Origin of the sequence: Phenylobacterium sp. (genome assembly GCF_041691455.1) — a bacterium.
In the GTDB taxonomy this organism is placed as follows: Bacteria; Pseudomonadota; Alphaproteobacteria; order Caulobacterales; family Caulobacteraceae; genus Phenylobacterium.
Genome location: NZ_JBEPUO010000029.1, coordinates 1 through 41,028 on the forward strand (window position 1 = coordinate 1; position 41,028 = coordinate 41,028).

Consider the following 41,028-nt stretch of genomic DNA (forward strand, 5'->3'; position numbering starts at 1 on the left):
AGCCCCCTTCGTATTACCGCGGCTGCTGGCACGAAGTTAGCCGGGGCTTCTTCTCCGGGTACCGTCATTATCTTCCCCGGTGAAAGAATTTTACAATCCTAAGACCTTCATCATTCACGCGGCATGGCTGCGTCAGGCTTTCGCCCATTGCGCAAGATTCCCTACTGCTGCCTCCCGTAGGAGTCTGGGCCGTGTCTCAGTCCCAGTGTGGCTGATCATCCTCTCAGACCAGCTATGGATCGTAGGCTTGGTGAGCCTTTACCTCACCAACTACCTAATCCAACGCGGGCTGCTCCAATGGCGATAAATCTTTCCCCCGAAGGGCACATACGGTATTAGCTGAAGTTTCCCTCAGTTGTTCCGTACCAAAGGGCACATTCCCACGCGTTACTCACCCGTCCGCCGCTCACCCGAAGGTGCGCTCGACTTGCATGTATTAGGCCTGCCGCCAGCGTTCGCTCTGAGCCAGGATCAAACTCTCAGGTTGAGTTGAGCACTGACTTATAGCTTACCCAATTCCGAGGAATTGGGCTGGCATATAGTCTGCGTATTTCTTGACGAGTTCCCATTCACATCGATGCCCAAGAGCCGAAGCCCAAGGGTATTGATATTCATGGTATTGTCTTCAAGAGACCGCAAGTTCGTCAGTGTCGAGGTTACCTGGTTAGGGTAACCGCCAGGACACCGCCGCCTGCGTTTCTCTTTCCAATTCAACGATGTCAAAGACCCGACCGGCTTTCGCCGACCCCACTGTTTAGCGCCGGTGGCCGGCGGAGGCGGCTATCTAGTTGCCGGCCTCTTAGGTGTCAATCGGTCGTTTCAGACTTTCGCGCCGCACCCCGGATCGCTCCGGAAAACGGCGCAAAAACCACACCGGGCCGCCAGAGGGGCAACCCTCGTACAGTCGGTAGCGATTCGATTGAGGCTCGGGAAAATATCCATTCTCAGGAGAAAAGCAAGGGGGTTATTGGCCCCTTCCAAACCGCCTGAGATTGGCCCCGCCCGAGCGGGAGGCGCTATCTAGGGGCGGGCCTCGCGCGTGTCAATCTCCGTCTGTCGGCGGAGCGAAATTCCCCCCTGCGGAGCCTTGCCTTGCGCGCCCTTCGGAGCCTCCTATGAAGGGAGCCCAAGGAGGCGGGATGCTGTCGCAGAAGGCCAGGTACGGACTGCGCGCGCTGGTAGAGCTGGCGCGCGCCGGGGGCGCCCAGGTCACCGCCGGCGAGCTTGCGCTGCGCGCCGACGCGCCGCGCAAGTTCCTGGAGGCCATCCTGCTGGAGTTCTCCCGCAACAGCCTGGTCACCAGCCGCCGCGGCAAGTTCGGCGGCTACACCCTGGCCCGCCCGGCGCCGGAGATCAGCTTTGCTGAGGTGATCCGCGTGGTCGACGGCCCGCTGGCGTTGGCGCCCTGCGTCAGCCCGCGGCTCGGCTACCGCAAGTGCGAGGACTGTCCCGACCTCGAGGCCTGCACGCTGCGCGAGGCCCTGCTGCGCGCCCGCGACGCCACGGCCGAGGTCCTGGAGCGCTACAGCCTGGCCGACGCCGCCGGCTCGGGTGTCGACGCGATGGATCAGCTCGCCGCGATATAGGCCTTCAGCCCGTCGGCCTCGGCCTCCACCTCGGAGATTTTCGACTTCACCAGGTCGCCGATGGAGACGATGCCGACCAGCCGGTCCTTCTGGCAGACCGGCAGGTGGCGGATGCGCCGGTCGCTCATCCGCGCCAGCAGCGAATCGACCGTCTCGCCCGGCTGGGCGAACAGCACGTCGCGGGTCATGACGCCGGAGACCGCCTCGCCGAGCGCCGCGGCCCCGCCCTCGGCCATGGCGCGCACCACGTCGCGCTCGGAGACGATTCCCACCACCCGCTCGGCCTCGAACACCACCAGCGCCCCAACCCGCCTGGAATGCAGCAGCGCCGCCACCGCCGCGATGGTCTCGGTGGGGGCGACGGTGAACACGGTGTCGCCCTTGGTTCTCAGGATCTGCGAGACAAGCATCGGATGTCCCTCGCGCTCTCACGTTGGAAGAACAGCGTCGCCCAGAACCGCCGGCTCTTCAACGCACGCGCGCGTGAGAAGGCTCCGGCCTAGTCGCGCGGCGAGAGCCAGGCGAAGGGGCTGATCAGGAAGACGCCGACCGCGAAGCCCACCAGATGCGCCTCCCAGGCCACGCCGGCGCTGCCGGACCCCGGCAGGAACGAGCCGCCGATGACCGCGATCAAGAGGTTGATGCCCAGCCAGGCGCCGCCCAGGCTGAGGACCGGCTTGGAGAAGATCGGCCCGGGCCGCCCTCCCCCGCCGATCAGCCGCGCCGAGGCGCCCATCAGGGCCGAAACCGCGCCCGACGCCCCCACGACCAGCTGTGGGCTTCCGGGATGCAGGGCCGCGAATCCCAGGTTCGCGAGCACGCCGGTCAATATGTAGAAGGTGAAGAACAGCAATCCGCCCTCGACCTTCGAGCCGAACAGCCTCGCGAGCGGCGTCGAGAAGGCGAGCGCGAAGGCGCCGTTCATCATCGCATGCGCCCAACCGCCATGCAGGAAGATGGCGGTGATCACCGTCTCCCAGCGGCCGGGGACCAGGTTGGCCGGGGCGAAGGCATAGGCCTTCTCGATCGCGTCCACGGGGAAGAGCGTCTGGATCGCATAGCCGCCGACGATCAGGATAGTGACCGCCACCGCCTGCCAGGGCGCGTTGAACAGCGGCTCGCGCGCCGGCCGTTCGCCGGGCTGCGGCTCGGAGCCGCCCGACCAGGGCTGCGGTTGCGGCTCGCCAGGAGTCTCTTCGAAGCGCGATTCGGTCATCGGTCTCATTTAGGCGCTTTGCCGCGGTTCGGCGACACCGCCCCGCCACAGTTGCGCCCGGTCGCCCGCTTCTTGCCTTGCCGCCGCCATCTGGCTTGGCGACAGTAGAGGTCCTGTCGGACCCCATCGGGACTCATCTATGATCCGTACCCTGCGCGCGAGCCTGGCGCTCGCCGCCGCGATTTCGCTGACGACTTCCGGTTTCGCCCTCGCCATCGGCCTGCCTCACCGGCCGAAGTTCGGCGGCGAGACGCATGCGGCGCTGGAGAAGCTGCCGCCCGGCGAATGGCCGCAGGCCCACTCCGACGTGCGCGCCGATCCCGACATCCGTTTCGGGTCGCTGCCCAACGGCATGCGCTACGCGATCAAGCGCCAGGCGATCCCGGCGGGCCAGGCGGCGCTGCGCCTGCGCTTCGACGCGGGCTCGCTGATGGAAACCGACGCCCAGCAGGGCCTCGCCCACTTCCTGGAGCACATGGCCTTCAACGGCTCCAAGGCCGTGCCGGAAGGCGAGATGGTCAAGATCCTCGAACGCCACGGCCTGGCCTTCGGGGCGGACACCAACGCCTCCACCAACTTCGACCAGACCATCTACAAGCTCGACCTGCCGAAGACCGACGAGGACACCGTCGACACTTCGCTGAAGCTCCTGCGCGAGGCGGCCTCGGAACTGACCATCGCGCCGGCCTCCGTCGACCGTGAGCGCGGCGTCGTGCTCTCCGAGGAGCGCGCCAGCGATAGCCCCGCCTATCGGGTCTACAAGTCCCGCCTGGAATACCTGCTGGCCGGCCAGCGGATGCCGACGCGCGAGCCGATCGGCCACGTGGACGTGCTGCAGAAGGCCCCGGCCGGCCTGATCGCCGACTTCTACCATCACTACTACCGCCCCGAGCGCGCGGTGCTGGTCGCGGTCGGCGACTTCGATCCCGCCGCCATGGAGGCCAAGATCAAGGCCCGCTTCGGCGACTGGAAGGCCGACGGCCCCGCCGGGCCCGAGCCCGACCTCGGCAAGATCAAGCCGCGCAAGACCGAGGCGAAGCTGGTCGTCGAGCCTGGCGCGGCGCTCACCATGCAGGTCACCTGGGTCCGGCCGCCGGACCTGCGGCCCGACCGCCTGGCCAAGCGGCGCGCCGACCTGATCGAACAGCTGGGCTTCGCGGTCATGAACCGCCGGCTCTCGGCGCTTGGCCGATCGCCACGCCCGCCGTTCATCGCCGCGGCCGCCTTCAAGACCGACCAGGGCCATTCCGCCGAGGTGACCATGCTGAGCGTCGCCGCCCAGGCCGACGGCTGGCGCGAAGCCCTGGCCTCGGTCGACCAGGAGGAGCGCCGAATCGTCCAGTACGGCGTGCGCCAGGACGAACTTGACCGCGAGATCGCCGAGGTCCGCGCCTCGGCCCAGGCCGCCGTCGCCGGCGCCGCCACCCGCCGCCCCGCCCAGATCGCCGACGAGATCGTGGGCTCGCTGGGCGACCAGGAGGTGGTGACCAACCCCGCCGACGACCTCGCCTTCTTCGAGGCCACGGCGAAAGGCCTGAAGGCCGACACCGTCTCGGGCGCGCTCAAGGCGGCGTTCGCCGGCGAGGGCCCGCTGCTGTTCATGTCCTCGCCGAAGCCCGTGCCCGGCGGCGAACAGACGATTCTCTCCGAATACGCGTCCACCCAGAAGGTCGCCGTGGCCGCGCCGGCCGCGCCACACGAGGTGGTCTGGCCCTATGCGAGCTTCGGGACCCCCGGCAAGGTCGCCGAGACCAAGGAGGTTACCGACCTCGACACGGTCTTCGTGCGCTTCGAGAACGGCGTGCGCCTGACCGTGAAGCCCACCAAGTTCCGCGACGACGAGGTGCTGGTCAGGGTCAATATCGGCGACGGCCTGCAGGACCTGCCCAAGGACCGCCAGAGCATGGCCTGGTTCGGCAACGCCTTCATCGAGGGCGGCCTCAAGCAGATCGACAACGAGGATACCGAACGCGTGCTGGCCTCCAAGGTCTATGGCGGCCGCTTCTCGGCCGGCGAGGACGCCTTCGTGCTCTCCGGCTCGACCCGCACCCAGGACCTGCCCACCGAGATGCAGGTGCTGACCGCCTACGTCGCCGATCCGGGCTGGCGGGCGGAAGCCTTCAAGCGCCAGCAGACCGCCGGCAAGACCGTCCACGACCAGATGGAAGGCACCGACGGCGGGGTGCTGGGCCGCGAGCTCTCGGGCCTGCTGCACGGCGGCGACCGGCGCTTCACCTTCCCGAGCCGCGACGACATCGCCAAGGCCCAGCTCGGCGACCTGCAGGCGCAGATCGCCCCGCACCTGGCGTCCGATCCCATCGAGGTGGTCATCGTCGGCGACATCACGGTCGACAAGGCGGTCGACGCGGTGGCCCGCACCTTGGGCTCGCTCCCGGCGCGCCGCGCGGCCGAGCCGGTCCCGGCCGCCCAGCGCCAAATCGGCTTCCCGGCCGCCAACGCCCAGCCGGCCGACTTCACCCACAAGGGCCGCGCGGACCAGTCGATCGGCTATGTGGCGTGGCCCACCAACGACCTCTGGGCCAATCCGCAGCAAGCGCTGGAGACCGACGTCCTCGGCGAAGTCATGGGCCTTCGGCTGATCGACGAGCTGCGCGAAGCCCAGGGCGTCACCTACTCGCCCTCGGTGAGCTACGCCCACAGCCTGACCTGGACCGGCTGGGGCTATCTCGCCGCCAGTGTCGAGGTGCCGCCCGCCAAGCTCGACGGCTTCTTCCACGACGTGGCCAAGATCGCCAACGATCTGCGCACCACGGACGTCAGCGCCGACGAGCTCGCCCGCGCCAAGAAGCCTCGCATCGACCGCCTGGAGCGCTCCCGCGTCACCAACCAGTACTGGCTGGCGGAACTCTCCGGCGCCCAGGCCGAGCCGCGCAAGCTGGAATTCATCCGGCACATCATCCCGGGCACCGAGAAGGTGACCGCCGCCGATGTGAAGCACGCCGCCGAACTGGTCCTGAAGGAGGACAGGGCCTTCAAGCTCGAGGTGACGCCGGCAAAGTAGCGGCGGATCAGGCCGCCTTCAGCCCGTCGCCGAAGACCGGCGCGTCCTCGGCCGGCAGGAAGGCCCGGCCGCGGATGGCGTCGGAGACCTTCTCGGCGATCATGATGGTCGGGGCGTTGGTGTTGCCGCCCACCAGCGTCGGCATGACCGAGGCGTCGACGACCCGCAGGCCCGCGAGCCCCTGCACCCGGCATTCGGCGTCGACCACCGCCATGGGATCGCCCGCGGCTCCCATCCGGCAGGTGCCAACCGGGTGATAGATCGTCTCGCCGGTCTTGCGGATCCAGGCGTCGATCTCGGCGTCGGTCTGCACCGCCTCGCCCGGCGAATATTCCTCCGAGCGGTAGGGATCGAGCGCGGCCTGCTGGGCCACCTTGCGCATCATCTTCACCCCTTCGCGGATCGCGCGGCGGTCCTCCTCGGCGGAGAGGTAGTTGGCGAAGATCGCCGGATCGGCGAGCGGGTCGGCGGACTTCAGCCCGACCCGGCCCCGGCTCTCGGGCCGGAGCTGGCAGACGTGGAAGGTGAAGCCGTCCTTGGCCACCGAGACCTTGCCGTGGTCCTGCATGATAGCGAGCACCGTGTGGATCTGCAGGTCCGGCCGATCGAGGTCGGGCCGCGAGCGCAGGAAGGCGCCCGATTCCAGGAAGTTCTGCCGCCCGGCGCCCTTGCCGAACAGCATGTAGTTGAGGCCCACGCCCAGGGTCTTGATCAGGCCCTTGCGCATCGAATAGGCGGTGATCGGCTGGGGACAGACCCAGGAGAGGGTCACGTCCAGGTGGTCCTGCAGGTTCGCGCCCACGCCTTTCAGCGCATGGACCACCGGCACGCCATGCGCCGAAAGCTCTTCCGGATCACCGACACCTGAGAGCTGCAGGATGTGTGGCGACTGAACGGCGCCGGCGCAGAGCAGCACCTCGGCGTCCGCCAGCACGATCCGCGTGGTCTTGGTCTTCTCGTCATAGATCTCGACGCCGGTCGCCCGGCCGTCCTCGATCACGATCCGCGTGGTCCTGGCGCCTGTCAGGCAGGTCAGGTTCGGCCGGTTCAGGACCGGATGCAGATAGCCCCGCGCGGCGCTCCACCGCTGGCCGTCGTGGATGGTGAGCTGGTAGGGCCCGAAGCCCTCCTGCTGGAAGCCGTTGAAATCCTCCGTCAGCATGTAGCCAGCCTGGCCGCCCGCCTGGATGGTCGCCGAATAGATCGGGTTGGGCGAGGAGGCCTTGGAGACCTTCAGCGGGCCCTCCCCGCCATGCCAAGCGTCGCCGCCGCCCTCCAGGCTCTCCGACTTCTTGAAATAGGGCAGCACGTCGGCATAGGCCCAGCCGCGCAGGCCCATCTGCGCCCACTGGTCATAGTCGCGCGCGTGGCCGCGGATATAGATCATGCCGTTGATCGAGGACGAGCCGCCCCAGCCCTTGCCCCTGGGCCACCAGAGCTTGCGACCCTCCAGGTTTGGCTCCGGCTCGGTCCAGAAGCCCCAGTTCTGCGGCCCGGCCTTGCCGATCAGCCCGCCGACGCCGGCCGGCATCTTGATCATCAGCGAGCTGTCCTTGCCGCCCGCCTCAAGCAGGAGGACCGTCTTGTCCGTGTCCTCGGTCAGCCGATTGGCCAGCACGCAACCCGCGGAACCCGCGCCGATGATGATGTAGTCGTAGTGTTCCATCCCCTGAACCTGACGCCGGCGTCAGGTTTAGGCAAGCGCCTAGGCGAAGACTTCCTGCACCGCGGACTGCAGCGGGTCGTCGCCATACTTATTGGGCCCGGCGGTTCCCTTCAGGAAGCCCATGACGACGAGGCCCCAGAGCGAAAAGGGCAGGCCCAGCAGCGCAAGCGCGGCGCCAGCCATTTGAGCATCCTCGCTTTGGCTGGACCTCAGCAATTCACCGGGCATCGACAGCACCATAGGCACAACCAGGAACAGCAGCAGCCACCAGGCGGTCATGCCTCGGTCGTGCAGTCTACGGGCGCCGTTGGCGAAGAGAACTACCAGGCCAGCCAGCAATATTACGACGAACAATAGGCTCGCGATGACGCCAATCACGGATAGCGGCGCCAGCCCTGCCTCCACGAATGCCGCCACGACAACGAGCATGCTCAGCAGAAACCCCGTGACCCAATAGCGCTGCCGATTGGTTCGCCCTCGAAACGAAAAATAGGAAAATAGACGCTTCATAAAACCCCCCAAAGCTTGACCGTGGAGGCACGATGATCCCCTTTTGTTCTCATCGTCAAGGGGCGCTTAGCGTCCCTTCCACTGCGGCGGGCGCTTCTGCGAGAACGCCAGCGGTCCCTCGATGAAGTCTTCGGCCTGATAGAGGGCCGCCACCGCCGGGTAGCGGTTCTGGCCCTTGATCGCCGCCTCCAGGCTGGGCTCGTCGAGGCCCTGGTAGACCGCCTGTTTCGAGGCCCGGATCGACATCGGCGAGAGTTCGCAGATCTGCCCCGCCCAGCGACGCGCCGCGGCCATCAGCTCGCCCGGCGCCACGACCTCGTTGACGAAGCCGAGTTCCAGCCCCTCGGCCGCCGAGACGCGGCGGCCGGTCAGGATCATACCCATCGCGCGTTTGGTTCCGATGGCGCGCGGCAGGCGGTGCAGGCCGCCGGCCAGCGCCGCCAGCCCCACCCGCGGCTCCGGCAGGGCGAAGATCGCCGCCTCGGAGGCCACGATGACGTCGCAGGCGAGCGCGATCTCGAAGCCGCCGCCCATGGCCACCCCGTTCACCGCCGCGATCAAGGGCTTGGTCAGGTCGAAGCGGCTGGTCAGGCCCGCGAACCCCGACGGCGGGCTGCCCATCTTGCCGCCGCCCGCCTGATGCTTCAGGTCGTTGCCGGCCGAGAAGGCCCGCTCGCCCGCCCCGGTGACGACGCCCACCCACTGCTCAGGGTCCGCCGCGAAGGCGTCGAAGGCCTCGGCAAGCTCGAAGTGCGCCGGCGAATGCAGCGCGTTCATCACCTCCGGCCGGTTCAGGGTGAAGACCGTCACCGGCCCCTCCCGCTCCACCTTCACGAACTCATAGGCCATGACGTCCTCCCGTTTGCGGCCACGCTCGGCGGGCGCCGCGGGGTTCGTCAAGTCGAACTAGGAAACCTGCTTCAAGTCCCGCCGGTAGCGTTTCCAGTTCTGGACGTAGTGCATCGCCCCGCCGGCCAGCATCGCCGCCTGTTCGGGCGAGATCTCGCGCACCACCTTGCCGGGCGCGCCCATCACCAGCGAATTGTCGGGGATTTCCTTGCCCTCGGTGATCAGGCAATTGGCGCCGATAAGGCAGTTCTTCCCGATCCTGGCCCCGTTCAGGATCACCGACCCGATCCCCACCAGCGAATTGTCGCCGACCGTGCAGCCGTGCAGCATGACCATGTGCCCGACCGTCACATTGGCCCCGATGGTCAGGGGCGAGCCGGTGTCGGTGTGCAGCACCGAGCCGTCCTGGACGTTGGAATTCTCGCCGACCGTGATCGGGTCATTGTCGCCACGCAGCGTCGCGCCCCACCAGATCGAGGCGTTCTTCTTGAGAATCACTCGGCCCATAACAGAGGCGTTGGGCGCAATCCAGTATTCGTCATCGTTCGGTAATTCAGGTGTCACATTGCCCAAGTTGTAGACACTCATCCGCACACCCCGTTTCTTGCGACAATCGGTCCATTTAACACTTACGAAACCAAGTTAGGATCATTCTAGTCGGGCGATTCGAGAGGGCGAAACCCTCTTGGTTGCGACGGGCCGAGCCTTCGGTCCCGTGTCCCGCGCTGGACGGAGTTGATGGCGCTGAGTGTGTTTTCTTCCCGGGTCCCAGGACCTGGATCGGCTTCCCGGGAACAGCCCCCGGGCCGCGCACGCCGCCTGCTTCGATTCATCCCGACCATCCAAAGGGCGCTCCATTGCGGAGACGCCCTTTTTTCTTGCCCCCACGGAGGCTTTTGATGACCAAGCGAGCCCTGAAGCGACAGCTGCGCGAAGGCGCATTCGACGCCGGCCAGTTTGCCGGTGACGATAAGATCCGTCGGCTTCCGCTCGATCGAGACAGGGGCTGGTCGCCGCTCGCCCATCACAATTCCAACGACGATCGCGACCAGGGCTACCTCAAGACCATCAAGGCCAAGTCGCCGGGCCAGGAAGAGTTGATCAAGGCCATCGACGACAAGAACCTGGTCATGGCGCTGGGGCCGGCCGGCACCGGCAAGACCTACCTCGCCATCGCCAAGGCGGTGGAGGCGCTGGAAAGCGGCAGCGTCGGGCGCATCGTGCTCTCGCGTCCGGCGGTCGAGGCCGGCGAGAGCATCGGCTACCTGCCGGGCGACGCCGAAGACAAGCTCGCCCCCTACCTGCGCCCGCTCTATGACGCGCTCTCCGACCGGCTCTCCATGAAGCGGGTCCGGGCGCTGATGGCCGAGGGCGCCATCGAGATCGCCCCGGTCGGCTTCATGCGCGGGCGCACGCTCAACAACGCCTTCATCGTGATCGACGAGGCGCAGAACTGCACCTACGTGCAGCTCAAGATGCTGCTCACGCGCCTCGGCTGGCATTCGACCATGGTGGTCACCGGCGACCCGGACCAGTCTGACCTGCTGCCGGAATTCTCGGGCCTCAGGACCGTCGCCCAGAAGCTGGAGGCCGTCAGCAACATCGCCGTCGTCCGCCTCGCCGACCGCGACATCGTCCGCCACCCCCTCGTCGCGGAGATGCTGGGGGTTCTCTAAGGTCAGCCGCGGCCGGGCCTTCGGGCTCGGTCGCCTACTGGCATCTGTAGGGCAAGGCCGGGTCGCGGCAGAAATCCGGCCACTTTCCGGTCTTGCGCCAGTAGTCGACGAGCCCGATCCGCGTGGCGAATTGCATGAACCGGGGATCGCGGCGCATCGGCGCCATTTGCGGGCCAAACAGGAATTCGGCGTTGCCGCCCGTGAGCGCCCGGTCGGGCCTGTACTGCTCGGCGAGCCGGAACGCGTCGTCCAGCAGACCGAGCGTCGAGAGGTGGGAGATGGCGCTCTCAAGGTTGGGCTTGCTGGCGCCGGCCGAGGCGAGAAGCGCGGCGCGCTGACGCGCCACGGCGGGCGGCGTCGGGGATTTGGCGGTCTGGAGAAAGTCCCGTTCCGCGGCGATAGCCGATGCGGGCATCACGCGTGCGGCCATAGGCTCGTCGACAACGGCGATCGCGTCGTCCCAGCGTCCTTCGTTGGTGCGCGCGATCAGCCGGTAGCGCCAGTCGTTCGCCGAGTCCTTGCGGTTGGCTTCCAGCGACGTCAGCAAGGCGTCGGCCTCCACTGTGCGGCCGGCTGAGATCAGCAGCACCGCCGTCGGCGGAACCCAGGTCTCGCCGAGCGCGGTCTGGGCGCTTGCCCGCTGACTATAGACCACCGCCTCCTGCAGCCGCCCCACCTCGCCCAAGGTCTGACCGAGGAAGCCGTTAGCGTGGGTCCAATCGGGATCGCCGGCCAGGCCTTTTCGCAGCAACGCCTCGCGCTGCGCCCAGTTGGCCGCCGGCTCCAGCAATTCCAACCCGACGTAGGCGTCCGCGTTCTTGGGGTCGAGTGCGATCGCCTTGTCGGCCTCGGCCTTCGCCTCGCGGCTATAGGCCTGCCCCTGCTCCGGCGGCATCACCGGGGCGCTGTAGGCCAGGAACTTGGCTAGCGCGGCGTGGGCCGGCGGGAACCGCGGCGCCCGGGCCGCCACCTGCCGAAGCGCGCTCAGCATCTTGAAGGTCATCTGCGGGTCGTTCTCGCCCGAGCGGGCGAAGAGGTCGCAGGCCAGCAGGTATTGCGAAAGCACCTCGGGGTCGATCAGACCGTCGGTAGGGCTGAGCGCACGTGAGGAGCAGTTTAAGACGGCCACCACCCGGCCGCTGATCCCGCCCTGTAGCGCCTCCGCCCGGTCGGAAGCGTCGCTGAAGTTGCTGGACCAGAGCGTCACGTGGTGCGCCGCGTCGTCCAAGTGCATCGCCACCTCAGTGGCCTTGCCGTCGTCCTGGACCGAGCCGTTGAACAGGAGCTTCACGCCCATGTCCCGGATTTTCTGGTCGCGGTTGGGGCCGGCCAGCGCTTCGGCGTCGCTGCGGGAGACCACCTGGATCTGGTTGTCGTTGAGCGCGCCCTGGATCTTGTCTATCAGAGCGTCGGCAAAGGTGTGCGCCTGCGCGCCCGGGCCCAAGACGCGGAACGGCAGGATAGCCACCCGGGTCGCCGCCGGCGCCGTCACTCCGGACAGCCGCTCGCGCGCGAGCCAGAGTCCGGCCGCGACCAGCGCCACGACCGCCGCGCCGGCGATCCACCGCCAGGCGACGGGCCGCAGTCTCCGCCTCGCCGAGGGGCGATCGGCCGCCAAGGCGCCCACGCGGATTAAGCCATCGACCGCACGGACGACCTTGGCCCATTCCGGATGATCGGCGTCGCCACGCCAGCTCTTCAGCTTGGCGCACTGAACCTGGTTGAAGGGCATCGGCGGCAGGGTGTCATCAAGCGTGGCCTGGACGAGCTTATGGTGCTGCCGCGCCAAATCCGCCTCCGCTCGAACCCACTCCGACGCCGAGGCCGCCTTCGACCAGAGCACTACAACCGCGCCGGCCGCCTGCAGGCGCTCGTTGATCACATCGGCATAAAGCCGGTCGGGCGGCAGTTCCGTATCGAGCCAGACTTCTCGGCCGTCGGCGCGCAGGCGAGCGGCGACGCGCTGCGCCGTCGCCGCGGCGCTCCGTTCGTAGGAGATGAAAACTGCGGTCATCCCATCGGAAGGGACCACAACCCGCGGCGCCTGGAAAGCGGCTGCGCGCCTGGAACACTCGGTTCCGGGCAATCGCCTACCCACCAGTCGCATCGTGGGGCCGCGTCAGCAACTTGCCGCAGGGGATTTGGCTAGTTATAGATAGTTAGACGATCTAACTATATGATGAGTCGATGCCCGCGACGCTTCCCGAAACCGAGGAAATCTCCGCCCTGGCCGAGGCCCTGCGCGGGCCGCTGCTGCGGGTCTCCCGCAAGCTGCGCCAGGAGGCCCAGAAGGTCGGCCTCTCCGCCCAGGACGCCCTGATCCTCGGCTACATCAAGAAGAACCCCGGCGTGGGCGTCAGCGCTCTCGCCGACTTCGACCAGATCTCGCGGCCGACCATGTCGAGCCACGTCAAACGCCTGGAGGCGGCCGGCTGGCTCAGCCGCACCGGGAACGCCGAGGACGCCCGCCGCTCGGGCCTCACGCTCACCGCGGCGGGCCTGCGCAAGATCGAGACCCTGCAACGCCACCGCAACGACTGGCTGGCCGCGCGGCTCGTTCGCCTGACGCCGGAGGAGCGCGAACGGCTGGCCGAGGCCGCCGCCCCGCTGCTCAAGCTGGTGAGCCTCGAGGCATGAGCAGGCGCGCCGAGGAGGTCCTGGAGACCGACGTCCTCGACGAGGGCGGGGCCGACGCCGCGGCGGTCCTGAACGAAGGCCGTGACGCCACGCTGCGCGGCTGGGTGGTCCCGGCGATCATCGGCTCGGCCCTGCTGATGCAGACGCTGAACGCCACCTCGATCAACAACGCCCTGCCGGCCATGGCGCGCGCGCTGCACGTCGAGCCCCTGCGGCTCAACCTCGCCATCACCATGTACCTCCTGGCCTCGGCGGTGTTCCTGCCGATCTCGGGCTGGATGGCCGACCGGTTCGGGGCCAAGCGCATCCTGATGATCGCCATGGTGCTCTACGCCAGCGCCTCGGCCGCCTGCGGCTTCGCCAACTCCCTGCCCGAATTGGTGGCCTTCCGCCTGGCCCAGGGCTGCGCCGGCGCGATGATGGGCCCCGTGGGCCGTCTCGTCCTGCTGCGCACCACGCCCAAGAGCGAGCTGGTCGGCGCCATGTCGGTGGTGACCATGCCGGCGCTGCTGGGCCCGGTGGTCGGCCCGGTGCTCGGCGGGGCCATCGTCACCTTCGTGAGCTGGCGCTGGATCTTCTTCCTCAACCTGCCGCTGGCCGTCGCCGGCGTCCTGCTGGTCCGCGCCTTCGTGCCCCAGGTGAAGGAACAGGCCGTCTCCCCCATCGATTGGCCGGGCATCTTCCTGACCGGCTTCGGGCTCGCCGGTCTGATCCTGGGGTTCGAGAACCTGGGCCGCGACGTCCTGCCGCCGCTGGCGGTGGCGGGCCTGTTCGGCGGCGGCCTGGCCTGCCTGGGGGTCTACTGGGCCCACGCGCGCAACAACCCCCACGCCATCCTCGACCTCGGCATCTTCCGGATCGCGACGTTCCGGGCTTCGGTGCTGGGCGGCGCCTTTTTCCGCCTGGTGCCGGGCGCAACGCCCTTCCTCCTGGCCATGCTGCTGCAGGTGGGCTTCGGCATGACCGCCTTCGCCGCCGGCCTGATGACCTTCGTCTCGGCGGTCGGCGCCCTGGTCATGAAGACCACCGCTCCACCGATCCTGCGCCGGTTCGGGTTCCGCACGGTGCTGATCGCCAACGGGGTGATCTGCTCGGCCACCTTCATGGTCTACGCCTTCTTCAAGATCGACACGCCGCACTGGCTGATCATGGTCGCGCTGGCGGTCGGCGGCTTCTTCCGCTCGCTGCAGTTCACCAGCCTGAACGGCATGGCCTACGCCGACCTCGAGCAGGCGCAGATGAGCCGCGGCACGACCACCGCCTCCATGGCCCAGCAGTTCATGCAGTCGGTGAGCATCGGGCTCGCCGCCACCCTGCTCCACTTCCTGATGCTTCGCCGCGGCGAGACCCACCTGACCGGCGCCACGGTCGCGCCGGCCTTCGCCATCTTCGGCGCGCTCACGCTGCTGTCGCTGTTCTGGTTCTTCCGCCTCCCCGCCAACGCCGGCGACGAGATGAACAACCGCGGACGTTAACCGCTGACGTCGGTCTGCGGCCGGTCGGCGCCGTCGGAAAGCTCTTCGTGGACCACGCCGGCGGCGTCCTCATAGACGATGCCGTGGGTGTCGCCGGAGACCCGCTGCTCGCCGGCCGCGCGCCGGGCCGCCGAAAGCGCCGCGTCGTGGCTGCGGAAGGTTTCGGAGAAGGAGCCGTCCACCGAATAGGCCCAGCCGCCGTCGTGCTCGACGATCCTGTAGGTGAGGTGGCTCATCTGACGTCTCCGGTAATGCAGCGTCCTACATGGGCGATCTGACAGGGCGCGACAATCGCCAACCCGCAATCGAACCCGACGAGCCGTCGCGGCGGGCGGCGGGTGCATGCAGACGCGGTTGCAAAGACGCCTAGGCGAAGCGTTCCGTCATGCCTAAGGTCGGCGCAAGTTTTCTCCGGCTTTGGGCGCCTTACTCATGAAATTCGTCCCCGTCCTGGTGGCCGCCCTGCTCGCGGTCAGCGCCCCGGCCTGGGCCGCGCCCCCGCACAAACCCGCCGCCAAGACCGCCGCGCCGGCCCACGTCGCCTTGCCGAGCGACGTCACGCCGGAACGCTACGACATCGCCATCACCCCGAGCGCCAAGGACCTGACCTTCGTCGGCCACGAGGCGATCACCATCGTCGTCAGGCGCCCGACGGCGCGGATCACGTTAAACGCCGCCGACATCACCTTCGGCAAGGTGCAGATCTCCTGCAGCCCCGAGGCGCCCAAGGTCACGCTCGACACGGCCCAGCAGACTGCGACCTTCACCTTCGCCAAGCCGATCGCGCCCGGCCGCTACACGCTGGCCATCGACTACGCCGGCACGATCTACAAACAGGCCTCCGGCTTCTTCGCCCTCGACTACGCCGGCGCCCATGGCCAGGAGCGCGCCCTTTTCACCCAGTTCGAGAACTCCGACGCCCGGCGCTTCGCGCCGATGTGGGACGAACCCGGGGTGAAGTCGGTCTTCGCACTCAGCGTCGACACGCCTGACGGCCAGATGGCGGTCTCCAACATGCCGGTGGCCGACGTGGTGACCGTCTCGTCGCGCAACGGCGAGCCGGTGCGCCGGATCACCCGCTTCACCGACACGCCGAAGATGAGCTCCTACCTGCTGTTTCTGGCGCTGGGCGACTTCGAGCGCCTGCACCGCCAGGTCGGCAAGACCGAGATCGGCGTCGTGGTCCGCCGCGGCGACACCGCGAAAGCCCAGTTCGCCCTCGATGCGGCGGCCGAGCTGCTGCCCTACTACAACGACTACTTCGGGGTGCCCTACCCGCTGCCGAAGCTCGATTTCATCGCCGGACCCGGGCGCAGCCAGTTCTTCGCCGCGATGGAGAACTGGGGGGCGATCTACTACTTCGACTACGCGCTGCTGGTGGACCCCAAGCTCACCACCGAGGCGGACAAGCAGAACATCTACGTCGATGTGGCCCACGAGATGGCCCACCAGTGGTTCGGCGACCTGGTCACCATGGCCTGGTGGGACGACCTGTGGCTCAACGAGGGCTTCGCCTCCTGGATGGAGAACAAGGCCACCGACCACTTCCATCCGGAGTGGAAGATCTGGCTGCAGACCAAGGCCGGCGAGCAGTCGGCCATGCGCACCGACGCCCGCTCGGGCACCCACCCGGTGATCACCCCGATCCACGACGTCTTCGCCGCGGCCAACGCCTTCGACAACATCACCTACCAGAAGGGCCACGCGGTCATCCACATGCTGGAGACCTATGTGGGCGAGGACGTCTTCCGCGCCGGGGTGCGCAACTACATCGCCCACCACGCCTACGGGAACACGGTCACCGACGACCTCTGGACCGAGATCGACCGGGTCTCGCCCAAGAAGATCACCGGCATCGCCCACGACTTCACCCTGCAGGCTGGCGTGCCGCTGATCACCGCCGCCGCCACCCCCGCGGGCGTCGAGCTAACCCAGGGCCGCTATGGCGCCGACGAACTCTCCGGAAAGCCGCGCACCTGGCGCACGCCGGTGACGGTCATGGGCCTCGGCGAGCCCTGGCGCCCCGTGGTCAGCAACAAGGCCCCGGCCTCGCGGGCGGCGGCGGCCGGCTCGACACCGCTCCTCAACGCCGGCCAGACCGGCTACTTCCGCAGCCGCTATTCGGGGGAGCTCGCCCAGCGCATCGCCGCGGCCTTCCCGCTCCTGCAGCCCGAGGACCAGCTCGGCCTGATCTACGACAGCCTGGCGCTCGGCCAGACGGGCGACGCGCCGATGGGCGACTTCATGGCCATCGCCCGGAGCGCCCAGGCGGCCAGCGACACCGTGGTCCTGAAGGCGCTCGCCCAGCAGCTCTCGGCGGTCGACGATCTCTATGAACGCCAGCCCGGCCAGGCCGCTTTCCGCGCCTTCGCCCGCGCCCGCCTGGAACCGGCGCTGGCCCGCCTCGGCTGGGACGCCAAGCCCGGAGAGCCGGACAACGACGCCGTTCTGCGGACCACGCTGCTCGGCGTCCTCGGCCAGATGGATGACCCCGCGGTCATCGCCGAGGCCAAGCGCCGGTTCGCCGCCTTCCTGGCCAATCCCGCCAGCCTGAGCGGCACGACGCGCCAGACCGTCCTGAGCCTCGTCGCCGACCATGCCGATGCGGCCATCTGGGACCAGCTCCACGCCCTGGCCCAGAAAGCCATCGATCCCACCGACAAGACCCGGCTCTACCGCGATCTCGCGGTCAGCCACGATCCGGCCCTGGCCGACCGGGCGCTGGCGCTGTCGATCAGCAAGGAGCCGCAGGCCACCGACGCCCCGGAGCTCATCACCGGGGTCGCCCAGAACTTCCCGGACAAGGCCTATGACTTCTCCATGGCGCACCGCGCCGAGGTGGAGGCCATGGTCGAGCCCACCAGCCGCACGACCTTCTTCGCAGGCCTCGGCGGCGCCTCGCGCGACACCGCCATGCCGGCCAAGCTGACGGCCTTCGCCGCCACCGTGCCGCCGTCGGCGCGCGGCGAGGTCTCCAAGGCGCTCGCCTCGATCGCCTATCGTCTGGAGGTGATCGGCAAGCGCCTGCCCGAGGTCGACCGCTGGCTGGCGGCCCATCCGGGCTGAGCGGTCCTAATCGCAGGGCGCGGTTTCGCCCGTGGCGAGATCGACGCGGAAACACTGCCGCTCGCCGGTCGCGCAGTCCTCGACCAGCAGCGAGACCTCGTCGCCCGCCGCCTCGAGGTGACGGTCTTCGAGGTAGTGCAGCGCCGCGTCCTCGAAGCTGAGGCCGTCGACCAGATGGCTGCGCGACGGCGCGTCCTCGACCCCGTGGACCGAGAAGCGGCGCGATAGGCTGGTGTCATGGGCGTCGGTCATGCGGACGGGTCCTCCTGGCCTGGGTTCAAACGCTCGGCCGGCGAAAAGGATTCATCGCCGAATCGACCTCACCTAGGGCTGTATACACAACTCAAAGGTGTGCTAGTTTGGGACACCTGAGTTGGGAAGCAGGCCATGAAGGACTATCGCCTCTACGTCTTCGATCGGACAGGGCATATTCGGGGCGTCACCGTCCTGAACTGCCAGGACGACGAGGAAGCCATGGCCTACGCCGCGGCCCATAGCGAGGGCCGAACGATGGAACTCTGGCAACGAGACCGCCAGGTCCGCACCTTCGCCCGCGAAGAGGACTAGCCGCCGGCCGCCGCCGCGTAGACCTTCGGCCGCAGCGGCTTGATCCGCAGCGCCAGACCCGGCGCCACGCCGGCCGGCACGCTCGGGCCACGCGCCTCCAGCTCGAAGACCTGGCCCTCGATCAGGCATTCGATCCGCACGTCCGGGCCGCGCGCCGCCACCGCCTTCACCTCGCCGGCCAGGCCCGCGCCGTCGGCCGGCGCGAAGGCCACCTCATCGGGACGGAAGAACACCTCGACGGACCCCTGCGGCGCGCCCTTCGGCGCCTTGGTTTCCCAGTCGGCGACCGTCAGCCGATCGCCCTCAACGCGCCCCGGCAGCCGGCAGGCCGCACCCAGGAAGTCGTAGATGAAGGGATCGGCCGGGTTCTCGTAGACCTCATTGGGCGTGCCGAGCTGCTTCAGCTCGCCGCCCCGCAGGATCGCCACGCGGTCGGCCAGGTCGAGAGCCTCTTCCTGGTCGTGGGTGACGAAGACCGTGGTGACACCCGCCCGGTCGTGCAGGTCGCGCAGCCAACGGCGAAGCTCGCGCCGCACCTGGGCGTCGAGGGCGCCGAACGGCTCGTCGAGCAGCAGCATCCGAGGCTCGATGGCCAGCGCGCGGGCCAACGCCACCCGCTGCCTTTGTCCGCCGGAAAGCTGCGCCGGGAAGCGCTTGCCGAGGTCCTCGAGCTGGACCAGCGACAACAGGTCCGCCACCCGGTCATCGACTTCCGACTTCGAGGGCCGCTCGGAGCGCCGGCGCACCTTCAGCCCGAAGGCGATATTCTGGGCCACGGTCATGTGGCGGAAGAGGGCGTAGTGCTGGAAGACCATGCCCACGCGCCGCTGGCGCACCGGCAGGGCCAGGAAGTCCTCGCCGTCGAAGCGCACCTCGCCGGCATCCGGCCGCTCCAGCCCCGCGAGCACACGCAACAGGGTCGTCTTGCCGGACCCCGACGGCCCAAGCAGCGCCAGGAACTCCTTGTCCTTGGCCTGCAGCGAGACGTTGTTCAGCGCCGGGAAGCGGCCGAACGATTTCGAGATGCCGCTGATCTCCAGCGACAGGGGCGAGGCTGCGTCAGTGTCGGCGGTTGGCTGAAAGTTCACCGGAATGACGCCATTCGAGACCTGTCTTGAGGACCAGGGTGACGAGCCCGAGGGAGGCCAGGAGCGAGGCCGCCGCAAAGGCGCCGACGAAGTCATAGTCATTGTAGAGCACCTCGACGTGAAGCGGGAGCGTTGTGGTCAGGCCGCGGATGTGGCCGGAGACGACGGAGACGGCGCCGAACTCGCCCATCGCCCGCGCATTGCAAAGCAGGACGCCGTAGAGCAGCGCCCAGCGGATATTCGGCAGGGTGATCTTCCAGAAGGTGGTGAAGCCGCCTGCGCCCAGCGTCAGGGCCGCGGCCTCCTCGTCGGCGCCCTGGTCCTGCATCAGCGGGATCAGTTCGCGGGCGACGAACGGGAAGGTCACCAGGATGGTCGCCAGCACCAAGCCGGTGGTGGCGAAGATGATCTTGACGTCGTGGTCGATCAGCCAGGTCCCGAACCAGCCCTGTGCGCCGAACAGCAGCACCCAGACGAGGCCCGAGACCACCGGCGACATGGAGAACGGCAGGTCGATGAGCGTCAGCAACGCGCTCTTGCCGCGGAATTCGAACTTGGCGATGCACCAGGCCGCCGCGATCCCGAAGACCGCGTTCAGCGGCACCGCGATCCCCGAGACCAGCAGCGTCAGCTTCATGGCCGCCACGGCGTCCGGATCGCGGATCGAGGCCAGGTACTTGCCGGTCCCCTTGGAGAGCGCGCCCTCGAACACCACGAACAGCGGCATCAGCACCAGGACGGCCATCACCGCCGCGGAGGCCAGGATCAGCAGGACCGCCAGGCCGGGCAGCCGCGTGGCGGAGATCGGGCGCGGGACGGCGGTCATGCCTTGCCCCGCCGGGCCAGGAACAGCTGCGCGAGGTTGATCAGGATCAGGCTGCCGAAGGAGATCGCCACCATCGCCATGCCGATCGCCGCGGCGCCCGCATAGTCATACTGCTCCAGCTTGATGACGATCAGCAGCGGCGCGATCTCGGTCTTGCCGGGCAGGTTGCCGGCGATGAACACCACCGAGCCGTATTCCCCCACCGCGCGGGCGAAGGCCAGGCTGACGCCGGAGATCAGCGAGGGCGCCAGCGCCGGCAGGATCACCATCACCGCCCGCTGGATGCTGTTGGCGCCGAGCGTCGTGGCCGCCTCCTCCACCTCGCGGTCGAGTTCCTGCAACACCGGCTGCAGCGAGCGCACCACGAACGGCAGGCCGATGAACACCAGCGCGATGAAGATCCCCAGCGGCGAGAAGGCGGTCTTCAGCCCAACCTTGGCCGCCAGCGCGCCGAGCGGGCCGGTCGGGGCGTAGAGGGCGGTGAGCGCGATGCCCGCCACCGCGGTCGGCAGGGCGAACGGCAGGTCGACCAGGGCGTCCATGATCCGCCGCCCGGGGAAGTCGTAGCGGGTGAGCGTCCAGGCGAGCAGGATCCCCAGCGGCGCGTTCAGCAAGGCGGCCAGCGCCGAAAGCCCGAAGGAGAGCCGCAGCGCCGCGGCCACCCGGGGCGCGGCCAGGGCGTGCCAGACGCCCGCCGGCCCCAGTTCCCAGGGCCGGATCGCCAGTGCGATCAACGGCAGGACGACGATGGCGCCCAGATAGGCCAGCGTGATCCCCAGCGACACGCCGAAGCCCGGCAGGATCGAGTGCTCCACCCACGGCCTGCGGCGCGGCCGCGTCGCCGCGACCGCGCCAGCCGGGACCGGACCCAGCGGCGAAGAGGGGAGGATCGCCTGGTCGGTCACGTGGGCTTGTAGATTTGGTCGAAGAGGCCGCCGTCGGCGAAGTGGGTGGCCTGGGCTTTCTTCCAGCCGCCGAACGCCTGGTCGATGGTGACCAGCGGGATCTGTTTGAAGGAGGCCGCGTACTTCGCGACCGCCGCAGGGTCGCGCGGCCGGTAGTGGTGCTTGCCGACGATGTCCTGCGCCAGCGGGCTGTAGAGGAAATTGAGATAGCCCTGGGCGATCGTGCGGGTCTTATGCCGGTCGACGTTCTTGTCGAGCAGCGCCACCGGCGGCTCGGCCAGGATCGAACTCGACGGATAGACGATGTCGTAGTTCGGCCCGAACTCGTCGATCGTCAGGAAGGCCTCGTTCTCCCAGGACAGAAGCACATCGCCGATGTTGCGCTGCGCGAACGTCGTGGTGGCGTCTCGTGCGCCCGCACCCAATACCGGCACGTTCTTGAAGAGCTTGGTGATGTAGGCCTTGGCCGCGGGCTCGCCGCCTTGCTTCTGGGCGTAGGCATAGGCCGCCAGATAGGCCCAGCGCGCGCCGCCCGAGGTCTTCGGATTGGGGGTGATGACGCCGACGCCCGGCTTCACCAGGTCGGGCCAGTCGCGGATCTTCCAGGGGTTGCCCTTGCGGACCAGGAACACGATCGTCGAGGTGTAGGGCGTCGAGTTGTTCGGCAGCCGCGACTGCCAGTTGGCGGGCAGCAGCTTGGCGCGCGCCGAAATCTCGTCGATGTCGCCGGCCAGCGCGAGCGTCACCACGTCGGCCTGCAGACCGTCGATCACCGCGCGGGCCTGTTTGCCGGAGCCGCCGTGGCTCTGCTTGATGTCCAGGACCTCGCCGGTCTTGCCCTTCCAATAGGCGGCGAAGGCGGTGTTGATCTCCTTGTAGAGCTCGCGCGTCGGATCGTAGCTGACGTTGAGCAGAGTGATCGGCTTGGCCTGGGCGAAGGCCGGGCCGGCGATCAGCGGCGCGGCGGCCGCGCTGACGCCGAGCGCGGCGCCGGTGGCGACGAGTCCGCGGCGGGTGATCTTGGTCTGGGTCATCTGGCGGCTCCGAAGATTCTGGATCAGAACGCGAATTGCGAACGGAACGAAACAACGTTCACGTCTTCGCCGATGTTGGACCCGGTGGCGTTTAGCCGGGTCACCCGAGCCCACTGGTAGTCCAGCAGGAAGCGAACGACATTGTTGGGGTACCAGTTCAATCCAACGGTGGTGATCTTCTGCTCGCCGCCCCGCACGCCGCCGGCCGGCGTCGCCGCGCCCGCCACGCCCTGACGATCGTTCAGATCCAGCTCGCTGTAACGGGCCGCCAGCTCCCAGGCGCCCCAGGTCCCACGCTGCGGATCGAAGACCTTCAGAGGCCGGATGCCCACGAAGCCGCCGTTGGCGTTAGTCCAGGCATGATGCTCGCCGGTGAGCGCCCACGCGCCCTGCAGGTACCAGCCGGAGAAGGAGGGGTCGAAGAGCGAGACGGCCGGCGCCGCGGCCTTGCGGCTCACGTCCACCTGGTACCACTCGCTGGCGGCGTAGAAATTCTTCCAGCTCGCGCCGGCTTCCAGCCCATAGGCCGTCAGGCCGTCGGAGTTGATCGCCCCGGTGTCGACCAGCCGTATGCCGCTGACCCGAAGTTCCGGACGCTCCTGCAGCCGCACCGCTTGCGTCGAGACCGGGCCGGCCGTTGTGTCGGCCGGATCGAGGATGCCCTGGACGTTGGCGCCTAAATGGACGTCGTAGTCGGCGCCGTGGATCGGATTGAAGGCAAGGCGCGCGGCGAAGCCCGACTGCTGGTCGAGTTCCGGCGTCGCCGGGACCCCGACAACTTTCCCCGAGAACAGGCCTGAGGCGTACCAGCGGGCGCCGCGGGCGGTCGCGCCCACGCCTGTACGCCCGTCGCCGGTCGCAAGGCCGCGGACCAGCTCGGCGATCGCCGCGCGCTCCAGGAACAGCTCCTCGGTATTGCTGGTGGCGTCCTCCAGGCCGGACGGGGTCGCCCAGGCGCCGACCCGCAGCCGGATGGGCTCCTCCAGTCCGAAGGGCTTCCAGCCGGCATATTCCAGATAGGCCTGGTTCAAGATCGCCGCCTCGCCGCCGGACCCGCCGAATTCACCCCAAAGGGCGTAGTTCCAGTCCTTGAAAGCCGTCCCGTCGAACCCGAGGCGGGCGCGGCGGAAATTGGTCCCCGAGCCCAGGTCGTTGGCGGCCGTGCGCGGGCTTTCCGAATAGCTGGCGGCGTCGAACTGCACGACGGACCGCAGGGCGAACTTGAAGTTCCCGTCCGCCGTCGTGAACGTCGGCCGCCCATTGCTGATCGCCACCGTCGGCTGCGCGGCCTGGACGTCGCGGACCTGTTGCACCTGGGCCGACGACTGGCCCTTCAGGTCCTGGATCTGTGATTCCAGCTCCTCGTTGCGCTTCTCCAGCGCATCCAGCCGCGCTGACAGCGCCAACGCCTGCTCCTGGCTGATTCCGCTCGGCGCAGTGGAGGCCGTAGGGATCACCTGGGCCAGCGCCGCAGGCGCTGCGCTGCACAGCAGGCCCGCCAGGACAGCCGTGCGGATAACTCGGCGAAGCGGCGCAGGGGCAATCATGCTCGGTCCCTCGTGTTGAGCGAGGGAAAGCTAGGCCGCTTATTCCTACTTAACGAGTGGGATTAAGCTACGGCGAGCCGCAGAAAATCTGCAAGCTACTCCGCGGCCAACAGCACCCGGCCGGAGGTGAACGAGGTCTTCTCGGCGAGCTCGGCCTTGGCCTCCTCGTATTCCGCCGAGAGCCGGGCCACGAGTTCGGCGGCGGTCGGGATGTCCTTCACCGCCCCGATGCCCTGGCCGCAGCCCCAGATGTCGCGCCAGGCCTTTGCCTTGGAGTTGCCGCCCGACCCGAAGTTCATCGCTGAGGCGTCGGAGACCGGCAGGTTCGCCGGGTCCAGGCCCGCCGCAATGATCGAGGGTGTCAGGTAGTTGCCGTGCACGCCGGTGAAGAGGTTGGTGTAGGTGATGTCCTCGCCGCTCGAGGCCACGATCATCGCCTGGTAGGCCGGGTCGGCGTTGGCCTCCTGGGTGGCGATGAAGGCCGAGCCCACGTAGGCCAGGTCCGCACCCATCGCCTGGGCCCCCAGCACCGCGCGGCCGTGGGCGATCGAGCCCGAGAGCGCGATCGGCCCATCGAACCACTCGCGCAGGCCCTGGATCAGGGCGAAGGGCGACAGGTGACCCGCGTGACCCCCTGCCCCGGCGGCGACCGGGATCAGGCCGTCGGCCCCCTTCTCGATGGCCTTGCGGGCGAAGCGGTCGTTGATCACGTCGTGCAGCACCACCCCGCCATAGGAGTGGACCGCGTCGTTCACTGGCGTCTGCGCGCCCAGCGAGGTGATCACGATCGGCGCCTTCCACTTGGTGGAGAGCTCCACGTCCTGCTCCAGCCGGTCGTTCGACCTGTGTACGATGTGGTTGACCGCGAAGGGCGCGGACGGCGCCTCGGGATGGTCGCGGTCCCAGGCCGCCAGCTCTTCGGTGATCCGGTGCAGCCACTCGTCCAGCATCGAGACCGGCCGGGCGTTCAGCGCCGGGAAGGAGCCGACGATGCCGGCCTTGCACTGGGCGATCACCAGGTCGGGGTTGGAGATGATGAACAGCGGCGAGCCGATCACCGGCAGGCGGAGGCGGTCACGCAGGACGGGCGGCAGGGCCATGAAGGGGTCCTCGAGGTTGGTTCTTTAAATTTACGATGTACGCAACAAGATTGAGCATGGCAAATCCGCCCTCCGCGGGCAAGCGGTCATACCGCGAAGATGCGTTCGATCAGCCAGAAGGCGGCGAACCCGCCGATCACATAGGCCGGAGCCACACGGGCGAAGACGGCGCTGTCGACGGGCAATCGGCGGCGCGCCTGGCGCAGGACCCAGATCGCGGCCAGCGCCACGGCGATGAACATCAGCTGGCCGATCTCCACGCCGACGTTGAACAGCAGCAACGCCTGCGGCTCCGCGCCCTTCGGCAGGCCGACCTGGGCGAGCGCACCGGCGAAGGCCAGGCCGTGCAGCAGGCCGAAGGTGAAGGCGATCAGCCACGGATGCCGGTGAGTCAGGGTCTCCGGCCGTCCCGGCAACGGGACCAGCTCGCAGGCCACGAAAACGATGCTCAGCGCCACCAGGGCCTCGATGATCGCCGACGGGAAATGCACGAAGCCCAGCGCCGCCAGCGCCAAGGTGATGCTGTGCGCCACGGTGAAGGCCGAGACCGCCTTCACCAGGCGCCAGCTCGGCCCGATCAGCAGCAATAGACCGAGCACGAACATCAGGTGGTCGGCGCCGGTCAGGATGTGGCCGATCCCCAGGGCCACGTAGGCCGGGATCCGCAGGCCCTGGGGTCCGGCCAGCGCCAGCTTGCGGCTGGGATCGGCCGGCCGGATGACGTCGTTGACGGTTTTTCCGTCCGCCGTGGTCACCCGCATCAGGACGTCGGTGACGGTCTGAGGCAGGCCCTCGATGCTCACCGTCTGGCCGTCCAGCGGCGGGCCGCCGACCACATGCCAGGTGCGGATCACGAAGCCGGGCGAACCGGATTGGCTGGACGGCGCCCGGTCGATGACCCCGGACGACAGGTGCGGGACCATGTGGACGGTCATGTCGCCGACCATCGGCTGTTTCCAGACCACGTCGTAACGGCCGGAGCCGGTCTCGATGATCTGGATCAGCGCCGGGCGGATTTCGTGCGCGGACGCCAGCCGCGGTGCGGCCAGGGCCAACAGGAGGAGCAGCACGGCCACGAGCCGCCCGACGAACGCTCCTCCCCGCAATTTCCACCCCCACGGCTCTGACCTAGCGTCAGTTTTTGACAGTCGCCGGCCAAGAGGACAATCATCCATCGCGACGGTGCGCCCGGCAGGCCGCAAGGCCCGTGAGAACGCTCCGCGGACACCGGCCCGCCGGTGAGAGACTGGGGAAACAGATGAACCGGCAACCGCGCCGCAAGGCGGCTCCTGTCCTGGCCGCCGCCGCGCTCCTGGGCGCGCTCGGCGCCGCCGGCTCCGCACCGGGCCAGGGCGAAAAGCCCGCCGCCCCGCCGGCTGCCGTCGCGGCGAAGATTGCGCCCGCCAAGGCCGGTGCGAAAACCGGCCACCTTCCTGGGTACAACCCCGACCGCAATGCCTATTTCGGCGACCTGCACGTGCACACGGGCCTGTCGTTCGACGCCTACATCTTCAATGTCCGGGCCATGCCTGACGACGCCTACCGCTTCGCCAAGGGCGACACGATCGGCCACGCCGCCGGCTTCAACATCCGCCGCTCGGGCGGGCCGCTGGACTTCACCGCGGTCACCGACCACTCCGAGTACATGGGCGCCATGCGCGAGGCGAACGACCCGAAGAGCCCGCTCAACAAGTTGCCCATCTCCCAGGGCCTGTTCAGCTCCGATCCGAAGCAGATCACGGCCGCCTTCACCAAGATGGTCGCGGGCTTCGAGCACAACACCTTGCCCAAGGAATTCAGCGCTCCGGACGTCGTCGGCCGCGCTTGGACCGAGGTGCAGCAGGCCGCCGCCCGCCACAACGACCCCGGCCGCTTCACCACCTTCGTGGCCTATGAATACACCTCCGCCCCGGACGGCCGGAACCTGCACCGCAACGTGATCTTCCGCACGACCAAGGTCCCGCAGCTGCCCTACACCGCGGTCGTTTCCAACAACCCCGAGGACCTCTGGCAGACCATGGACGCCTGGCGGGCGAAGGGCATCGACGTCTTGGCCATCCCGCACAATTCCAACGGCTCCGACGGGCTGATGTTCGAGCCGACCAAGCGCGATGGCACGCCCATGGACCGGGCCTACGCCGAGCTGCGGATGCGCAACGAGCCCCTGGCCGAGATCACCCAGATCAAGGGCACGTCGGAGGTTCACCCATCGCTGTCGCCCAACGACGAATGGGCCAACTTCGAGATCATGGAGCGCTACATCGGCTCCAACCGCCCGGTGACCAAGTTCCACGGCAGCTATGTGCGCGAGGCGCTGAAGGACGGGATCCTGATGCGCGAAAAGGTGGGCTTCAACCCGTTCAAGTTCGGCTTCATCGGCTCCAGCGACACTCACAACGCCGCTCCGGGCTCCACCGAGGAGCGCAACTACTTCTCCAAGGTCGGCCGCTCGGACGGCACGCCCGCCCAGCGCGGCTCGGTCCCGCCCGGCGGCGCCAAGACCTGGCCCGCCGACACCCCGGATTCCGCCCACGCCACCGCGCCCTACCAGGCCTGGGGCGCCTCGGGCCTGGCCGGCGTCTGGGCCGAGGAGAACTCCCGCGAAGCGATCTTCGCGGCGCTGCGGCGCAAGGAGACCTTCGCCACCTCCGGCCCGCGCATCCGCCTGCGCTTCTTCGCGGGCTACGACTTCCCCGACGACCTGGCCCACCGCACCGACCTGGTCCGCGAGGCCTACGCAAAGGGCGTGGCCATGGGCTCCGACCTCGCGCCCTCGAGAGGCAAGGCCCCGAAGTTCCTGATCTGGGGCGTGCGCGACCCCAACTCCGGCTATCTGCAGCGCGCGCAGGTGGTGAAGGGCTGGGTCGAGAACGGCGTCGCCAAGGAACAGGTGTTCGACGTCGCCTGCGCCGACAAGCTGACGCTAAACAAGACCACCTGGCGCTGCCCCGACAACGGCGCGGGCGTCAACATGGCGACCTGCGAACCGGACCCCTACAAGGGCGACGTCGAACTGCGGACGCTCTGGACCGACCCCACGTTCAAGCCCAACCAGCGGGCGTTCTACTATCTGCGGGTCCTCGAAAACCCCTCCTGCCGGTGGTCAACCTGGGACGCACTGCGAAACGGCACGCCGCCCAACCCGACGCTCGCCAAGACCATCATGGAGCGGGCCTGGTCCTCGCCGATCTGGTATGAGCCCAAAGCCTGACGCCGAGCTGTCGGCGGGGCGCGCGAAGGGCTTGGTCCGCCGCGTCCTGCGCGAACCGCTCGTCCATTTCCTGGCCATCGGGGCCGTGCTCTTTGCCGGGCTCACACTCGTGAAATCGCTCGAGCGGCCGACGGTCCGGCTCGACGCCCAGGACTTGAACCAGCTCGCCTCCTACTGGGAGGTGCAGATGCAGCGCCCGCCAAACAAGGCCGAGTTGCAAGGGATCATCCGCGACCGCATCGACGAGGAGTTGCTGGCCCGCGAGGCGCTGAGGCTCGGCCTCGACAAGGCGGACATGATCATCCGCCGCCGGCTGGCGCAGAAGATGGCCTTCGCCACCGACGACCTCGCCCAGACGGCCGAGCCTACCGAGGCCGCGCTCCAGGCCTACTACGCCCGCACCGCCCAGGCCTACGCCGCCCCGACGCGGGTCGCCTTCCAGCAGGTGTTCTTCTCCGGCGACCGGCCGCACGGCGGCGCAGAGCGGGCCGCCGCCCAGGCTCTACAGCGCGCCGAAGAGGACAAGCGCGAGCCGCAGGGCGATCCCTTCCTCTTCCCGCTCGCCTATGAGGACGTCGGGCTGCAGGATCTGCTGCGCGACTACGGAACGGCCTTCGTGAAGGCGCTGGAGACCGCGCCGCTCGGGACCTGGCAGGGGCCGGTGCTGTCGCCCTACGGCTGGCACATCGTCAAGGTCACCGTCCGGCGCGCGCCACCGGCGGTTTCCTTCAACTCGGTGCGCGGCCAGGTCCGCGACGCCTACCTGGCCGAGCGCCGCGCCGAGGCCAACGCCGTCTTCCTGCGGGACCTGCGCAAGCGCTACCGGGTGGTCATCGCGGGCGTTCCCGAGGACTGACCGGCCACGCCCTCACCTCGCGTGAACTTGACGCCAAGGGCCTTGCGGGACCATCACCCGACATGGCCGACGCCCCCGCCCTCGCCCCAAGCCTGACCGGTGATTTCCCGGCCGTGACCGAGGCCGACTGGCGCGCGCTTGTCGACAAGACCCTGGGCGAGGCGCCCTTCGCCTCGCTGGAGAAGACCACCGTCGAAGGCCTGCCGATCGCTCCGCTCTATGCGCCCGCGCCGGAACCCCTGGCTCCGGCCCGCGCGGTCCCCGCCGACCGCGCCTGGGAACTGGCGACGCTCACCGCCCACCCCGACCCGGCCCGCGCCAACGCCGAGATCCTCGCCGACCTGCGCGGCGGCGCCGCGGCCGCCGTCCTCCGCGTCGATCCCGCCGGCAAGACGGGCGTCGCGATAGGCTCCGCGGCGGACTTGGCGCTGGCGCTCGACGGCGTGATCCTGGAGTTCGCCCCGGCCGCCCTCGACGCCGGCTTCCTGGGCCCTCAGGCCGCGGACTGGCTGAGCGCGGCGGCCAAGGCCTCGCCGAGCGCCCTGCTCCGTTTCCATCTTGATCCTTTGAGCGCCTACGCCGAAACGGGCGCCAGTCCCGGCCCGATCGAGGCCCATCTGATCTCGGCGGCCAATGTGGGCGCGCGCTTGGCCGAGACGCACCCGCTGGCGCAAGTCTTCCTGGCGTCCGGCCGCGTCGCGCATGAAGCCGGCGGCGGCGAGGCCCTTGAGGTCGCCTTCGCAGCGGCCGCCGCCGTGGCCTACGCCAAGGCCCTGGTCCGGGCCGGCATGCCCATGGCCGGCGCCTTCGCCCGCATCACCCTGGGTCTCTCCGTCGACGCCGACTATTTCGTGGCCATCGCCAAGCTGCGCGCCGCCCGCGCGGTCTGGGCGCGGATCGCCGCGGCCTGCGGCGCGGATCCCACCGCGCGCATCGAGGCGCGTTCCTCGCGCCGCATGCTGACCGCCAAGGACGCCTGGACCAACATGATCCGGCTGACCGCGGCGGGCTTCGGCGCGGCGGTCGGAGGCGCGGACAGCGTGATCCTCGGCGGCTTCACCGATGCGCTGGGTCTCCCCACGGAATTTGCCCGGCGCCAGAGCCGCAACGCCCAGCTCGTGCTTATGGAAGAAGCCCACGTCGGCCGCGTCGCCGACCCGGCGGCCGGCTCCGGCTACGTCGAGGCCCTCACCGACGAGATCGCCCAGGCCGCCTGGAGCCGGTTCCAGGCCATCGAGGCCGCCGGCGGCGCGGTCGCGGCGCTCAACTCGGGCTGGGTCGCCGATCAGGTCGCGGCCGACGCCGCCGCCCGCCCCGAGCCCAAGATCATCGGCGTCACCGCCTTCCCGCCGGCCAAGGACACTCCGGTCGAGGTCGAGATCGCCGCCGCCCGCACGGTCCAGGCGCCGTCGACGCGCCTGCCGGGTCCCGACGGCGCCTGCCCGCCGCTCAGGCCCATGCGCATCTCGGAGCCGTTCGAATGAGCCGCTTCCCCGACTTCGCGACCTTGCCCTTCGGCGATCTCCCGACCCAGCCGCTACAGACCGGCGAGCCCTGGCAGACGCCGGAAGGCATCGCCGTCCGCCCCGCCTACGGCCCCGCCGATACCGCGGGCCTCGACACGCTCGCCGGCTACCCGGGTCTCGCGCCGTTCCTGCGCGGCCCCTACCCGACCATGTACCTGACCAACCCGTGGACCATCCGCCAGTACGCGGGCTTCTCCACGGCTGAAGATTCCAACGCCTTCTATCGCCGCAATCTCGCGGCCGGGCAGATGGGACTCTCCATCGCCTTCGACCTCGCCACCCACCGCGGCTACGACTCGGACCACCCGCGGGTGAAGGGCGATGTCGGGATGGCGGGCGTCGCCATCGACTCCATCTTCGACATGCGCACGCTCTTCGACGGCATCCCGCTCGACAAGATGAGCGTCTCGATGACCATGAACGGGGCGGTGCTGCCGATCCTGGCGCTCTACATCGTGGCCGGCGAGGAGCAGGGTGTGCCGCACGCCAAGCTCTCGGGCACCATCCAGAACGACATCCTGAAGGAGTTCCTGACCCGGAACACCTACATCTATCCGCCCGGCCCCTCGATGCGGATCGTCTCGGACATCTTCGCCTATACGTCCAAGGAGATGCCGCGCTTCAACTCGATCTCGATCAGCGGCTACCACATGCAGGAAGCCGGCGCGACGCTGGACCTGGAGCTCGCCTATACCCTGGCCGACGGGGTCGAATACGTGCGCGCCGGCGTGGCCGCCGGCCTGCCGGTCGACGGCTTCGCGCCCCGCCTGTCGTTCTTCTGGAACGCCGGCATGAACGCCTTCATGGAGATCGCCAAGCAGCGCGCCGCGCGCCTGCTCTGGGCCCGGCTGATCAAGGACGAGTTCAACCCGAAGGACGTCCGCAGCCTCAATCTGCGCGCCCACACCCAGACTTCGGGCTGGAGCCTGGCGGCCCACGACGTCTTCAACAACGTCGCCCGGACCACCGTCGAGGCCATGGCCGCGGTCGGCGGCCAGACCCAGAGCCTGCACACCAACTCTCTCGACGAAGCCCTTGCCTTGCCGACGGATTTCTCCGCCCGCATCAGCCGCAACACCCAGCTCTTCCTGCAGGCCGAGAGCGGCCAGTGCCGGGTGATCGACCCCTGGGGCGGCTCCTACTACGTCGAGCGCCTGACCGCCGACCTGGCGGCCCGGGCGCTGACCCACATCGCCGAGGTCGAGGCCCTGGGCGGCATGGCCAAGGCCATCGAGAACGGCCTGCCCAAGCGGCGCATCGAGGAGGCCTCGGCCCGCACCCAGGCGCGCATCGACGCCGGCATCCAGAGTGTGGTCGGCGTCAACCGCTACCGCCCCGACGTCGCCGACGAGATCCCGATGCTGAAGGTCGACAACACCGCCGTCCGCGAACAACAGCTCGCCAAGCTGAAGCGCCTGAAGGCCGAGCGCGATCCGGCGGCCACGGCCGCGGCGCTCGAGGCCCTGACCAACGGCGCGGCCGGCGGCGGCAACCTGCTGGAGCTGTCGGTGAACGCCGCCCGCGCCAAGGCCACGGTCGGCGAGATCTCCGACGCGCTGGAAAAGGTCTTCAATCGCCACAAGGCCCACGCCAACGCCGTCTCCGGCGTCTATCTGCGCGAGAGCGGCATCACCGCCACCGCCCGCCGGGCCCAGGAGATGGCCCAGGCCTTCGCCCAGGCGGACGGCAAGAAGCCGCGCATCTTGGTCGCCAAGATGGGCCAGGATGGCCACGACCGCGGCCAGAAGGTGATCGCCTCGGGCTTCGCCGACCTCGGCTTCGACGTGGAGATCGGCGACCTTTTCCAGACGCCGGCCGAGACCGCAGCCCAGGCCGTGGCAGACGGCGTCCATGCGGTGGGCGCCAGCTCGCTCGCCGCCGGCCACCTGACGCTCGTTCCCGAGCTCAAGTCCGAACTCGCCCGCCTCGGCCGCGAGGACATCATGGTGGTGGTGGGCGGCGTCATCCCGCCCGAGGACTTCGCGGCGCTGAAGGAGATGGGTGTCGCCGCCATCTTCACCCCGGGCACGACGGTGCCGGACGCCGCCATCTCGGTCATCGAGCGCCTGAACGAGTTGCTCGGCTACGCCCAGGAGCAGGCGGCGGAATAGGCGCAAGGCGCATCCGCCGCCGACTCGACCGAGCTTCGCGCCTGTGCCCTGTTGGCTGGGGCTTTCACGGAGATCACGCTTGGCGACATCGGACGAGGCGCTGGAGCGCGGCGCCATGAAGGCCATCGCCTGGCGGCTCCTGCCGCTGATCGGGCTGGGCTACCTGATCTCCTACATGGACCGGGTGAACATCAGCTTCGCCGCGCCGACCATGAACGCGCAGCTGGGCTTCACCGCCTCGGTCTATGGCTTCGGGGGCGGCCTGTTCTTCATCAGCTACGCCCTCCTGGAAATCCCCTCGAACCTGGCGTTGGCGCGAGTTGGCGCGCGGCGGTGGATCGCCCGCATCATGGTCACCTGGGGCGTGGTCGCCATGAGCATGGCGCTGGTGCGCACCCCGATGCAGTTCTACGCCGTGCGCTTCCTGCTCGGCGCCGCCGAGGCGGGGTTCTTCCCGGGCGTGATCTACTACCTCGGCCTCTGGTTCCCGCAGGCCTACCGCGGCCGGGCGATTTCGCGGTTCTATATCGCCGCGCCCCTCGCCTCGGTGGTGATGGGCGCCGTGGCGGGCAGCCTTCTGCGGCTGGATGGCGCCCTCGGCCTCCACGGCTGGCAGTGGTTGCTGATCGCCGAGGGCGCGCCGGCGGTGATCCTCAGCCTAGTCTTCCTGAAGTTCCTGCCCGACCGGCCGGGCGACGCCGCCTGGCTCTCGGTGGAGCAGAAGGCCTGGCTGGAAGCCCGCCTCGCCGCCGACAACGCCGCTGTCGCGGCCCCCGACCACAGCCCGTTCCGCGCGCTCCTGCGGCCTGAGGTCCTGGCCCTGGTGGCGATCAATTTCGTCTACCTCGGCCCCTACTACGCCTTCACCCTCTCCGCCCCGACCGTGCTCAGGGGCTCGACCGGGCTCGACGCGACCCAGGTCGGCTATCTGGTGGCGGCGGGCGGTTTGACCGGAGCCGCGGGCATGGCCGCCGTCGGCTGGAGTTCGGACCGCCTGCGGGAGCGCTACCTGCACCTGGCCCTGCCGCTGGTCGCGGTGGCGGGCGCCTTCGCCGTCATGGCCTGGTCGCCCTCGCCGCCCGTGGTGATGGTCGCCTACCTCGCCATGATGGGCGGGTATTTCGCGGTGAGCGGGGCCTTCTGGCTGGCGCCGTCCGAGATCGTCCATCCGCGCGCGGTCGCCGTGACCGTCGCGGCGATCAACGGCCTGGGCCAGGTGGGCTCATTCGTCTTCCCCTGGCTCTGGGGCCTCGCGAAGGACTCCACCGGCGGCTACCACACAGGCATGAGCCTGCTCCCCGTCACCTTCCTGGCGGGGGCTGCGATCATGCTGGGACTGCGCCAGGCGCGGCGCGGCAGGATCGCCGCGCCGGCCTGAGGTCTACTTGCCCGCCGGGTTGAACGCGGCGGCTTGGGTCGCAGCCTCGGAGGGAACCGCGGCCGGCGCGGCGGCGGCCGAGCGCCGGGGGCCCATCGCGGCCTGGGCCGCGGCCAGCTCGGACTTGTCCAGCGCCCCGTCGTGGTTCTTGTCGAGCACGTCGAAGAACTTGGCGAGCTGGTCGCCGATCCGGCCCTTCAGCTCGGCCTTCTCGACCTTGCCGTCGATGTTGTCGTCCAGCATGCCCATCAGGCGCCCGGCGTTCATCTCGCCATCGTAGCTCACGCGATGCTTCGCCGTCTCATCGGCCCAGCGGAAGCTGAGCGAGGTGAACAGCATCTCCTGGAAGGACTGCTCGCCCCAGGTGACCTGGATCTTCGGGTCAGGGTTCGACGGGTTGCGCTTGGAGTTGTCGTAGACGTAGTGGGCGATCAGCTTGGAGCCGGCCGGCACCTTGATCGGCTCGGCGAAGGTGTAGCTGCGCTGCCAGTTGAAGTCGTAGCGCGGCAGGCTGAGCAGCAGCTTCTCCTTGCCGTCCGGATAGCGGATCCACAGGTCCGACGAATAGGCGCGGTAGTGGGCGTGCGGGAACGCCGAATAGAGCAGCGCGTCGTGCGGGAACTCCACATAGGCCACTTCCTGGTGGCGCGCTTCGCCGGGCGGAATGACGATGGTGTTATCGATCACCACCACCGAATGCATGATCAGCTCCGGCGGCTTGTCGTAGAAATAGAGCGCGATCTGGCTCTTATCGACGACCTCCTTGCCGAAGGGCGTGTAGTGCGCCTGGAAGCCGATGGCGCCGCCGGGCGGCAGATAGGTGCCGGTGTCGGCGGGCATGATGTTGGATTCCGCGCCCACCGCGTAGCCGGCGCCCAGCGAGGCGGCCCACTTGGTCTCCGAGGAGCGGCCGTCGGCCGGCATCTCAGCCATCCAGCCGGTCAAGAGGTGGTGCACGCCCTGGCGCGAGCCGGGCTTGATGGTCGCCGCGCGCACCCACTTGCCTTCGGTCATCGGGCTCGCCACCGCCGGGCGCTGGTAGTCCACCACGCCGGAGGCCGGGATGGTGTAGGCCGGCACGTTGATGATCACGTCCGGCTTGCCCAGCGGCCACTCCAGGGCGACGTGCTTGACCGCGCCCAGGGGGTCGGCGCCCTCGCCGCGCGGCGCGCCGGCTTCGATCCAGTGGACCAGGGTCTTCACCTGCTCCGGCGACAGCCGCTGGTCGTCGGAGAATTTTCCGATGTGCGGATCGGCGTGATAGGGCGGCATCCGGTCGGTGCGGACCACTTCGCGGATCATCGGGGCGAAGCCTTTGACCATGGCGTAGTTGGTCATGGCGAACGGGCCGATGCCGCCTTCCTGGTGGCAGGCCACGCACTTGGCTTCCAGGATCGGAGCGATGTCCTTGGCGTAGGAAACCTTGCTCACGCCGCGTTCGGGGAAGGCGATGGCCGCGCCGTGGCTCGGGGCCGCGGCCGCGACATTGACCGGCTGGCCGGCGGTGAGCGCGTCGAGCGCCTTGGCGGTCGCCTCGCCGGCGAGCGCGCCGCGGTAGGCGACCTTCCAGCTCTTCGGATCGACCACGAAGACCTCGGCCGAGCGGCTCACGCCGAGGCTCTCGCCCACCAGCTGGTTGGCGTCCATCAGGATCGGGGTGTCGTAGCCGGCCTTCGCGGCCTCAGCCTGGATGGCCTCGCGGCTGTCCTTCAGGTTCGAGTTCAGCATCATGAACTCGACGCCCTTCTGGCCATAGGCGGCCTTCAGGGCCTTCAGCTTGGGGGCGAGGCCGCGCATCACCGCGTCGCCGTTCGCCTGGGTGACGATCACCACCGCCTTGGCGTCGGCGAGGCGATAGAGCTCGTGGGCCTCCATGTTGGCGTCCACGAGCATGAAGTTGTCGACGCCGGTCGCCGCGGTCGCCGCGGCGCTGGGCGTTTGGGCCCTGGACGCCGTCGTGTCGCTGGAGAAACCCATGATCGCCGCCGTGCTGGCCAGCAACGCCAGGACGCCAAGTTTTGCACCGTTCATCGGATAGCTCCCAAGATCGGCCGTTTCGGCCACGCGCATTCCGCGCGAACTTACGGCGTATATCGCCCACCAAGGTTACACGAATATTGCCGCGCTTGTATGCGACGCCGTGTCATCGAGGGGTCGCCGCCGCGGCCCAGTTTGGATGCAGGGGCCTTAAGGAACTTCCTCGCCGATCACCTTGAAGCCCGCGAGCGTGTTGAGCCCGAAGCTGGTGGTGATCGCCGCGTCGGTGGCGTCGCGGCCGCGGGCCATCAGGATGCGGCCGATCCGGGGCCTGTTGTGGCGCGCGTCGAGGATGTGCCAGCGGTCGCCGAGATAGACCTCGAACCAGGCGCTGAAATCCATCTCGCCCACCACCGGCACGCCGATGTCCGGCAGGTAGCCGGTGCAATAGCGGGCCGGGATATTCATGCAGCGGCAGAGCGTGATCGCCAGGTGCGCATAGTCGCGGCAGACGCCGAGGCCCTCCTCGTGCGCCTCGAACGCCGTCTTGGTCGGCCGGGCGTGCTCGTAGCCGAAGGCGATGCGGTTGTGGGCGTATTCGACGATCGCCTGGGCGCGACCCCAGCCCGGCGGGATATCGCCGAACAGCTTCCAGGCCAGAGCGCCGAGGAGCTCGGTCTCGCAGTATCGGCTGGCCAGGAGAAAGACGATCACCTCGTTGGGCAGGTTCTCCACCGGATGCTGGATCGCCTCGGGGCTGACCGGGTCCGGCTGGCCCGAGTCGCGCACCATGAAGTCGCCGCTCAGCACCGTGCGGCCCGGCGGACAGACGATCCGGCTGCAGAGGTTGCCGAAACCATCGTGGTACTGCGTCACCGGGATCTGCGGATCGGTGCGGATGACGTCGGGCGTCTCCAGGTCCTGGTAGCGCGAGGAATGGACGTTTAGCAGCAGCAGCATCGGCGTCGGCTGCGGACATTCGTAGGTGATCTCGTAGCCGGCTCGAATGTGCATGGGGTCCTAGGTCGTGGCGGTCAGCGTCCCTGCGCAACACGCCGCGGGGGCGCCGGTTGCACATCGGCGCAGGCTTCCACCGAAACCTCAACCTCTACGTCCATGCCGAGGTAGTCGGCCGGCAGGCCCGCCCAGGTTCCGTGCAGCGGCACGGCCTGGCGCGGATCGCGCGCGATCGCCACGCGCACCAGATCGGCGTTGCCGACGATGCCGTTGGTCGGGTCGAACTCCACCCAGCCGCAGGACGGCAGGAAGACCCGCACCCAGGCGTGGGTGTGTCCGCCGCCGGCCCGGCCGGCCTTCTGCGAGGCGGAATAGACGTAGCCGGAGACGAAACGGGCCGCGAGGCCAAGACTCCTGACCGCCTCGATCATCAGCATCGCGAAGTCGCGGCAGCTGCCAGTCCCCAACGCCAGGGTCTCAAGCGGCGCCTGGGGCGCGCCGGAAAGCCGGGTCCCATAGGTGAACCCGTCATGGATCGCGTGCGTCATGTCGCTCAGGAGGGTCCGGAGGCTGGTCGGCCCCGCCCTCCGCACGAAGCGCCGCGCCCAGGCTTCCAGTTCGCCGCCCGGGTCGGCGTGCTCGCGCTCCATCGAACGCGCCAGGTCCGGCAGGTCTTCCGGCGCGTAGGCCAACGGCAGGACAGCGCCATAGGCCTCGCCATCGAAGTCGAAGGCCGGTTGCGGGGTATGCTCCAACGTCATGCGGCTCTCGACCGCAAGCCGGTCGGTGCGGCCTGTGAAGCGCGCCAACGTCACGCAGTTGCCGAACACATCGTGGGTGTTGCGGAGCATCGACGGCTCCGGCGTGATGGAGAGCTCGGCCGAGATCAGCCGCTGGTCGTAGCTCTCCAGCGGCCGCAGCATCATGCGGTGCTCGCCGAGCGCGACCGGATTGCGGTAGCGGTAGGCCGTCAGATGGCGGATGGAGACCAAGGGCATTGCCGGACGTTGCGGGCGATTCCGTTAACCAGTCGATGACACCGCTTGCGCCCGATCCGCGCACCGTCGCCATTGTGCTGAATCCAGGCGCCGCCTCGCCTTTTCTGCTCCTGGGCGACCACGCGGGCCGGGAGATCCCGCCGGCGCTCGGCGACCTCGGGCTGTCCGCCGCCGAGCGCGGCCGCCACATCGCCTGGGACATCGGCGTGGCCGGCCTGGGCGAACGGCTCGCCCAGGCGCTCGGCGCGACCTTCATCCGCCAGCGCTATTCGCGCCTGATCATCGACTGCAACCGCGATCCGGCGCGGGCCGACGCGATCCCTGAGGTCAGCGACGGAACCCACGTCCCTAGCAACCAGGGCCTCACCGCCGCCCAACGCCAGGCCCGCGTGGACCAGATCGCCCGCCCCTACCACGCCGCCATCGCCGCCGAACTGGACGCGCGCGCCGCCCGCGGCCTGCTCACCACCCTGATCTCGCTCCACTCCTTCACGCCCCGCATGGGCGGCTTCGACCGGCCCTGGCGCTTCGGAGTGCTGCACGCCGACAACAGCCCCTATTCCCGCGCCGTCCTCGCCCGGCTGCGCGGCGAGCTGGGCGAGGATCTGGTCGGCGACAACCAGCCCTACCGGATGGACGAGGTCGACTTCACCATCCCCAGGCACGCCGGCGGGCGCGGCCTCGACTACCTGGAGCTGGAGGTGCGTCAGGACCTGATCGCCGAGGCCGCCGGCCAGGAGGCGATCGCCGCCATTGTCGCGCGGCTGCTGCCTCTGGCGCTCGGCGATCTGCGCGCGCAGGATATTTCACGGCGGGCCCCCAGACCCGGCCCGGAGGAGACTTGAGATGAGCGACACAGCCAGCGCGCCAGCGCCCCGCACGACCACCGCCCCCTCCGTCCGGTTCGGCTTCATGAAGTTCGTCGTACGCGACCTGGACGCGATGCGGTCCTTCTATGAGCGCGCTTTTGGCCTGGTCGTCGCCCAGACCATCGACCTGCCCGACATCGTCGAGCTGGTCTTGCGCCGCCCCGGCGAGGAGACCGGCTTCAGCCTCATCCTCTATTGGAACAAGGACGGCCGCGATGTCGCCGTCGGGACCGGCCACGGCCCGCTCGGCCTGTACGTCCGCGATGTCGACGCCGCCTTCGCCCATGCGGTGAAGGAAGGCGCGGCCCCCCATCGCGAGCCCTGGGACACCGACGCCATGCGCGTGGCCTTCGTCCTCGATCCCGAAGGCCGCGAGCTTGAGCTGATCTCGATGCGCGCCCGCTGAGGAACAGCGCGCGCCGCCGGGGGGTTCTCCAGATGAAGAAGGAGCCTCGCGATGTTCATCCTGCCCAAGCTTCCCTACGACTACGCCGCGCTGGAACCGACGCTGTCGGCCGACACCTTGCGAACCCACCACGACAAGCATCACAAGGCCTATGTCGAGAAGACCAATGAACTCGCCAAACGGGCCGGGCTGGACGGCCGCTCGCTAGAGGACGTGGTGCGCGACGCCCATCGCAAGGCCGACCAGAAGCTCTTCCACAACGCCGCCCAGGCCTGGAACCACGCCTTCTTCTGGCTATGCATGACGCCCCAGCCGGCCGCGCCGTCAGGGCCGCTGAAGGCGGCCATCGATCGCGCCTTCGGCGGCGTCCGCGGCTTCAAGGACGCCTTTGTCGCCGAGGGCGTCGACCATTTCGGGTCCGGCTGGGTCTGGCTGGCGGCCGGCTCGGACGGGCTGAAGGTGATCTCCACCCACGACGCCGACGACACCCTGATCCGGGACGGGCTCTTCCCGCTCCTGGTCTGCGACCTGTGGGAGCACGCCTACTATCTCGACTACAAGAACGACCGGAAGACGTTCCTCGAGCGCTGGACGGACATGGTGGCCAACTGGGCCTTTGCCGAACGCCAGCTCGCCGCCGCGAACGGAGCCGGCGAGGGTTTCCTCTACCCTGAGGTCGCCGCCAGCGAAACCGGCGCAGCCCGCCGCGACGCGCCCGGCCACGGCGACCGCCCGCCGGCCTGACGCGCCGCCCGGCCAACGACCTCTCGACGTTCAGACGACCTGGATCCCTCGATAGCTCCCGGGACCGGCGGACACTGTCCGGCCGGGAGTTCGCGCTACCCGCCGCCCAGCGACGGCGATTCAACCCCTGGTTTGGTTGACGAGCCTGGAGCGCTATTTCGCATCCCAAGCGAATTCTTCGCGTAACTCTTTTTCGTTACGTGGGTGATCTGAAACACGCCTTCGTCCGTACTCCTCAAGACATTGTAATTTCAATGGCTTATCACGGCTTCGTGTGAATAACTCTTTTGGCGTTACGCGGTTTGGGTAACGGAGGACGGGCCTCCAAGTGGAACAACCTGGGAGGGTTTTCTGTGACTATCAAACTCATGACATCGGCCTCCGCCCTGATTTTGGGAGCGGCCCTGGCCACCTCGGCGATGGCTCAGGCCACGGCCACCGCCACCTCGACCCCCGCGGGCGCTGACGCGTCGGCGACGGGCAGCACGGACGCCGGCAGCGCGACCTCCGCGTCGTCGACCACCAACCATTCGGGGAACACCGACAGCTCGACCAACAGCTCCCGCTCCGGGAACACCGTCGCGTCCAACAACACCCTGACCGACACGGACACCGACAACTCCCACTCCGGGAACACCAAGACCGTCGCGTCCAACAACACGCTCACGAAGACCTTCACGGACTCGAGCACCAACAGCTCGCACTCTGGGAACACCATCGCGTCCAACAACACCAAGACCGTCACCAAGACCGACAGTCACAACCTGGACGTCACCGTCACCAAGACCGACAGCCACGACGACAACTCCACCCACACCCGGACCGTGACGCTCTCCAAGAACGAGCTCAGCGGCACGGTGACCGGCGTGAAGGTCATCTACGCGGCCCCGGTCGGCGGGGCGGGCGGAGCGGCCTCCGACACGCAACCCGGCGGCGCCGGCGGCGCGGCCACCCAGTCCGGCGTGCTCACCACGGGCGCGATCTCCATCGACGGCGGTTCGTTCGCGAACTTCGCTGGCGTGCAGACGGCGAGCTTCAACAGCGGCGTCGGTTCGCTGAACCAGGCGGCGACCAGCCTCGCGGCGAACGCCAACATCAGCTTCGGCGCCCCACCCCCGTAGCTGAAACGGGTCGCGGGGGGGGGGGGGGGGGGGGGCCGCGCGGGGGGTGGGGGGGGGGGGGGCCCCCCCGGGGGGGGGGGGGGCGCGGGGGGCCCCCGCCCCCC

At 68.8% G+C, this 41,028-nt stretch carries 35 protein-coding genes and 1 rRNA gene; 16 read left to right on the top strand and 20 right to left on the bottom strand.

Annotated elements, in window-relative coordinates:
- Positions 1–487: ribosomal RNA gene (locus ACESMY_RS20140) — 16S ribosomal RNA — on the bottom strand; the annotation flags it as partial.
- A gap of 652 nt (positions 488–1,139) precedes the next feature.
- On the opposite strand from ACESMY_RS20140, the gene ACESMY_RS20145 reads away from it, so the two are divergent.
- The gene (locus ACESMY_RS20145) at positions 1,140–1,586 is read left to right on the top strand and encodes an Rrf2 family transcriptional regulator (RefSeq protein WP_372786443.1); all 447 of its coding nucleotides are present in this window, start codon (positions 1,140–1,142) and stop codon (positions 1,584–1,586) included.
- On the opposite strand, the gene ACESMY_RS20150 is transcribed toward ACESMY_RS20145, so the two are convergent.
- Together ACESMY_RS20150 and ACESMY_RS20155 are read right to left on the bottom strand one after the other, a co-directional pair.
- The gene (locus ACESMY_RS20150; RefSeq protein WP_372786409.1) at positions 1,568–1,996 is read right to left on the bottom strand and encodes a CBS domain-containing protein; all 429 of its coding nucleotides are present in this window, start codon (positions 1,994–1,996) and stop codon (positions 1,568–1,570) included. The genes ACESMY_RS20145 and ACESMY_RS20150 overlap by 19 nt on opposite strands.
- Positions 1,997–2,085: 89 nt before the next feature.
- A complete protein-coding gene (locus ACESMY_RS20155; RefSeq protein ID WP_372786410.1) occupies positions 2,086–2,802 on the bottom strand; it encodes a rhomboid family intramembrane serine protease in 717 nt (238 codons plus the stop codon).
- 139 nt (positions 2,803–2,941) lie between these two features.
- Between ACESMY_RS20155 and ACESMY_RS20160 the strand changes: the two genes are divergently transcribed.
- Positions 2,942–5,824: a M16 family metallopeptidase gene (locus ACESMY_RS20160; RefSeq protein ID WP_372786411.1), complete on the top strand. Its 2,883-nt coding sequence runs from the start codon at positions 2,942–2,944 to the stop codon at positions 5,822–5,824.
- A 7-nt stretch (positions 5,825–5,831) separates the two neighbouring features.
- Here the strand turns inward: ACESMY_RS20160 and ACESMY_RS20165 are convergent, their stop codons facing one another.
- The 4 genes from ACESMY_RS20165 to ACESMY_RS20180 form a co-directional block, all read right to left on the bottom strand.
- Entirely contained in the window at positions 5,832–7,490 is a 1,659-nt protein-coding gene (locus tag ACESMY_RS20165; protein WP_372786412.1) for a choline dehydrogenase, read from the bottom strand.
- A gap of 39 nt (positions 7,491–7,529) precedes the next feature.
- Positions 7,530–8,000, bottom strand: a complete 471-nt coding sequence (locus ACESMY_RS20170; RefSeq protein WP_372786413.1) for a DUF805 domain-containing protein — start codon at positions 7,998–8,000, stop codon at positions 7,530–7,532.
- A gap of 66 nt (positions 8,001–8,066) precedes the next feature.
- Entirely contained in the window at positions 8,067–8,849 is a 783-nt protein-coding gene (locus ACESMY_RS20175; RefSeq protein ID WP_372786414.1) for an enoyl-CoA hydratase-related protein, read from the bottom strand.
- A 57-nt stretch (positions 8,850–8,906) separates the two neighbouring features.
- Positions 8,907–9,437, bottom strand: coding sequence for a gamma carbonic anhydrase family protein (locus ACESMY_RS20180; RefSeq protein WP_372786415.1), 531 nt, complete (start codon positions 9,435–9,437; stop codon positions 8,907–8,909).
- Between the two features lie 311 nt (positions 9,438–9,748).
- Between ACESMY_RS20180 and ACESMY_RS20185 the strand changes: the two genes are divergently transcribed.
- A complete protein-coding gene (locus tag ACESMY_RS20185; RefSeq protein WP_372786416.1) occupies positions 9,749–10,525 on the top strand; it encodes a PhoH family protein in 777 nt (258 codons plus the stop codon).
- A gap of 34 nt (positions 10,526–10,559) precedes the next feature.
- Here the strand turns inward: ACESMY_RS20185 and ACESMY_RS20190 are convergent, their stop codons facing one another.
- Positions 10,560–12,539 carry a TIR domain-containing protein gene (locus ACESMY_RS20190; RefSeq protein ID WP_372786417.1) on the bottom strand — a complete coding sequence of 660 codons (1,980 nt, stop codon included), beginning with the start codon at positions 12,537–12,539 and terminating at the stop codon, positions 10,560–10,562.
- A gap of 173 nt (positions 12,540–12,712) precedes the next feature.
- Here ACESMY_RS20190 and ACESMY_RS20195 point away from each other — a divergent pair, with 173 nt between their 5' ends.
- Both ACESMY_RS20195 and ACESMY_RS20200 read left to right on the top strand, forming a co-directional pair.
- Positions 12,713–13,162 carry a MarR family winged helix-turn-helix transcriptional regulator gene (locus ACESMY_RS20195; RefSeq protein WP_372786418.1) on the top strand — a complete coding sequence of 150 codons (450 nt, stop codon included), beginning with the start codon at positions 12,713–12,715 and terminating at the stop codon, positions 13,160–13,162.
- On the top strand, positions 13,159–14,637 hold the full coding sequence (locus ACESMY_RS20200; RefSeq protein WP_372786419.1) for an MFS transporter: 1,479 nt from the start codon (positions 13,159–13,161) through the stop codon (positions 14,635–14,637). Before ACESMY_RS20195 ends, ACESMY_RS20200 begins: the two co-directional genes overlap by 4 nt.
- On the opposite strand, the gene ACESMY_RS20205 is transcribed toward ACESMY_RS20200, so the two are convergent.
- Positions 14,634–14,873 carry a DUF2188 domain-containing protein gene (locus tag ACESMY_RS20205; protein ID WP_372786420.1) on the bottom strand — a complete coding sequence of 80 codons (240 nt, stop codon included), beginning with the start codon at positions 14,871–14,873 and terminating at the stop codon, positions 14,634–14,636. The two genes, ACESMY_RS20200 and ACESMY_RS20205, sit on opposite strands and share 4 nt — an antisense overlap.
- Positions 14,874–15,069: 196 nt before the next feature.
- Here ACESMY_RS20205 and ACESMY_RS20210 point away from each other — a divergent pair, with 196 nt between their 5' ends.
- Positions 15,070–17,703: a M1 family metallopeptidase gene (locus ACESMY_RS20210; protein WP_372786421.1), complete on the top strand. Its 2,634-nt coding sequence runs from the start codon at positions 15,070–15,072 to the stop codon at positions 17,701–17,703.
- 6 nt (positions 17,704–17,709) lie between these two features.
- On the opposite strand, the gene ACESMY_RS20215 is transcribed toward ACESMY_RS20210, so the two are convergent.
- On the bottom strand, positions 17,710–17,955 hold the full coding sequence (locus ACESMY_RS20215; RefSeq protein WP_372786422.1) for a DUF5961 family protein: 246 nt from the start codon (positions 17,953–17,955) through the stop codon (positions 17,710–17,712).
- A 135-nt stretch (positions 17,956–18,090) separates the two neighbouring features.
- Here ACESMY_RS20215 and ACESMY_RS20220 point away from each other — a divergent pair, with 135 nt between their 5' ends.
- A complete protein-coding gene (locus tag ACESMY_RS20220; protein WP_372786423.1) occupies positions 18,091–18,270 on the top strand; it encodes a hypothetical protein in 180 nt (59 codons plus the stop codon).
- On the opposite strand, the gene ACESMY_RS20225 is transcribed toward ACESMY_RS20220, so the two are convergent.
- The 7 genes from ACESMY_RS20225 to ACESMY_RS20255 form a co-directional block, all read right to left on the bottom strand.
- Positions 18,267–19,358 carry a sulfate/molybdate ABC transporter ATP-binding protein gene (locus ACESMY_RS20225; RefSeq protein WP_372786424.1) on the bottom strand — a complete coding sequence of 364 codons (1,092 nt, stop codon included), beginning with the start codon at positions 19,356–19,358 and terminating at the stop codon, positions 18,267–18,269. The genes ACESMY_RS20220 and ACESMY_RS20225 overlap by 4 nt on opposite strands.
- Complete coding sequence (gene cysW, locus ACESMY_RS20230; RefSeq protein WP_372786425.1) at positions 19,330–20,184, bottom strand: sulfate ABC transporter permease subunit CysW; 855 nt, start codon at positions 20,182–20,184, stop codon at positions 19,330–19,332. The genes ACESMY_RS20225 and cysW overlap by 29 nt, the downstream gene beginning before the upstream one ends.
- Positions 20,181–21,089 carry a sulfate ABC transporter permease subunit CysT gene (cysT, locus tag ACESMY_RS20235; protein WP_372786426.1) on the bottom strand — a complete coding sequence of 303 codons (909 nt, stop codon included), beginning with the start codon at positions 21,087–21,089 and terminating at the stop codon, positions 20,181–20,183. The genes cysW and cysT overlap by 4 nt, the downstream gene beginning before the upstream one ends.
- A complete protein-coding gene (locus ACESMY_RS20240) occupies positions 21,086–22,123 on the bottom strand; it encodes a sulfate ABC transporter substrate-binding protein (protein WP_372786427.1) in 1,038 nt (345 codons plus the stop codon). The genes cysT and ACESMY_RS20240 overlap by 4 nt, the downstream gene beginning before the upstream one ends.
- A 23-nt stretch (positions 22,124–22,146) precedes the next feature.
- Positions 22,147–23,670, bottom strand: a complete 1,524-nt coding sequence (locus ACESMY_RS20245) for a porin (RefSeq protein ID WP_372786428.1) — start codon at positions 23,668–23,670, stop codon at positions 22,147–22,149.
- Positions 23,671–23,765: 95 nt separating this feature from the next.
- On the bottom strand, positions 23,766–24,770 hold the full coding sequence (locus tag ACESMY_RS20250; protein WP_372786429.1) for an NAD(P)H-dependent flavin oxidoreductase: 1,005 nt from the start codon (positions 24,768–24,770) through the stop codon (positions 23,766–23,768).
- Between the two features lie 86 nt (positions 24,771–24,856).
- Entirely contained in the window at positions 24,857–25,846 is a 990-nt protein-coding gene (locus ACESMY_RS20255; RefSeq protein ID WP_372786430.1) for a HupE/UreJ family protein, read from the bottom strand.
- Positions 25,847–26,028: 182 nt separating this feature from the next.
- Here ACESMY_RS20255 and ACESMY_RS20260 point away from each other — a divergent pair, with 182 nt between their 5' ends.
- From ACESMY_RS20260 to ACESMY_RS20280, 5 genes are all read left to right on the top strand, one after another.
- Positions 26,029–27,981 carry a DUF3604 domain-containing protein gene (locus ACESMY_RS20260; protein ID WP_372786431.1) on the top strand — a complete coding sequence of 651 codons (1,953 nt, stop codon included), beginning with the start codon at positions 26,029–26,031 and terminating at the stop codon, positions 27,979–27,981.
- Positions 27,965–28,837 carry a peptidyl-prolyl cis-trans isomerase gene (locus tag ACESMY_RS20265; protein ID WP_372786432.1) on the top strand — a complete coding sequence of 291 codons (873 nt, stop codon included), beginning with the start codon at positions 27,965–27,967 and terminating at the stop codon, positions 28,835–28,837. The genes ACESMY_RS20260 and ACESMY_RS20265 overlap by 17 nt, the downstream gene beginning before the upstream one ends.
- 62 nt (positions 28,838–28,899) lie before the next feature.
- Positions 28,900–30,321: a methylmalonyl-CoA mutase family protein gene (locus ACESMY_RS20270; protein ID WP_372786433.1), complete on the top strand. Its 1,422-nt coding sequence runs from the start codon at positions 28,900–28,902 to the stop codon at positions 30,319–30,321.
- Positions 30,318–32,474 (top strand): methylmalonyl-CoA mutase, encoded by a 2,157-nt coding sequence (scpA, locus tag ACESMY_RS20275; protein ID WP_372786434.1) that lies wholly within the window; start codon positions 30,318–30,320, stop codon positions 32,472–32,474. Before ACESMY_RS20270 ends, scpA begins: the two co-directional genes overlap by 4 nt.
- A 79-nt stretch (positions 32,475–32,553) precedes the next feature.
- Positions 32,554–33,852 (top strand): MFS transporter, encoded by a 1,299-nt coding sequence (locus ACESMY_RS20280; protein ID WP_372786435.1) that lies wholly within the window; start codon positions 32,554–32,556, stop codon positions 33,850–33,852.
- A gap of 3 nt (positions 33,853–33,855) precedes the next feature.
- On the opposite strand, the gene ACESMY_RS20285 is transcribed toward ACESMY_RS20280, so the two are convergent.
- The 3 genes from ACESMY_RS20285 to ACESMY_RS20295 form a co-directional block, all read right to left on the bottom strand.
- On the bottom strand, positions 33,856–35,883 hold the full coding sequence (locus ACESMY_RS20285) for a redoxin family protein (RefSeq protein ID WP_372786436.1): 2,028 nt from the start codon (positions 35,881–35,883) through the stop codon (positions 33,856–33,858).
- 156 nt (positions 35,884–36,039) lie between these two features.
- Positions 36,040–36,843 (bottom strand): transglutaminase family protein, encoded by an 804-nt coding sequence (locus ACESMY_RS20290; RefSeq protein WP_372786437.1) that lies wholly within the window; start codon positions 36,841–36,843, stop codon positions 36,040–36,042.
- Between the two features lie 20 nt (positions 36,844–36,863).
- Complete coding sequence (locus ACESMY_RS20295) at positions 36,864–37,784, bottom strand: transglutaminase N-terminal domain-containing protein (protein ID WP_372786438.1); 921 nt, start codon at positions 37,782–37,784, stop codon at positions 36,864–36,866.
- A gap of 35 nt (positions 37,785–37,819) precedes the next feature.
- Here ACESMY_RS20295 and ACESMY_RS20300 point away from each other — a divergent pair, with 35 nt between their 5' ends.
- The 4 genes from ACESMY_RS20300 (at position 37,820) to ACESMY_RS20315 (ending at position 40,924) form a co-directional block, all read left to right on the top strand.
- A complete protein-coding gene (locus tag ACESMY_RS20300; RefSeq protein WP_372786439.1) occupies positions 37,820–38,629 on the top strand; it encodes an N-formylglutamate amidohydrolase in 810 nt (269 codons plus the stop codon).
- Between the two features lies 1 nt (position 38,630).
- Entirely contained in the window at positions 38,631–39,059 is a 429-nt protein-coding gene (locus ACESMY_RS20305; RefSeq protein WP_372786440.1) for a VOC family protein, read from the top strand.
- Positions 39,060–39,110: 51 nt separating this feature from the next.
- Complete coding sequence (locus tag ACESMY_RS20310; protein ID WP_372786441.1) at positions 39,111–39,803, top strand: superoxide dismutase; 693 nt, start codon at positions 39,111–39,113, stop codon at positions 39,801–39,803.
- Between the two features lie 353 nt (positions 39,804–40,156).
- Positions 40,157–40,924: a hypothetical protein gene (locus ACESMY_RS20315; protein ID WP_372786442.1), complete on the top strand. Its 768-nt coding sequence runs from the start codon at positions 40,157–40,159 to the stop codon at positions 40,922–40,924.
- Positions 40,925–41,028 lie beyond the last annotated feature (104 nt).

Coding starts and splice junctions, on each gene's coding strand:
- ACESMY_RS20145 (WP_372786443.1), top strand. CDS start 1,140: ATGCTGTCGCAGAAGGCCAGGTACGGACTGCGCGCGCTGGTAGAGCTG.
- ACESMY_RS20150 (WP_372786409.1), bottom strand. CDS start 1,996: ATGCTTGTCTCGCAGATCCTGAGAACCAAGGGCGACACCGTGTTCACC.
- ACESMY_RS20155 (WP_372786410.1), bottom strand. CDS start 2,802: ATGACCGAATCGCGCTTCGAAGAGACTCCTGGCGAGCCGCAACCGCAG.
- ACESMY_RS20160 (WP_372786411.1), top strand. CDS start 2,942: ATGATCCGTACCCTGCGCGCGAGCCTGGCGCTCGCCGCCGCGATTTCG.
- ACESMY_RS20165 (WP_372786412.1), bottom strand. CDS start 7,490: ATGGAACACTACGACTACATCATCATCGGCGCGGGTTCCGCGGGTTGC.
- ACESMY_RS20170 (WP_372786413.1), bottom strand. CDS start 8,000: ATGAAGCGTCTATTTTCCTATTTTTCGTTTCGAGGGCGAACCAATCGG.
- ACESMY_RS20175 (WP_372786414.1), bottom strand. CDS start 8,849: ATGGCCTATGAGTTCGTGAAGGTGGAGCGGGAGGGGCCGGTGACGGTC.
- ACESMY_RS20180 (WP_372786415.1), bottom strand. CDS start 9,437: ATGAGTGTCTACAACTTGGGCAATGTGACACCTGAATTACCGAACGAT.
- ACESMY_RS20185 (WP_372786416.1), top strand. CDS start 9,749: ATGACCAAGCGAGCCCTGAAGCGACAGCTGCGCGAAGGCGCATTCGAC.
- ACESMY_RS20190 (WP_372786417.1), bottom strand. CDS start 12,539: ATGACCGCAGTTTTCATCTCCTACGAACGGAGCGCCGCGGCGACGGCG.
- ACESMY_RS20195 (WP_372786418.1), top strand. CDS start 12,713: ATGCCCGCGACGCTTCCCGAAACCGAGGAAATCTCCGCCCTGGCCGAG.
- ACESMY_RS20200 (WP_372786419.1), top strand. CDS start 13,159: ATGAGCAGGCGCGCCGAGGAGGTCCTGGAGACCGACGTCCTCGACGAG.
- ACESMY_RS20205 (WP_372786420.1), bottom strand. CDS start 14,873: ATGAGCCACCTCACCTACAGGATCGTCGAGCACGACGGCGGCTGGGCC.
- ACESMY_RS20210 (WP_372786421.1), top strand. CDS start 15,070: ATGAAATTCGTCCCCGTCCTGGTGGCCGCCCTGCTCGCGGTCAGCGCC.
- ACESMY_RS20215 (WP_372786422.1), bottom strand. CDS start 17,955: ATGACCGACGCCCATGACACCAGCCTATCGCGCCGCTTCTCGGTCCAC.
- ACESMY_RS20220 (WP_372786423.1), top strand. CDS start 18,091: ATGAAGGACTATCGCCTCTACGTCTTCGATCGGACAGGGCATATTCGG.
- cysW (WP_372786425.1), bottom strand. CDS start 20,184: ATGACCGCCGTCCCGCGCCCGATCTCCGCCACGCGGCTGCCCGGCCTG.
- ACESMY_RS20240 (WP_372786427.1), bottom strand. CDS start 22,123: ATGACCCAGACCAAGATCACCCGCCGCGGACTCGTCGCCACCGGCGCC.
- ACESMY_RS20245 (WP_372786428.1), bottom strand. CDS start 23,670: ATGATTGCCCCTGCGCCGCTTCGCCGAGTTATCCGCACGGCTGTCCTG.
- ACESMY_RS20250 (WP_372786429.1), bottom strand. CDS start 24,770: ATGGCCCTGCCGCCCGTCCTGCGTGACCGCCTCCGCCTGCCGGTGATC.
- ACESMY_RS20260 (WP_372786431.1), top strand. CDS start 26,029: ATGAACCGGCAACCGCGCCGCAAGGCGGCTCCTGTCCTGGCCGCCGCC.
- ACESMY_RS20265 (WP_372786432.1), top strand. CDS start 27,965: ATGAGCCCAAAGCCTGACGCCGAGCTGTCGGCGGGGCGCGCGAAGGGC.
- ACESMY_RS20270 (WP_372786433.1), top strand. CDS start 28,900: ATGGCCGACGCCCCCGCCCTCGCCCCAAGCCTGACCGGTGATTTCCCG.
- scpA (WP_372786434.1), top strand. CDS start 30,318: ATGAGCCGCTTCCCCGACTTCGCGACCTTGCCCTTCGGCGATCTCCCG.
- ACESMY_RS20285 (WP_372786436.1), bottom strand. CDS start 35,883: ATGAACGGTGCAAAACTTGGCGTCCTGGCGTTGCTGGCCAGCACGGCG.
- ACESMY_RS20290 (WP_372786437.1), bottom strand. CDS start 36,843: ATGCACATTCGAGCCGGCTACGAGATCACCTACGAATGTCCGCAGCCG.
- ACESMY_RS20295 (WP_372786438.1), bottom strand. CDS start 37,784: ATGCCCTTGGTCTCCATCCGCCATCTGACGGCCTACCGCTACCGCAAT.
- ACESMY_RS20300 (WP_372786439.1), top strand. CDS start 37,820: ATGACACCGCTTGCGCCCGATCCGCGCACCGTCGCCATTGTGCTGAAT.
- ACESMY_RS20305 (WP_372786440.1), top strand. CDS start 38,631: ATGAGCGACACAGCCAGCGCGCCAGCGCCCCGCACGACCACCGCCCCC.
- ACESMY_RS20310 (WP_372786441.1), top strand. CDS start 39,111: ATGTTCATCCTGCCCAAGCTTCCCTACGACTACGCCGCGCTGGAACCG.